Raw genomic sequence first — 52639 nt, forward strand, 5'->3', positions numbered from 1 at the left:
CGGCTATCAGTTCCCGGTGCAGATGAACGACACCACCCGGGCCTATTTCGGCAAGATGGCCTCGGTGGTCGGCGGCGAGACCGGGGCGGCCATGACCGCCATCGTCGCGAACCCAGCGGACGCCGGCGCGAACGCCATCCTGAGCCGCGACGCCAACTACAACGCCATCCTCCGCACCACCTGCGTCGCCACCCAGATTTCCGGCGGCCACGCCCAGAACGCCCTGCCCCAGCGGGCGAACGCCACGATCAACTGCCGGATCTTCCCCGGCGAGCCGCCCGCGGCCGTGCGCGACGCCCTGGTGAAGGCGGTGGGCGACGCCAAGGTCGAGGTGTCCCAGGCGCCCAAGGGCCGCGGCGAGAAGACCGCGCCGCCCCTGACCGCGCAGGTCGTCGGCCCGATCGAGAAGGTGTCGGCCCAGATGTGGCCGGGCATTCCGGTGGTGCCGCTGATGCAGGCGGGAGGCACCGACGCCGGGCCGCTGATCGCGGTGGGCATCCCGACCTACGGCGTCTCGGGCATCTTCTACGACCCCGATCTCGGACGCCTGCACGGCCTGAACGAGCGGATCGGGGTGAAGTCGCTGCTGGACGCGCGCGAGTTCAGCTACCGGCTGGTGAAGCTCTACGCCGAGGCCAAGTGACGGAGACCGTCCGCCTCTGGATCGCCGCCAGCCACGACGCCGCGCATCGCAACGGCGGATGGGCGTTCGTGCGTGTCGGCGCCGAGACGGTGTCGCGGGCCGGCGGCGACCGGCGAACGACGCGGGCGCGAACGATCCTCTCCGGCTTCCTGGCCGCGCTGAAGGACCTGCCGGCGGGCGCGGCGCTGGCCGTCGTGGCGCCGCGGGCCGACGCCCTGATCCTGCACAGCCTCCTGAAGCCGCCCGCCGATCCGCCGGCCGAAGACCAGGACCTGCGCGCGGTCCTGACCAAGGCCCTCGACGGGAAGGGCTGGACCCTGGCCGTGGGCGACCCCGCCGGCCCGACGCCCGCCGCCTTCACCGCGGCCTGGGCCGACACGGCGAGCGAGAAGGGCAAGATGGGCGGAGCCTTCCAGATCGCCATCCCGAAGACCAACCTGGCGAAGGTGAAGGGACTCTAGGCCCGGGAGGGCCGCCGGTCCTAGTGGATGTCGCTCATCCACACCCTGAGCGCCCGCAGGAACGGCAGGGCCTCGCGGAATTCCTTCTGGGTGAAGCCTTCGCGCAGCTTCTCCACCTTGGGGCGGATGGCGGCCATGGCGCGGCCATAGGCCTCGCGCCCGGCGGAGGTCATCCGCACGCGCTTCTTGCGCCGGTCGGCCGTACAGGGCTCCACCGAGACCAGCTTCGTACATTCCAGCCGCTGCAGGGTGTTGGTGATCGCCCCCGGCGTCATTTTCAGCGCCTCGGCGATGGTGGCCGGCGTGAGGTCGTCGCCGCGCCGGGCGATGAGGTTCAGAACCTCGTACTGCGGATAGGTCAGCCCCACCGGCAGGGCCCGCGAGATCGCCACGCGCACACCATGCTCGATCAGGCTGATCTCGTCGAAGACCTGGACTTCCGGATGTTCCTCGATCACCGCGCCCATACGACCCCTCCTGGCGAATCCTCGGCAGGAGAAGATTATCCTTCAATATCGAACGAGTTATTTCGACATTGAAGGAAGACTTGCGGCGGCCTCCACCGTTTCCCTGAGCCCCTGGCGCGCGAGTTCGTCGGCGCGCTCGTTGAACTCATGGCCGGCGTGACCCTTCACCCACCGCCACTTCACGTCGTGACGCGCACGGGCTTCGTCAAGGCGCCGCCACAGATCGTCGTTCTTCACGGGCTTGTTGTCGGCGGTCTTCCAGCCCCGGCGCTTCCAGTTGTGGATCCACTCCGAGATGCCCTTCATCACGTACTGGCTGTCGGTGTGCAGCTCGACCTGGCAGGGCTTCTTCAGGGCCTCCAGCGCGGCGATGGCGCCCATCAGCTCCATGCGGTTGTTGGTGGTGGCCAGCTCGCCGCCGGACAGCTCCTTGGTGGTCGCGCCATGCATGAGCACCGCGCCCCAGCCGCCCGGACCCGGATTCCCCGAGCAGGCGCCGTCGGTATAGATCACCACCCCAGGGGTCACGCCGCCGGCGTCCCGAACAGCACCAGGTCGGGCGAGCTGCGATGCACCGCCAGCTTGCGCTCGTATTCCAGCGGGTCCTTCGGCCTGACCAGGGCGCCGGCCGGGGTCGCGCCCCAATCGTGCAGCCGGGTGAGGAAGAACCGCATCGCCGCCCCGTGCGCCAGGATCGGCAGGGCCGCGCGCTCGGCGTCGCCGAGCGGCCGCAGGCTTTCGTACCCGCTCAGGAACTGGCGCGCGGAAGTGATGTTGAAACTGCCGTCCGGCTCGAAGCACCAGGCGTTCAGCGCCACCGCCACGTCGTACGCGAAGGCGTCCACGCACGCGAAATAGAAGTCGATGGTCCCGGCGAACTTCGGACCGGCGAAGAAGACGTTGTCCGGGAAGTAGTCGGCGTGGACCACGCCGGTTGGCAGGCCGCTGGGCCACCGCGCGGCCAGCATATCGAGGTCGCGGGCGATCACCTCCGACAGTCCGGGCTTCAGCCCCTCCGCGGCGCCGTGCAGCCTGGCGAACATCGGAGCCCAGGCCGCCTGGCCCAGATCGTTCTCGCGGCGCAGCGGGAAGCCCGCCGAGGCGAGGTGCAGCCCCGCCAGGCCGGCGCCGGCCTCCCGGCAATGCGCCGCGGTCGGCCGGCGCACCGACAGCCCGTTGAGGAACTCGACGATGGCGCAGGGCTTGCCCCGCACCCGCTTGATCAGCTCGCCGGCGCGATCCGCCTTGGGCTCGGCCGAGGGATAGCCGTGCCGGGCCAGCCACCGCATCAACTCCAGGAAGAACGGCAGGTCGGCCTCGTTCACCCGCTTCTCGTAGACGGTCAGGATGTAGCGCCCGGCCTCGGTCTCAAGCAGGAAGTTGGAGTTCTCCACGCCCTCGGCGATGCCCTTGAACGACAGGGCTGCGCCCAGGTCGAACTCGGCCAGCAGCTGCGCCAGCTCGTCGTCGGTGATGTCGGTGTAGACCGCCATGCGCCCCCGATGGGCGACCCCCACGGAGTCGTCAAGCGGCCCGTCGTGATCTCCGCGCCGTCGCGTGCTAAAACATGGGGCCTCGCGGGAGGAACCCATGATCGAGCTGAAGGTCGAGCGCATCGGAGACCGGGTGGCGGTCGTTCTGGATGACGAGGTTCTGAAGGCCCTTCACCTCAGTGTCGGCGATACGCTGCAGCTTGCGCCGACCGCCGACGGGTCGTTGCAGGCGACGGCCCGCGAGGGCTGGATCGACGACCCCCACGCCCGCGGCCGCGCCTTTCTGCGCCGCTACAACCGCACCTTCGAGCGGTTCGAGGGCTGAACGGACGGCCCTCGGACGCGTGAGGCTTGGCCTTCCCGGACGGGAATGCCTAGTTTGCGACATGAGCGTGACTGTCCGGGTGGCGACCCTCGCCGATGCGCCGCTGATCCTGTCCTTCATCCGCGAGCTGGCGGAGTACGAGCGGCTGCTGCACGAGGTGGAGGCGACCGAGGTCGATATCCGTCGCGACCTGTTCGGGGAGAACCCGCGCAGCTTCTGCGAGATCGCCGAGCACGATGGGCAGCCAGTAGGTTTCGCGCTGTGGTTCTATAACTATTCCACGTTCCAAGGGCGGGCCGGGATTTACCTGGAGGACCTGTTCGTGCGGCCGGAGGCGCGCGGCGTCGGGGCCGGCAAGGCCCTGCTGCGCAAGCTGGCCCAGCGCTGCATGGACGCCGACCTGGGCCGGTTGGAGTGGGCGGTGCTCAACTGGAACACTCCCTCGATCGAATTCTACGACAGCCTCGGGGCCAGCAGGAAGGACGACTGGACCGTGCGGCGGCTGGACGGCGAGGCGCTTGAACGCCTCGCGGGGTCATGAGCGCGCCGCCGAAGACCGTGCTCCACGCCTCGGCCTCGGAGGCCGAAGCCATTCGCCATGCCGTCCGCACGGTGGACGTCGCCACCCTGGGTCCCGGGCGGGAGCGCGCGGAGCTGAAGCACGTGCCCGCCCTGGTGGCGCTGCTGTCGGACGCGCGGGTGTCGGGGCCGATCTACGACCTGCCGCGCCCGATCGACGAAGACAGCGTCACCCGCTGGGTCGTGGAGAACCAGGCCCAGGCGCTGGCCGGCGAGGCCCTGTTGCTGGTCTCGCTGGACGCGGACGACGCGGTGGCCGGCTATTCCCGGATCACGGTCTGGCCGGAGCATTCCTCGGCAGAGCTTGCCGGGGCGGTTCGTGCCGACCTGCAGGGCCGTGGCCAGGGCGGCGTCGGCATGGCGCACACCTTCGGCTGGATCTTCGAGACCTTGGGCGTACGGCTGATGTGCCTGACCGCGGCCCTCGACAACGTCCGTTCGCAGAAGGGCATCGACGCGGCCGGCTTCCGGCGCATGGGCGAGCGCGAGGCCGTGCGCCCCGACGGGACGACGCGGCGCTCGGTCTACTGGGAACTGACCCGCGACGAGTGGCGCCAGCGGCATCGGCTGTAGGCGCGGTTCGCCCCTAGACGGCGATGTCGATGATCATGGGCTGGGCAGGGCGGCCTTCCTTGGCGGCCTTCTTGGCTTCCTCGGTCAGGGTCTCCTGCATGACCTCCTGGATGCGCTTGGCGATCTCGGCTTCCAGGGACGTCAGCACTTTGGAGCGCTCCTCGGGCGACATGGCGGCGAGCGAGGCGTCGTCGAGGCCGTTCTTGGCCTTCATCTCCTTCTCGATCTTCGCCTTCAGGGCCTCGAACTTCTTCTCCTGCGCCCAGGCGTAGAGGCCCTTCTCGCGCACTTCGTCGAGCTCGCTCTTCGCCCGTGCGGCCGCGGCCTCGGCCCGAGCCTTGGCGGCGTCGGCCGGGTCGGAGGTCTTGTCGGTCTTGTCGGTCTGACCAAGGCCCTTCGACGCCGTGGGCGTCCCCAGGGAAAGCATCGCGCCGATACCGTCGATAGCCATACGCTGCACTCCATTGCGTTGCGTATAGTTAAGCAAGAACTGGACCAGGTTCGGGAGCGTGCCGGCGCGCCAGCGCCGACGTGGTTCTAGAAGACTGCGCCTGCGGCGCTTAGGCAGCCCAGGCGGCGGCGAAGCGGCGGAGGAGGGCCAGGGCGGCGCTGTCGGCGAGGCCGGCGGTCGCAGTCAGGCGTACGAAGAGGTGGCCGGCGGGGCGGCGCCCGCTGGCGGGCAGGCCCTCGCCCTCGACCCGGACCAGGCCGCGCTCGGCCGCCTTGCTGTCGATCCAGACGCTGCGGCGGCCGATGGGGGTCTCGAGGGTGATGCGGCCGCCCTTCTTGAGCAGGCCCGGCGCGACCTTGGCGGTCATCCAGAGGTCGTCGCCGCGCACCAGGACGCCGTCGTGGGCGCGGATGTAGACGCAAAGTTCGGAACCGGCGGCGCGCACCTTGTCGCCGGAGCGAAGGCCCGGAGGCAGGCTGATGCGGATGAGCTGGCCGTCGGGCAGACGGTGGTCGACGTCGCCGCCCTCCAGCGCGAGCTGCGGCGTGATCTCCAGGTCGGGCTCGGGGGTGGGCCGGGCTCGCGCCGGGGCCTGGACGAAGCGTTCGCCCAGCGGGTCCTGGAGGCGCTGGTAGGCGTCGACCACCTGGCGGAAATGGTCCTCGTCGCCGCCGGCGTCGGGGTGGGCGCGCTTGGCGGCTTCGCGGAAGGCCCTGCGGACCTCGGCGGGGGTGGACGCCGAGCTGACGCCCAGCAGTTCGCGGGCGTATTTGAGGGACAGTTCGGGCGCCGGCCGAGTCATCAGCGGGGACCGTACGGTAAACGGGGTCAACGCTCCGTTAAGCCGGGCTTCTCGCTTGGACCTCGAGCGCGCTATATGCCGCCGGTGACCGACAAGACCCTCATCCCGCCGTCGCCCAGCGAGGACGACTACGTCCGCCAGGTGGCTTCCGCCGAACCGCCGGCGCTGCTCAGCGAGACCGATCCGTTCGCGCTGTTCGACGCCTGGTTCCAGGAGGCCGTCCAGAAGGAGGCCAACGACGCCAACGCCATGGCCCTGGCCACGGTCGACGCCGATGGCCTGCCGGACGTGCGGATGGTGCTGCTGAAGAGCGTCGATGCCGACGGCTTCGTCTTCTACACCAACCTGGAGAGCGCCAAGGGCCAGGAGCTGGCCAGTCAGCCGAAGGCGGCGCTGCTGTTCCACTGGAAGTCCCTGCGCCGCCAGGTGCGGATCCGCGGGACCGTGACGCCGACGACGGCCGAGGAGGCGGACGCCTATTTCGCGACCCGCGCGCGGCCGGCGCAGCTCGGCGCCTGGGCGTCCGACCAGTCGCGGACCCTGCCCGACCGGCTGGCCCTGGAGAAGAAGATCGCCGAGGTCGGGCTCCGCTACGGACTGGGCAAGGTCCCGCGCCCGCCGCACTGGTCGGGGTTCCGCGTGGCCCCGCAGAGCCTCGAGTTCTGGCGCGACCGGCCGTTCCGCCTGCACGAGCGGCTGGTGTTCGAGCGTGCGACCGGCGGCTGGACGACGCGCAGGCTGTTTCCTTGAGCGGGCTTGCGCCGACCGCCCTCGAAGCCGAGATCATGGCCTGGCTGAAGGCCGGCGCGGAGCGCCAGATCGACACCGCCTGCGCCCACGTCTTCCTGAAGCCCGACGCCGCCTGGAAGATGAAGCGTCATGCGGACCTGGGCTATGCCGACTTCTCGACCCTGGAACGCCGGCAGTGGGCGCTGGACCGCGAACTGGAGTTCAACAAGGCCGCGGCCCCGGACATCTATCGCGCCGTGCGGACGATCACCCGCGAGGCGGACGGTTCGCTGGCCCTCGGCGGCGGCGGCGAGGTGCTGGACCACGTGCTGGAGATGCGCCGCTTCGACGAAGGGGCGGTGCTGTCCGCCCACCCTGAGATCGTCGATGGCGACCTGGCCGAGACGCTGGGGCGGACCATCGCGGGCTTCCACGCCACCGCGCCGCTGCGGCCCGCGGGCGGGCTGACCGCGCTCGCCTTCACCGTCGGCTCCAACGCCCAGCTCCTGCGCGAGACCTGCGAGGGGCTGGACCAGGGGCGCGTCGAGACCATGATCGCGCTCGCCGAGGCCGAGCTGGAGCGGCAGGCCCCCTTGCTGGCGCACCGGTCGGCCACCGGGTTCGCGCGGCGCTGCCACGGCGACCTGCACCTGGGCAACATCCTGCTGGAGAACGGTCGCCCGGTGCTGTTCGACTGCATAGAGTTCAGCGACCTGCTGTCGGACCTGGACGTCCAGTACGATCTGGCGTTCCTGCTGATGGATCTGGACTTCCGCGGCCGCCGCGACGCCGCGGTCCGGGCGCTGTCGGCCTATATGGACGAGGCGGCGCGCCGGTTCCCCGCCGAGATCTGGGGCGGGCTGGCCTCGCTGCCGCTGATGCTGTCGGTGCGGGCCGGCGTGCGCGCGCATGTGTCGGCCCATTCCGGCGATCCGGCCGCGGCGCGGGCCTATGTGGAGGCCGCGATCGGCCACCTGTCGCCGCCGCCGCCGGTGCTGGCCGCCGTGGGCGGGTTGTCGGGCTCGGGCAAGTCCCACTTCTCGCGGGCGGTCGCCCCGGGACTGGGCGCCTCGCCGGGGGCGGTGATCCTGCGCACCGACGAGATCCGCAAGCGGCTGATGAACGTACCCCCCACGCGCACCATGGACCCGGCCGCCTACACCGCCGAGTTCTACGTCCGCACCTACGACACCATGATCGACAATGCGCGGGCGCTGCTGAAGGCCGGGCGCGCGGTGGTGCTGGACGCCACCTTCATCGACCCCGGGCTGCGGGCCCGCGTCGAGGCCCTGGCCGCCGAGTGTGGCGTGCCGTTCCGCGGCGCGTGGATGGACGCCCCGGTCGAGGTGCTGGAGGCGCGCGTGGCGGGCCGGACCGGCGACGCGTCGGACGCCACGGTGGCCGTGCTGCACGAGCAGGTGGACCGGCTGAAGACGCCGGTGGGCTGGCCGGTGGTGGACGCCCAGGCGCCGACCGCCGAGGCGGCAAGGGCCTGGAACGACAGCGTTGGTTGACGCTGCCGTTGCGGAGACGACATCGTCTCTCTAATCGAGACCGATAAGTAACAGCCGATAACTTAGGGGAAAGACGCGCAGATGCTGGGCCTGATGCAGAACTGGCCGTTGACGGTCGACAAGATCCTCGACCACGCCAAGGCCTGGCATGGCGACCGCGAGGTGGTCAGCCGCTCGGTCGAAGGGCCGATCGTGCGCACCACCTATGCCCAGATCCACGAGCGGGCGAAACGGGTCTCCAATGCGCTGAAGGCGCTGGGCGTCGGCCCCGGCGACCGCGTCGCCACCCTGGCCTGGAACACCGGCCGCCACGTCGAGGCCTGGTACGGCATCATGGGCATGGGGGCCGTCTGCCACACGCTGAACCCGCGGCTGTTCGCCGAGCAGCTCTGCTACATCGTCAACCATGCCGAGGATAAGGTCCTGCTGACGGACCTGACCTTCCTGCCGGTGCTGCTGGAAAACCGCGCCAAGATGCCGACGGTGAAGCACGTCGTCGTGCTGACCGACGCGGACGGCATGAAGGGCGTCAATTTCCCGGGCGCGCTCTGCTACGAGACCCTGGTGGAGCAGGCGTCGGCCGACTGCGAATGGGGCGGCTTCGACGAGAACACTGCGGCGGGCCTCTGCTACACCTCGGGCACGACCGGCAATCCGAAGGGAGTGCTCTACTCCCACCGCTCGAACTTCCTGCACACCATCATCACCATGGGGCGGGACGTCATGGACCTCTCGGCCACAGAGACGGTCCTGCCGGTGGTGCCGATGTTCCACGCCAACGCCTGGGGGCTGGCGCTGTCGTGCCCCGCGGCCGGCGCGAAACTGGTGATGCCCGGCGCCAAGCTGGACGGCGCCTCGGTGCATGAACTGATCGAGAGCGAGGGCGTCACCTTCTCGGCGGCCGTGCCGACGGTCTGGCAGATGCTCCTGACCCACTTGCGCGAGACGAACGGCAAGCTGACCACGCTGAAGCGGGTGGTGATCGGCGGCTCGGCGGTGCCGGAGGCCATCGTTCGCGGCTTCCGCGACGAGTACGGCGTGGACGTCACCCACGCCTGGGGCATGACCGAGCTGTCGCCGCTGGGGACCATCGCGGCGCCGACCGCGGCCATCGCCGCCATGGACGACGAGGCCCAACTCCGCTCGAAGCTGAAGCAGGGCCGCCCGCCGCTGGGCATCGAGATGAAGCTGGTCAACGACGCCGAGGAGCGGCTGCCGCACGACGGGACCACCTTCGGCAAACTCAAGGTGAAGGGCCCGTTCGTCGTGGGCGAGTACTTCAAGAGCGAGGGCGGGCAAATCCTGGACGAGGACGGCTTCTTCGACACCGGCGACGTGGCCACCATCGATGACCAGGGCTTCATGCAGATCACCGACCGGGCCAAGGACGTCATCAAGTCCGGCGGCGAGTGGATCAGCTCCATCGAGATCGAGAACATCGCCATGGGCCACCCCAAAGCGGCCAATGCGGCGGTGATCGGCGCGCTGCATCCCAAGTGGGACGAACGCCCGGTGCTGCTGGTGAAGCTGCGCGAGGGGGTCGAGGCGACCAAGGACGAGTTCCTGGCCTTCCTGGAAGGCAAGATCGCCAAGTGGTGGACCCCGGACGACGTGGTCTTCGTCGACGACATCCCGCTGGGCGCCACGGGCAAGATCGACAAGAAGCTGATCCGCGAGCGGATGAAGGACTACGTCCTGCCGACGACGAAGGCCAAGGAGAGCGCGTAGCATGCTCACGGCGGCGGTGGAGGCCGACCACCCCGAGATCATCGCGCTCACCAACCGCGCGTTCCGCGAGACCGGCCCGCAGGCGAGCTGGAACGTCGAGGATCTGATCGACGGCGAGCGGATCAACGAGTCGCTGCTGCGCGACGACCTGGCGACGCCAGGCGCGCATCTGCTGATCTGGCGCGACGAGGCCGGCGAGCACCTGGGCCACGTGCGGATGGACGAGCATCCGGACGGCCGCTGGCATCTGGGGATGCTGACTGTGCGGCCCGACCGGCAGGACGCGGGCCTGGGACGCACCCTGCTGGCGGCCAGCGAGGACTGGGCCCGCGCCCGCGGCGGCCGGAAGATCGACATGACGGTCATCCACCAGCGCGAGACCCTGATCGCCTGGTACGTGCGGCGCGGCTATGTGGTGACGGGACGGACGAAGCCGTTCCCCTACGACGACACCCGGTTCGGGCGGCCGACGCAGGCGGGCCTCTATTTCGACGTGCTCGAAAAGGCCCTCTAGATGCTGGCCTGCGTCCGGTAGAGGCCGGCGTAGGCGCCGCCTGCGGCCATCAGGGCGTCGTGGCTGCCCTGCTCGGCGATCCCCCGTTCCGTGAGCACCAGGATTCGGTCGGCGTTGCGCACGGTGGACAGGCGGTGGGCGATCACCAGCGTCGTCCGCTCGCGCGCAAGGGCCAGCAGGGCCTCCTGGACCGCCCGCTCGCTCTCGTTGTCGAGGGCGCTGGTGGCCTCGTCGAAGATCAGGATGGGAGGATCCTTGAGGAAGGCCCGGGCGATGGTCAGCCGCTGCTTCTGGCCCCCCGACAGCTTCACCCCGCGCTGGCCGATGTCGGTGTCGTAGCCGTCCGGCAGGGCCATGATGAAGCCGTGGGCGTTGGCGGCCTTCGCGGCGGCCACGACCTCGGCCTCGGACGCGCCGGGCCGGCCGTAGCGCAGGTTCTCGGCCACCGTGCCGGCGAACAGGTACACGTCCTGCTGCACCACCCCGATGTTCCGGCGCAGCGAGCCCAGGGTCAGGTCGCGGATGTCGTGGCCATCCACCAGGATCTGGCCCTCCGTCGCCTCGTAGAAGCGCGGGATGAGCCCACAGAGCGTGCTCTTGCCCACGCCCGAGGCCCCGACGAGGGCCACGAACTCGCCCGGCCGGACGTCCAGCGAGAGGTCGTTCAGGACCTGGCCTCCGCCCTCGTAGCGGAAACCCACATTGCGGAAGGCGATGGCCCCGCGCGCTCGGGCCAGGTCCGTGGCCCCCGGCCGGTCGCGGATGTCCGGCCGGACCTCGAGGATCTCCATCACCCGGGTGAAGCCGGTCCAGCCCTGCTGCCAGAGCCGCATGAAGTTGGCGAGGCGCTGGATCGGGTCGACGAGGACGGCGACGCACAGCAGGAAGGTCACCAGGTCGGCCACGCCCAGCGCGCCCTGGACCACCCGGACGCCGCCGCCGACGATGACCACGACGGTGAGGAGTTGGGCGAAGGTCTGCGTACCCGCTGAAAAGAAGGCCTCGCTGAGGTAGCCGGCCCGGCGGCTCTCCAGGAAGCGCTGGTTCTCGGCCTCGAAGCGGCGGACCTCCAGGTCCTCGTTGGCGAAGGACTTCACGACCCGGATACCGGACAGCGAGTCTTCCACCCGCTCGTTGATCTCGCCGATCCGCGCCCGGCTGATCTTGAGCGCCTGGCCCATGCGCCGGTTGAAGTGCAGCGCATAGAGCACGGCCAGCGGCATCAGGCCCACGATCAGCAGGGTCAGAGGCAGGTCGAGCAGGCTCAGGATCGCCACGGCCCCCACCAGCTTCAGCGCGGCGATCGCCAGGTCCTCCGGTCCGTGGTGGTAAAGCTCGCCCAGATTGAAGAGGTCGCCGGTGACCCGGCTCATGAGCTGGCCCACCCGCTGGCGGTCGTAGAAGCTGAAGGAGAGCTTCTGGCAATGCTCGAAGACTTCGCGCCGCAGTGCGGCCTCCATGCGGGCGCCCATGACGTGGCCCTTGTAGTCCACGAAGAGGAAGCTGGCGGTCTGCACGACCAGGAGCGCGAGCATCAACCCGCCCAGGGCGTAGATCGGTGCGAGCGCGGCATGCGCGCCCTCTACGGCCTGGAGGCGCTGGGTGACGGCCCGCGCGCAGAGCGGCAGGGCCAGCGCCGTCGCGGCGACGAAGACCGCGCAGGCCACGTCGGCCGCCAGCAGCGGCAGGTGCGGCCGGTAGTATGAGAGGAAGCGGTGGAGGCGTGTGCGCGGGGCCGGCGTCTGGACGTCGGTGGAGATCGCCGCGCGGGGCGGCGGAGGCGGAAGGTCGCTAGGTTCGGCGTCTGGCGCCGGCGCCCTCCGGATTTGCGAAGGCATGCTTCATGTCCTGAAGATGGATGGGAGCTCTCGGTTCGGACATGAAGGTTTTCATTGGTGGCTCCCCGGTCGGCGTTGCGACCTGGGGACTATGGCGCGAGCCCCGAAGCCGCGCAACTTTGGCGCTCAGCCCTCGGCCAGCGCCTTGGCGGCCAGGTCGCGCCAGTGGCGGCCTTCCTTGCGGAACTGGGCGGCCAGCTTGGTCAGGCGCTTGTCCATCTCGGCTATGGCGGCCTGGGCCTCGGCCTTGCGGCCGTTGCGGGCCATGAAGGCGGCGTAGCGGGCCTGGCCCTCGAAGCCGGGCATGCGCTGCGCGGCCTCGGCCAGGGCTGCGTCGGCCTCGGCGGTGCGTCCCACCGCCTCGTAGGCGCGGCCCAGGGCCAGGACGGCGGTGGGCGTGTGGCCTTCGGACGGGTCGCGGGTCAGGCGCTCCAGCACCGCCAGCGCCTCGGGCCCGCGGTTCAGCTCCAGCAGCGCGTTGGCGCGGCCCAGCAGCAGGGCGGGGTCCTCGGCGTGGATGCCTTGGGCGGCCTCCGCGTACAGGCGCTCGGCCTCCTCGTGGCGGCCCAGGGCCGTGGCGGCGTGGGCCAGGCGCGACTGGTTGCGGACGGTGGGCGTGTCCTCGCAGGCCTGTTTGGCCTCGCGGTATTCCCGCAGCGGGTCGAGGGCGGCGCGGGCCGATCGCTCCAGCCGCTGGGCCGTCTGGCCGCGGGTGAGGTCGGGCAGGACGATGGCGATGAAATAGACCAGCCCGCCCAGTGGCTGGAAGATCAGGATGATCCACAGCCAGAACAGCTCGCGGCCGGTGCGGACCACATGCACGGCCAGCGCGATCGAGAGGATCAGCGACAGGCCGATGAGCGGCAGCGAGCCGCCGAGCAGGCCCATCATGCTCACAGGTCACCCCCGGGCTGGCGGTTCTGGGCGAGCTTGCGGGGATCGGCCTTCTCGGCGGGGGCCAAGCGCATGACCTCGGTCTGGTACTTCTCGTCCTCGCCGAGGGCCAGCAGGGGGGCGGCGTCGGCGCAGGCCTGGAGCAGGGGTTCCACCCACTTCATGTCGGCCTTGTGGAAGTCCGACAGCACGTGGCCGTGGACCAGGTCCTTGTCGCCCGGATGGCCGGTGCCCAGCCGGGCGCGGCGGAAGTGCGGGCCGATCTGGGCGGTGATGGAGCGCACGCCGTTGTTGCCGGCCGCCCCGCCGCCGGCCTTCATCCGGAAGCGGCCGGGGGCCAGGTCGATCTCGTCGTAGAAGACCACCAGGTCGACCGCGGGATCCAGCTTGAAGAACTTCACCGCCTCGCCGACGGCGCGGCCGCTCTCGTTGTAATAGCCCGACGGCTTGAGGATCAGGGTGCGGACCGGACCCTGCGGCGTCTCGATCGCGCCCTCGGACACCTGGGCGTGGAAACGCGAACGCGCCGCGGGGAAGCCCCAGCGGCGCGCGATCTCGTCAACGGCCATGAAGCCGATGTTGTGGCGGTTCTTCGCGTAGGTCGGGCCAGGATTGCCCAGGCCGGCGATGAGCAGCACGTCGGCTCCCCGCGAAGAAGAGGCTTAAGCTTCGGCTTCGCCTTCGGTGGCTTCGGCTTCGTCGCCGCCCGTGTCGACCTTGGCGGCGGCGATGGAGGCCACCACGACGTCGCCCTCGACGGCGGCTTCGACCTTGGCCGGCAGCTTCAGGTCGGAGACGCGGATGCTGTCGCCGATTTCCTTGCCGGTCAGGTCGACCACGATCTCTTCCGGGATCGAGTCGGCGTGGCAGGCGACGGTCACGGTGTGGTGGGCGATGTTCAGCGAACCACCGCGCTTCAGGCCAGGCGATTCTTCCTGGTTGGAGAAGTGAACCGGCACTTCGATCTTGATCTGCTGGTGCTCGTCGACCCGGTACAGGTCGAAGTGCATCGGCTCATCCGTCACCGGATGCATGTCGATGGCCTTGGCGATGACCGGCTGGGTCTCGGAGCCGTACTTCAGGGTCACCAGGTGGCCCAGCAGCTTGCCCGTGTAGAGCGCCTTGCGGAACTCGTTGGACTTCACCGCGATGGCCACCGGGTCCTTGGAGCCGCCGTACAGCACGCCGGGAACCATGCCGCCGCGGCGGGTGGCGCGCGCGCCACCGGTGCCGGTCTGCTCGCGCACTTCAACGTTCAAAACGATATCGGCCATGGCCATGCCTCAAAACGAAACCGCCGCGCGTCTCGCGCGCGGCGATGGAAGTCAAACCCACAAGGGTCGAAAGGGTGCGCGTAGATACACAAAAGCCCTGCCGGACGCAACCGGGCGCCGGCCAGGATCGACGCGGACCCTTCAGCTCTTCCTCTTGCCCTTCTTGACGGCCGGGGACTTCTTGGTCGGCATGCCCTTGGCGATGGTCTTGGCGTCGGGGATGTAGCGGGCCTCGTAGGGCTCGGGCAGGCCGGCCGCGCGGATCACGCAGCGGCCGGTGTCCATCATCACGTGCTGGCCCAGGCAGAAGACGTCCTCGTAGTTCGGCCGCGACACCGCCAGGCACTGGTACAGGTTGAGCTTGGACGTGCTCATGCACATGCCGATGTTCGGCTCGTGGGTCAGGGCCGTGAGTTGTTCGGCGTTGGCGTCGGTGGCCTCGCCCAGGACCGCCAGGGCGGCGATCGCCAGGCCGCGGATCACCGTCGGCGTATAGGGCGGCGGGGCGGCCGTGGCGGTCAGGCCCAGCGAGGCCACGCCGGTCGAGGCCTGCTGCAGGCGCGCGGTCTCGGCCACGTCGCCCATCATGGCGGTGGCGGAGACCGACTTGGCGCCGGCGAGGCGCACGTCACGGCTGGCCACCTCGGCCTTGGACCAGGGCTGCTTCTGGATGTCGTAGGCGGCCTGCTTGATCGCCTTGCCCTGGTCGTACAGGCGCTGGGCGTCGCCGCCGAGGGTGGCGATCACCAGCCCCGCGGCGCTGTCCGAGCCGGAGATCCCCACCGCATAGGCCGGATCCTTCATGATCTCGTAGGCGATCTGGCGCCGCTGGACGGGGTCCTTGGCGTAGACACGGACGCCTTCGACGAAGGCCTTGTCCTGCAGCGCCACGACCGCCGAATAGGCGATGGCCCCGCGCACCAGCTGGTTGGGCTCATATGACGCGCCCACCTGGACCGATCGGGCGACGCCGGCGCCGTCGGCGAAGTCCGGCGTGATCGCCGTGGTGCGGGTCATGTAGCCGCGGTAGGCGGCGGCCAGCTCGATCAGCTTGGGCGACAGGCTGACGGTGGGCGCGGCGGGCGGCGGCGGCGTGATCACCGGGGGCGGGGCCTCGGCGCAGCTCACCAGCAAGGCGGCGGCCACGGTGGCGGCGAGAACGGCTCGGACCGGAAAACGAAGCAGCATCAGGCGACCTTCCCCCTCTTGCGAGTGGTGATTCTTCTTGTCCGCCCCCGAACGGTCCCTGGATTAACCGGCGGCATATGCGCTCGGCAAGCGTCGCCGGTGGAACAACCGGCCGCCAGGACCCGCTAATCGAACAGTTTCGACACGCTCTCTTCGTTGGCGATGCGGCGGATCGCCTCGCCGATCAGGGCCGCGCAGCTCACGTAGCGGATCTTCGGCGTGTTCTCGACCCGGTCCGGCGCGGCGATGGAATCGGTCATCACCAGCTCCTTCAGCACCGAGGCCTGGACCCGCTCGATCGCCCCGCCCGAGAGGACACCGTGGGTGACATAGGCCGAGACCTCGGTCGCGCCGCCGTCGATCAGGGCCTGGGCCGCGTTGCAGAGGGTGCCGCCGCCATCGATCATGTCGTCGAACAGGATGCAGCGTCGGCCGTTGACGTCGCCGATGATGTTGGCGACCTCGCTCTTGCCCGGTCCCGAGCGGCGCTTGTCGACGATGGCGAGCTCGGTGTTGAGCCGGCTGGCCACCGCCAGCGCCCGGACCACGCCGCCCACGTCGGGCGAGACGATCATGATGTCCTTGGGCTTTTCGTAGTTGTCCTTGATGTCGGAGGCCAGCAGCGGCGCGGACAGCAGGTTGTCGGTGGGGATGTCGAAGAACCCTTGGATCTGGCCGGAGTGCAGATCCATCGTCAGCACGCGGTCGGCGCCGGCGCGGGTGATCAGGTTGGCGACCAGCTTGGCCGAGATGGGCGTGCGGCCGCCGGTCTTCCGGTCCTGGCGCGCATAGCCGAAGTAGGGTGTCACGGCCGTGATCCGCCGGGCCGAGGCGCGCTTCAGCGCGTCGATGCAGACCAGCAGCTCCATCAGGTGGTCGTTGGCCGGGTAGCTGGTCGACTGCAGGATGAAGACGTCCTCGCCGCGGACGTTCTCGTCGATGGTGACCCAGACCTCGTTGTCGGCGAACCGCTTCACCTGGGCCCGCGTCAGGGGCACGTCGAGATGGGATGCCACGGCCTGGGCCAGCATACGATTCGAGTTGCCGGCCAGCAGCTTCATCGGACCCCGACTCCCATGGTGGATTTGCGCGGCTTGTAGCAGGGGATCGCGTGGGGGCAAGGGCCTCATCGGGCCTTCGATCACGGGGGCTCTATTGGTCAGGGTCCGGCGTGGCCGCTATGCCGGAGGCCGACGCCAACTCCCGACGCCCTCACCCGGAGCCGCATGCCCCATCATACCCCGCTGATCGCCACCATCGTCGCCGGCCTGACGGTCGCCTTCGCGCTCGGCGCGCTGGCGCACAGGTTCCGCATCTCGCCGCTGGTCGGATACCTCGCCGCGGGGGTCCTCGTGGGCCCGTTCACGCCGGGCTATGTGGCGGACGCCGGCCTTGCGCAGGAACTGGCCGAGATCGGCGTGATCCTGCTGATGTTCGGTGTAGGGCTGCACTTCTCTCTCAAGGACTTGCTGTCCGTCCGCGCCATCGCCATTCCGGGCGCCTTGGGCCAGATGGCGGCGGCGACGCTGCTCGGCATGGGGCTGGGATACCTGATGGGGTGGCCGCCGGTGGCCGGCCTGGTCTTCGGCCTGGCGCTGTCGGTGGCTTCGACCGTCGTGCTGCTGCGCGCGCTGCAGGAACGGCGGATCGTTCAGACCGACAAGGGCCGCATCGCGGTCGGATGGCTGATCGTCGAGGACCTGGCCATGGTCCTGGCGCTAGTGCTGCTGCCGGCGCTGGCCGGCGCGCTCGCGCCGTCCGCCGCCGGGGCCGACATGGTCAGCGCCTGGATGCTGCCGCTGGCCATCACCATCGGCAAGGTGATCGCCTTCGTGGCCTTCATGCTGATCGTGGGCCGCCGCGTCATCCCGTGGATCCTGCACTGGACGGCCCACACCGGCTCGCGCGAGCTGTTCCGGCTGGCGGTGCTGGCCATCGCGCTGGGCGTGGCCTTCGGCGCGGCGCTGCTGTTCGACGTGTCCTTCGCCTTGGGCGCGTTCTTCGCCGGCATGCTGCTGGCCGAGTCCGAGCTGAGCCAGCGGGCGGCGGAAGAGACCCTTCCGCTGCGCGACGCCTTCGCGGTGCTGTTCTTCGTCTCGGTCGGCATGCTGTTCAACCCGAACGTGCTGGTCGACCAGATCTGGCCTCTCCTCGCGACGGTCGCGATCATCGTGTTCGGAAAGTCGCTCGCCGCCTTCGTGATCGTGCGCGGCTTCCGGCACGACAACGCCACGGCCCTGACCATCGCCGCGTCCCTGGCCCAGATCGGCGAGTTCTCCTTCATCCTCGCGGGACTGGGCGTCGGGCTGAACCTGCTGCCGGAGGAAGGGCGCGACCTGATCCTCGGCGGAGCCATCATCTCCATTCTCCTGAACCCGCTGATCTTCGCCGCGGTCATGCGCACGCGGCCCAAGCTCAAGGCGATCGAGGTCAAGGCGCCCGAGCCCGCCAACGACTTCCTGCCGACGGCGCTCACCGAGCACGTGATCCTGGTCGGCTTCGGTCGGGTGGGGGCGGCGGTGGCCGAGGGGCTGGAGGCCGCGGGGCGTCCTTTCCTGGTGGTCGAGCTCGACGACGCCTCACGCCGCCGTGCGCGGACGGCCGGCTTCGAAGTGCTGGCCGGCAACGCCGCGGACCCGCAGGTCCTGGCCGCCGCCGGCGCCGTCGCCGCCCGCAAGCTGATCTGCACCATTCCCGACGGCTTCGAGGCCGGCGGGGTGACCGAGGAGGCGCGGCGGGTGAATCCCGACCTTCGGATCATCGCCCGGGCCCATTCCGACGCCGAGGTGGAGCACCTGCGGAAACATGGATGCGACCTGGCGATCTCGGGCGAACGCGAGCTGGCCGCGGCGATGCTGGCGCAGCTTCGGCCGGCGAAGGAAGAGTTGCCTCCGCTGGTCCCGCCCGCGCCGGCCGCGGCCGAGGGCCGCGCGCTGCTGGACGACGCCGAGTGGGCGTTGCTCTCCGTGGCGCGCCTCGACGAGCTGGCGGCCGGCCAGGCCGTCGACCGCGAGGGGCTGTTCGAGGGCGCCGAGCGCCTGGGCAGCTTCGGGACCGAGCGGCTGCAAAGCGCCGTCGCCGGCCTGATCGCCAAGGACCTGATGGCCGACCTGGGCGGCGGGCGTGTGGCCCTGACCTCCGCTGGCGTGCGCAACGCCGCGCACGCGCCGGTCTATTAGGTCAGCACGATCGCCGAGAGCAGGCGGCCGTAGTCCGGTTCGCCCTGCTTGAAGGCGCGGCGGTTGGAGAAGAACAGGTCGGGCTCGGCGCAGGTGTCGCGGCCGATCCATTCGCAAGCGGCGATCCCGGCCGCCTCCAGCCGCATCAGCACGAAGGCCGGTAGGTCGAACTGACGCTTGTCGGGCGCCGCGCCCGCCGTGAAGAACCGGCCATAGGCGCGGTCGGCGTCGGTGAAGCGCTGCACGTACTCGAGGCCAACCTCGTAGGACGCCGGCGCGATGCAGGGTCCGACCGCGGCGACGATGCGCTCGCGCCGCGCGCCCAGGCCCTCCATCCGCGCGATGGCCGACTCCGCGACGCCGGTCAGGGCGCCCTTCCACCCGGCATGGGCGGCGGCCACGACCCGGGCCTCGGCGTCGGCGAACAGGATCGGGGCGCAGTCGGCGGCCAGCGCGCCGCAGACGACGCCGGTGGTGGCGCTGACCACGCCGTCCGCCTGGGGCGGCCCGGCCGGCCAGGGGCCATCGGCCACCAGGGCCGTGGCGGAATGGACCTGGTAGGCGGTGACCAGCTCCCCGCCGAGGTGGTTGGCGGCGCGACGGCGGTTCTCGGCCACCGCCTCGGGATCGTCCTTGGAGCCCACCCCGACGTTCAGGCTGGCGTAGATGCCGGTCGAGACCCCGCCCTGCCGGGTGAAGAAGGCGTGGCGGACGCCGGGCAGGTCCAGCAGCTTCGAGGTCAGGGTCGGGAGCCGGGTCATCTCAGTCTTCCTCGAACGCCGGCGGCGTCCAGCCGGGCGAATACAGGCAACAGGCCTTGAACAGGTCGCCCATCTGGTCACCGCCGACCAGCCGGTTGAGCTGGCGACCGATGGTCTCGGACCGGTCGGGGCGCGCCCGCATCAGCGCCTCGGCCCGCTCGCCCACGCCCAGCCGCGCCAGGAAGGCGGCCTGGGTCAGGATCGCCGAGCCAGCGCCCATGCGCTCGGCCGCCGCCCGTACGGCCGGGAAGTCGGCGTGCACGGTCAGGTCCGCCTCGCCGGGGCAGGCCAGCGGGTCCACCCGTTCGTGGCGCACCAGCGCCTGCAGCGTGTCGCCGAAGCCCGGCCGGTCGCGGCCGTAGTCGATCAGCAGCGCCGCCCCGCCGTCCCGCACCAGCCGCTCGCCCAGGGCCGCGCCCAGCGCCTCCTGCTGCGCGGAGATCTCGCAGACCACGCCCTCCCGCGCGTCGGGCAGCGGCGCGGCGGCCGGGACGAGGCCGAACTGCAGCGTCCCGTCGCCGCCCACGCCCACCACCTGCTCGGCCCAGCCCGTGGCGGTGCGGACGAACTGGCGCACGGGCAGGCAGTCCAGCAGCTCGTTGGCGATCAGGATCATGGGCGAACCGCCCGGAACTTCGTCCAGCGCCCGGGCCCAGTGCGCGGCGCCGCCTAGGCGCTCGCGCTGTAGCGCGGCCAGGGGCTCGGAGGTCTCCACCAGCCAGACGTCGGCGGCCTCCAGGAAGGCGGGCGACAGGCGTCCCGCCGCCCGCAGCACGTCGCCCATCAGGGTCCCGTCGCCGGGGCCCATTTCCACCAGGACGAACGGCGACGGGGCGCCCATCGCCTGCCAGGCCGAGATCGCCCAGACGCCGACCAGCTCGCCGAACATCTGGCTCACCAGCGGCGCGGTGATGAAATCGCCGCCCTCGCCCAGGGCCGGGCGGGTCGCGTAGTAGCCGTCCTGCGGGTCGTGCAGGCAGGCGGTCATGTACTGGGCGACGGTCAGGGGCCCGGTCTGGGCGATCTGCGCCGCCAGCCGATCAAGCAGGCTCATTCGCAGGCCGGCCCGCAGGCTCTCCGGTGGCGGCGGGCAGCGCCGGGGGCAACGGCTCGCGCATCCCGCGCCAGATCAGGAACAGGCCGGCCAGCACCATCGGGATCGACAGGATCATCCCCATGGTCAGGCCGAACGGGAAGTCGGGCATGCCCTGGTCCGGCTCGCGCACCGTCTCGATGGCGATGCGGAAGATCCCGTAGAACAGCACGAAGATCCCGGAGATCACGCCGCGCCGGTTGCCCAGCTTCGCCCCATGGGTGGCCCAGCGCAGGATCAGGAACAGGATCAGCCCTTCGAACGCCGCCTCGTAGAGCTGGCTGGGATGGCGGACGACGTCGCCGGCCGGACAGTAGCCATAGGTCTCGCGGATCTGGTCGTTGCAGAACACGAAGCCCCAGGGCAGGCCCGGCGCCTCGCGGCCCCACAGCTCGCCGTTGACGAAGTTGGCGCACCTGCCGAGGAAGTGGCCGATGGGATAGGCCGGCGCCACCACGTCGGCGATCCGCAGCAGGTCCAGCTTGTTGCGCCAGGCGAAGCCGACCATCGCGATGGACACGCCGATCACCCCGCCGTGGAAGCTCATCCCGCCTTCCCAGACCTTGAAGATGCCGATCGGGTCGGTCCAGATCATGGCCGGCGTGTAGAACAGGACGTGCCCCAGCCGGCCGCCCCCGATGACCCCGATGGCGATCCACAGGATCAGGTCATCCATCTGTTCGGGCGTGAACGGCGCCGGGCGATGCGTCCAGAGCGCCGTATTCCTCAACAGGCCTGTGGCATAGCGCCACCCCAGCAGGATGCCCGCCACATAGGCCAGCGCATACCAGCGGATGGCGAAGGGGCCGAGCTGCACGAGGACGGGGTCGATGTCGGGGAAGGGCACTTCTTAGGCGACTCCTGCGTTCCAATAGCGACTTAGAGGAGAAGCCATTCGCTTTCATCCCCCGCAGGGCCATATAGACAGGTCGGACGGCCCGTTTTGGCCAAAGAAGACAAAAGATGCAGACGCAAAACCCAATCCTCGACGAGATCGCCAAGCTGACCACCGCCGCCATGGGCTTGGCCCAGGCCGCCGGTGACGAGGCCAAGGCGGCCTTCCGCAGCCAGACCGATCGGCTGGTGGCGGAAATGGATCTCGTGCGACGTGAAGACTACGACGTGCTGAAGGCCGAAGTGGCCGCTCTTCGTCAGGAAATCGAGGCGTTGAAGGCGGCAAAACCGGCCCGCAAGACCTCGAAGCCCGAATGATCACAGCGCACGTCACGCGAAAGCTGTTCGCGCGTCACAAGAACTCGCTGACACTGGGTTCAAGAAACGGTTTAGGTTCATTGATGCGGACGATTCGGGGGCGGCGTTCCGTTCTCCGTCCGAGTCGAAAGGCGTCGTGATGGACACCTCCCAGACGGACGACAGCGTCGTCCTGACGAACGATCCCCTCGACGTCGTCGAGCATGTCCTCACAGCTGAGAACCTGCCGTTCGATCGCACCGAGGACGGCGACCTTGCCTTCACCCTTGCCGGTGACTGGAAGGACTACGAGCTCTGGTTCGCCTGGCGGCCCGAGGGCGACACCCTTCAGCTCTGCCTGTCCATGGACCTCGCGGTGCCGAAAGCGCAGCGCCAGACGGCACAGGAGCTGATCGCCACGATCAACCCTCGCGTGTGGCTTGGCCATTTCGAACTGTGGGACGAGGGCGAGATCATATTCCGGCACGGCATGGCGCTGATGTCGAACGAGCAGCCCAGCCTGGCCCAGGCCGCGGCGATGATCGACGTGGCGGTGGAAGCCGCCGACCGGTTCTTCCCGGCCTACGACTTCCTCCTGCGCGGCGCCAAGACCCCGCAGGAAGCTATCGCCGCCTGCATGTTCGAGACGGTCGGCGAGGCCTGACGCCACATCCTCTTCCCTCGCGCTGCGCGTCGGGGGAGAGGAGGGCGCCGGCGCTACTCCACCGCCAGCACCTTCTTCAGGAACACCACCTCGGTCGCCCGCACGGCCTCCTGGTTGGCCTTCTTGTAGATGCCGTGGCCCTCGTCCTTCGCCAGCACGTACCAGACCTCCGTGCCCTGGGCGCGCAGCTTGGCGACCATCTGTTCGGACTCCGTGCGCGGGACTCTCGGGTCGTTGGCGCCCTGGAAGACCATCATCGGCTTCTTCATGCGCTCGCTCATCCGGATCGGCGCGATCCTGTCGAACACCGCCTTCATCTTGGGATCGCGCTCGTCGCCGTATTCCGCTCGGCGCAGGTCGCGCCGGTAGCCTTCGGTGTTCTGCAGGAAGGTGACCCAGTCGGAGATGCCGTAGAGGTCGATGATCCCGGCGACGCGGTCGTTGTAGTGGCCGGCCACGGCCAGGACCATGTAGCCGCCGTAGGATTGGCCGACGACCGCGACCCTGGAGGCGTCCAGGTCGGGTTGCTTGGCCACCCAGTCCAGCAGGGCGCCGATGTCCTTCACCGAGTCCTCGCGCTTCTCGGCGTTGTCCAGGCCCATGTAGGTCTTGCCGTATCCGGTGGAGCCGCGGACGTTCGGGATGATCACCGCCGCGCCCAGCTCGTTCACCCACGACTGGCGGCGCGGGTTGAAGGCGGGCAGCTCCTGGCCCTCGGGCCCACCATGGATCTGGATGACCACCGGCAGCTTGCCGCCCTTGGCCGTCGCTCTTGCCGATTGGGGCGGCCTGTAGATGAACGCCGGAATCTGCCTGCCGTCGAAGGTGGGGTAGCGGAACAGCGTCGGCTCCACGAGCTTCGTCGGGTCCAGGCCGCCCAGTTCGCTCTGGGTCCAGCGGGTGAGCTCTGCGGTCTTCAGGTCGTAGCTCCAGACGTCCATCGAGGTCGAGGTCGACAGGCCGAAGCCCAGCTTGCGGCCGTCCGGCGAGAACTTGGCCGTGCCGAGCACGCCGGGCGGCAGCTTGGGACCCGGCAGGACCTTGCCGCTGGCGACGTCGCGCAGGACGATCTTGGAGTAGCCCTCCTCGTTGACGAACTGGGCGAGCGTCTTGCCGTCGAAGGTGACGTCGAAGTCCTCCGTGCCCCACTTCGCGCCGGGCTCCAGGTCGCGCACCGCGCCGCTGGCCACGTCGACGACCACCGGGCGGGTCATCTCGGCGCCATCGTCGGAGAGGGTCAGCACGCCCTTGCTCCCGTCCACGAAGACGCCGCCGGCGTAGCCGATCTTGCGGTCCGTCGGGCCGACGGGGGTCAGCTTGCCGCTGGCCACGTCGAGGGTGAACAGCTCGACCCAGGTCTGGGCGTTGTTGCGGGCCACCAGTATGGTCCGGCCGTCGGCCGAGATGTCGCGTACGGCGATGGCCCCGGTGCCGTCGAGGACCTTCCGGCGGCTGGCCGGATTCGAGGGATCGGCCAGCATCACGTCATAGTTGGCGTCGCCGGGCGTGACCTGGCTCCAGGCGACCAGCTTGCCGTCCTTGGAGAAGACGAAGTTCTGGTTGCGCGTGCCCGGCGCGGTCAGCTGCGTCTCGTTGCCGACGAGGTCGCGGATATAGCCCTGGTAGTATTCCGCCCCGCCGACGTCGCGCGGATAGAGGTAGGTCGAGGTCCCGGGGCGGACGTGGGCTTGGCTGATCGGCTCGCTGAAGAAGGTGAGCTGGGTGCGGGCGGCGCCCGGGGCGGCGACCCGGTGGATCTGGCTGGTGTCTCCGAACCGCGTGACGATGAGCATCGAGCCATCGGGCAGCCAGTCGTCGAAGCCGGCCACGCGGGCGTTGTAGTAGGGGGCGATGGCGGCCTGCAGGGCCGCGGGCGTGGCGGGCGCGCCCTCGTAGACGATGTTCCCCACCTCGCGTTTCGCCGGCTGGGCCTGGGCCGCCGACCCCAGCGCCAGGGCGAGGGCCGTTCCGAACAGCAGCGCGCGCGACGTCATTCTCGAAAACCCTCAACGAAACGAACAGGGCGCGAGGCAAGCGCGCCCGCCGCCCCGCGTCAATCGAAGTCGGCGGATCGCCGTTCGGGGTTTTGTGCGCGGGCGGCGTCGGCTAAGCCTGCCCCATGATCACGCCGATCCTGATGCTGGGCGCCGGACGCATGGGCGGGGCCATGATCGAAGGGTGGCTCGCCGCGGGCGCCTTCGAAGGTCGCGAGCTGATGATCCGCGACCCCTTCCCCGGTCCGGCCGCCATCGCCGCGGTGCAGGCGGGCGCCGTGCTCAATCCGCCGGACGGGGACCTGGCGCAGGCCGCGACCGTGGTGCTGGCCGTGAAGCCGCAGATGTGGCGCGAAGCCGCCGCCGAGTTCGCGCCGTGGCTCAGCTCCGGCGCCGTGATCGTATCCATCGCCGCGGGGGTGAAGGCGGCGGACATCGCCAAGGCGTTCGGCGGCCGCTGCGTCGCCCGGGTCATGCCCACCACCGCCGCGGCGATCGGCCGGGGCACGGCCAGCCTCTACGCCGACGAGCCTGCGGCCCTAGCGCGGGCGCACGCCCTCTTCGAGCCGCTGGGCGCGGTGGTGGCCCTGACCGACGAGAACCTGATGCACGCGGCGACGGCGGTCTCGGGCTCGTCGCCCGCCTACCTCTACGCCTTCATCGAGGCGCTGGAGGCCGCCGGCGTCGCGGCCGGCCTGACGCCCAAGGACGCCCAGCGCCTGGCCCGCTCGACCTTGACCGGCGCCGCCGCCCTGCTGGCCCACAGCGGCGAAGATCCCGCCGAACTGCGCCGCCAGGTGACGTCGCCGGGCGGCACCACCCAGGCGGCCCTCGACGTGCTGCTGGCCGATGGCGCCCTGCCGGAGCTGATGCGCGAGGCGGTGGTCGCCGCGGTTCGCCGCTCGAAGGAGCTGGGCGTCTAAAGGGTTATTTTCGCCGCCAGGTCTGCACTTGGCAGGCCATTTTCAGCAGGCAGACGTCAACCTTGAGGTTTCCGTCGGGAAGGACCGTCAGGGCGCCGTCGTAGCTCTGGCCGTTCTTCGCGTTGTAGATCCGGCCGCCGGTCCAGCGGCCGGACCCCGCGCGCTGGAAGCCGGTGAGCGCCGGCATGCCCATGATCTGGCGGGACCGCAGGGCGGGATCGCGGTTCCTTGCGTCCTTGCCCTGGCCCACCGCCGGATCGCGCGTCCAGGTGATGACCCCGCACATCAGTTGGACGTCGCCGGGGCAGGGTCCGATCCGGACCTTGGCGTTGCGTGCGTGGGTCACCCATTCGCCCTGCACCGGGTCCGCCGCGAAGGCCGGCGCCGCGGTGATCAAGGCCAGGCAGACGGTGAGGGCTGCGACATGCATGGTTCCAACCTGGACCATGCCGACCTGCGCCCTGGCAAGTCAACTGTAAGGTGCGGATTTCAACCGCAGGGCGTCCTAGCCTCGCCGCCAGGTCTGCGCCTGGCAGATCATCAGGACGCAGCCCTCGACCTTGAGCGTCCCGTTGGCGCCCACGGCGATCTTGCTGTCGTAGGTCTTGCCGCTGTTGGGGTCGTAGATCTTGCCGCCCGTCCAGCGCCCTGGCGCGGCCTGCTTGAAGTCGCGGATCATCGGCAGTCCCAGGATCGTGCGCGTCTTCAGCTTGGGGTCGGGGTTGTTGCTGTCGAGCGCCTTGCTGTCCGCGGGGTTCTTCAGCCACGAGATCGCGCCGCACATGCGGTCGGCCTTGCCGGGGCAGGGGCCGATACGCACCTTGGCGGTCCCGCTCTGGGTCAGCCATTCGCCCTCCACGGGATCGGCGGCGAGGGCCGGGGCGGCGGCCAGCGCCAGGCCGGCGGCGAGGATGAGAGCGCGCATGGAAAGTCCCCCGAATCGATGTCGGGCAGAGCTTGGCCGCGGGCCGTGAACCCTGGATGAACGCGGTTACCCGGGAAGCCTGACCACGGCGCGCAGGCCGCCCAGCGGCGAACGCTCCAGCACGATGTCGCCGCCGTGGCCGCGGGCCACGTCGCGGGCGATGGCCAGGCCCAGCCCGACCCCCTTGGTGTTCTGGTTGCGGCTCTCGTCCAGGCGCGCGAACGCCTTGAACGCTTCCTCGTGCTGTTCGGCGGGGATGCCGGGCCCGTCGTCGTCGACCACGATCTCCAGGCCCTGCGGCCCGCGCCGCGCCGCCACCTCCACATGCTCGCCGTGGGACGCGGCGTTCATCACCAGGTTGGCCAACGCCCGCTTCAGGGCGCTGGGGCGGGCGTTGGCGGTCAGCTCGGAATCGGCCGTCACCGTCACCTGCGCGCCGAGCCGGCGCGCGCCCTCGCTCACGGCCTCGATCAGCGGACGCAGCTTGACCACCTCGGCCGCCTCGCCGCCCTCGCCGCGGGCGAAGGCCAGGTATTCGTCGACCATGTGCTCCATCTCGGCCAGGTCGCGCTTCATGTCGGCGGTGCGCTTGTTCTGCTCGGCCAGGGCCAGGCTGAGCTTCAGGCGGGTCAGCGGCGTGCGCAGGTCGTGGCTGACCGAGGCCAGCAGGGCCGTGCGCTGTTCGATGTGGCGCTGGATGCGGCCGCGCATGTCGAGGAAGGCGGTGGCCGCGGCCCGCACCTCCTTAGCGCCGTGGGGCTTGAAGGCCGGAACGTCGGCCCCGCGCCCGAACGCCTCGGCCGCATTCGCCAGCCGTTCGATGGCGCGCACCTGGTTGCGGATGAACAGCAGCGCCACGGTGGTCAGCAGCACCGTGGCCACGGTCATCCACAGCACGAAGATGTGGCCCTGGGTGGCGAAGGCGCGGTCGCGGGGCGCCAGCACCCGCATGACGCCGCCCTTCACCCCGATGCGGATGTCCACGTAGGCGGGGTATCGCGTGGTGTCGAACCAGAAGGGAGCGTCCAGGCGGTCGCTCAGCGCCCGGTCCAGCGAGCGGTCGATGGGCGCGAAGAAGGCCTCCAGCAGCACCGGCGGGTCGCGGCGGCGCAGCGGCAGGCTGCGCCCGGGCTGCAGGGCGATGGAGAGGCCCATGGACTCCTCGGCCCGCTGGCTGAGCTTGGCGAAGCTCTCGGGGGTTGGATCTTCCTTATAGCTCTCGACGGCCCAGGCGATGTCGCCGGCCAAGCCCTCGGAAAGCCGGGCGGTCACCGTCTGCCAGTGGGCGTCGAAGAAGACGTAGGTGACCGCGATCTGCATCAGCGCCACCGGCAGCACGATGATCAGCAGCGACCGTCCGAACAGCGTGCCCGGCAGTCGCCGCTTCAGCCACCGCAGCAGCACCCGGAAGGAGGACGGCAGTTTCATCAGTCCGGCGCCAGCCGGTATCCCACGCCGCGGACGGTCTGGAGGTAGCGCGGCGACTTGGGGTCGTCCTCGATCTTGCGGCGCAGGCGGGTAACCTGGACGTCCACGGCGCGGCCGGACGGGTCGACGGACCCGCGGGCGAGTTCGAGCCGGTCGACCGGCTCGTGCGGCGTGCGGGCGAGCTGGCGCAGGAGCGAGACCTCGGCCTCGGTCAGGCGGATCGTCTCGCCGCCGCTCGTGAGTTCGCCGCGGTCGGCGTCGAAGACGCAGCGGCCCAGCGACAGCGCACCGCCGGCCGGCTGGCGGTCGCTGGCCCGGCGCAGGATCGCCTCGATGCGGAGCAACAGCTCCTCGGGCTCGAACGGCTTGCCCAGGTAGTCGTCGGCGCCCAGCTTCAGGCCCTCGATCCGGTCGCCGGCCTCGGTCTTTGCGGTCAGCATCAGCACCGGGGTCCTGCCGGGCGTGCCCCTCTGCTCGCGCAGCCAGCGGGTGAGCGAGAAGCCGTCCTCGCCGGGCATCATGACGTCGAAGACCGCCAGGTCGAAGTCCAGCGTGGCCAGCAGCCGCCGGGCCGGCGCGCCGCCCGCCGCGGCGGTCACCCGGAAGCCCGCTCGGGTCAGGTACTCCTTCAGCAGGTCGCGGATGCGGTCGTCGTCATCGACCACCAGCAGGTGCCGGGCCCTGGGCGGCGCGTCCGAGAAGCTCATGGGCGTCCTCCCCCGGGATTGGGACTGCGTGTCCGCCCCCCGGCCATGGCCGCCAGTATGGCGCGCGCACCGGCCACGCCGTCCAGTCCGCCCGTGCGGTAGGCCCGCGTGAGGTGGCTGCGCAGCCGCTCGCTGATCGCGGCCTCGAAGGCCTGGCCGCGGGCCGTCAGCACCGCGCTGCGCCGCCGGCCGTCGACGTCGCCGGCCTGCTTCTCCGCCAGGCCCTTGCCGGTCAGGTCCACTAGGATGCGGCTGGCCGCCTGCTTCGACAGGCTGGTCAGGTGGGCCAGCTCCTGCACCCCGATGCCCGGCCGCCGGCGCAGCAGGAAGGCCGCGCGCCAGTGCGAGCGGCCCAGGCCCAGGCCCTCCGCCTCCAGCCCCTGGTCCACCGCCGCCCACAACGAGGCCTCCGCCAGCAGCATCAGCTCCAGGCCCGCGTCGAGCTCGTCCTCGCGCAGGATCAGCCGCGGATCGGCGGGAGCGTTCATGCGCCACGGCCCAATTTGTTTGACGCGGGGCGGTCTGGGCGGTTCAAGGGGCGCACTGAAAAGGACGATTTCTTCCCATGGCCCTTGTTCCCTTCGACGACCGCGACGGCTGGATCTGGATGGACGGCGAATTCGTCCAATGGCGCGACGCGAAGGTGCACGTCCTCACCCACGGCCTGCACTATGCGTCGGCCGTGTTCGAGGGTGAGCGGATGTACGGGGGCGAGATCTTCGAGCTGACGGCGCATACGGAGCGGCTGTTCGAGTCCGCGAGGATTCTGGACTTCGAAATTCCGTTCACGGTGGCCCAGATCGACCAGGCCTGCAAGGACACCTGCGCCAAGAACGGCCTGACCGACGCCTATGTGCGGCCGATCGCGTGGCGGGGCTCGGAAATGATCGGGGTCTCGGCCCAAAACACCAGGATCCACGTGGCGGTCGCCGTGTGGGAATGGCCCAGCTACTTCTCGCCCGAGGAACGCGCCAAGGGCATCCGCATGTGCTGGGCCAAGTACAAGCGCCCCAGCCCCGAGACCGAGCCCGTCCACGCCAAGGCCACCGGCCTCTACATGATCTGCACCATCTCCAAGCACGCCGCGGAGAAGGACGGGTTCACCGACGCCATGATGCTCGACTACCGCGGCTACGTGGCCGAGAGCACGGGCTCGAACGTCTTCTTCATCAAGGACGGCGCGATCCACACGCCGACGCCGGACTGCTTCCTGAACGGCATCACCCGCCGCACGGTGATCAAGCTGGCCAGGAGCAAGGGCTTCGAGGTGATCGAACGTCACATCAGGCCGGAGGAGCTCTCGGGCTTCACCGAGTGCTTCGTGGTCGGCACCGCCGCCGAGGTGACGCCGGTCTCGCAGATCGGCGAGTACAGTTTCACCCCGGGCGCCCTGTCGCTCAGCCTGATGGACGACTACGCCAAGCTGGTGCGGCGCGAACTGGTGGCGGCTTAGGCGATCACCGCGTACGGCCGGGGATAGGCCTCGCCCCGGCTGAGGAACACCAGCCCCACCACGCAGCGGACGCCGTACCAGATCCCCGCGCCGCCGAGGATCAGCCAGGCCACGCCCATGATCGGGAAGCCGATCAGGATGACCGACAGCAGGGCTCCGACGCCGAACAGGATGCCGCCCGCGACCATCAGCATCAGGCCGATCCAGAAGGTCCGGATCAGGAAGGTGTAGTGGCTCTGCATCGCCGGGCCGGCGGTGGCGCGTTGGGAATAGGCGATGATCAGGCCGATGATGGCCGTGATCCCGGTGGCGAAGGCCAGCAGGTAGAGCGCGTAGCAGACCGCCGGCATCGTCTTGTCTTCGCTTCCGGCGTAGCTCACGTGGTCGGTCATCGTCTCTATCGGTCTCCGGGGCCCGGAAGTGAGCCCGACCCAAGACATGGACCCACGACGACGTCACGAAAAGACGTAACCGCGTTACAAATTGCTCACCCGCGGCGAAGGACGATCTCCACGCCGGCGGCGACGGCGTGCGGCGCCAGCGCCAGCGGCTTCTCGATCCGCACGCGGGCCCGGGTGACGCGCGGGTCGGCCAGGCAGCGTTCGGCCAGCCGGTGGGCGAAGGTCTCGACCAGGTCGACATGCCCCTGCGCGGCCAGGTCCTGGGCCGCCTTCAGGATGGCTTCGTAGTTGAAGGTGTCGGCCAGCCGGTCCGAGGCGTCGGTGGGGATGTCCAGCTCCACGTCGACGACCAGGGGCTGAACGCGGCCGATCTCGTGGCGGTAGACGCCAATCTCGGCCTGGACCTGCACGCCGGTGACGAACACTTTCGAGGTGATCAGCGTGGTTTGCGTCATGACAGGTGCTGCCCGGAATCGGCGGCGATCATCTGGCCGGTGACCGAGCGCGCGTCGATCAGGTAGCGCAGCGCCGCGCCGATTTCGCCCGGATGCACCGAACGGCCAAGCAGGGTCGAATCGACCTCGGCCTGGAACGCGGCCTCGTCCTGGTGGATCGATGGCAGGGTCGGGCCGGGGCCGATGCCGTTCACCCGGATCCGCGGCGCCAGGTCCTGCGCCAGCATCCGCGTGGCGTCCCAGAGCGCGGCCTTGGAGAGGGTGTAGGAGAAGAACTCCGGCCCCGGCCGCCAGACCCGCTGGTCCAGGATGTTGACGATCAGGCCCTCGCGGTCGGCGGGCAGCCGGCGGGCGAAGGCCTGGGCCAGGACCAGGGGCGCGCGAAGGTTGGTCTCCATGTGGAGGTCCCACGAGGCGCGGTTCATGTCGGAGAAGGCGTCCTGCTCGAACACGGACGCGGAGTTGACCAGCAGGGTCACGGGCCCCAGCTCGGCCTCGGCCTGCCCGACGAGGGCCACCGTGGCGCTTTCCTTGCGCAGGTCGCTGCTCAGGATGGTGGCCTTGCGGCCGTGGCCGCGCACCTCGCCGGCGGCGGCCTCGGCGTGGTCGTCGCCCTCCGCGCGGACGTGGATGGCGACGTCATAGCCGGCCTGGGCGGCGGTGGCCGCCAGCACGCGGCCGATCCGCCGCGCGCCGCCCGTCACCAGTGCTGCGCCGCGGCCGGCCATCAGGCGTTTCCCGTCAGTCGAAGCGGCCGAACTCGAACCGGTTCAGGGCCGCCATGACCGCCAGGAAGACGAGGATCATATAGATGCCGCTCATGGGGCCTCCGCTAGTCTGCTGGGGTGGGCTTTAGCGAGGCGCACTGGCTCGGGCAAGTGCTCCTCCCCCGTTGCGAAGACAACGGGGGAGGTGGATCGGCGCGAAACGCGACGAGACGGAGGGGGCGCGTCTCACCCCTGTTGCGGTTTCCCGTCAGGCTTCCCAGCTCTTTCGCAGCGTGAGGGCTTCCCACCTGAACGCCGATCACTAAAATGATTGTTTGAAGGGCGGGGCCTGCAAGCCTTAAGCCCGCAACGACAAAGGTCGCCAGGAGGACGTCATGCGCGAGTACCTGAAATTCTATATCGACGGTGCGTGGGTCGATCCCGCCGAGGGCCTGAAGACCCTGGACGTCGAGAACCCGGCCACGGAGGAAGTCTGCGGCAAGATCGCCATGGGCTCCGCCGCCGACGTCGACAAGGCCGCCAAGGCCGCCCGCAAGGCCTTCGCCTCCTGGTCCCAGACCAGCCGCGAGGAGCGCCTGGAGGTGCTGGGCCGCATCCTGGCCGAATACCAGAAGCGCTTCGGCGACCTGGCCACCGCCGTCACCGAGGAGATGGGCGCCCCCGCCTCCCTGGCCCAGCGCGCCCAGGTGCCGATCGGCATGGCCCACCTGGCCACCGCGGCCGAGGTGCTGAAGACCTTCAAGTTCGAGGAAGACCGCGGCCCGACGATGATCGTCAAGGAGCCGATCGGCGTCTGCGGGTTCATCACCCCCTGGAACTGGCCGCTGAACCAGATCGTCTGCAAGGTGGCCCCGGCCATCGCCACCGGCTGCACCATGGTGTTGAAGCCGTCGGAAGTGGCGCCGTTCTCGGGCCAGATCTTCGCCGAGATCATGCATGCCGCCGGCGTGCCGGCCGGCGTGTTTAACCTGGTGCAGGGCGACGGCCCGACCGTGGGCGCGGCGATCTCCAGCCACCCGGAAATCGACATGGTCTCGTTCACCGGCTCCACCCGCGCCGGCATCGAGGTGGCCAAGGCGGCCGCCCCGACCGTCAAGCGTGTGGCGCAGGAGCTGGGCGGCAAGAGCCCGAACATCGTCCTGGACGACGACGCCTTCGCCAAGGGCGTCGGCCGCGGCGTGGCCACCATGATGACCAACTCCGGCCAGTCCTGTAACGCGCCGACCCGCATGCTGGTGCCCAAGACCCGCATGGACGAGGCGATCACCGTCGCCCGCGCGGCCGCCGAACAGGTCACCGTCGGCGACCCGAACGGCAACGCCCAGCTGGGTCCGGTCGTCAACAAGACCCAGTTCGACAAGATCCAGAAGCTGATCCAGGCCGGCATCGACGAGGGCGCGACCCTGGTCATCGGCGGCACCGGGCGTCCGGAGGGCCTGGACAAGGGCTACTATGTGAAGCCCACCGTCTTCGCCAACGTCACCAACGACATGACGGTCGCCAAGGAAGAGATCTTCGGCCCCGTGCTGGCGATCCTCGGTTACGACACCGTCGAGCAGGCCATCGATATCGGCAACGACACCGAGTACGGCCTGGCCGCCTATGTCCAGTCGGGCGACATCGAGAAGGCCCGCAAGGTCGCCTCGAAGCTCCGCGCCGGCCAGGTCTCGATCAACGGCGGCGGCGGCGACATGACCGCCCCGTTCGGCGGCTACAAGATGAGCGGCAACGGGCGCGAGTGGGGCGACTACGCCTTCCACGAGTTCCTGGAGACCAAGGCCGTCCTCGGCTACGCGCCGAAGCAGGCCGCGGAGTAAGGCTTCCGCTCAGCACGAACGCGAAGGGCCGCCCTCTGGGGCGGCCCTTTTTCGTTGCGGCCTTCCTTCACCGCCCCCGCTTTGCGGGGGAGGGGAGGCCTCCCGCCGCCCTCACGCCAGCGGACGCCGCGAGGCGAGAAGTTCGTCCAGTTGGGCGAATTGCTCGCCCGCCATCGCCTGCATCCCTGCGACGGCGTCGGCGACGGGCTCGGCCGAGGGATAGAGTTCGCTCATGACCAGCAACGTCCTTTCGCCCTCGTCCTCGAAGGTGACGGTCGTGACCGGCGCATCGCCGCTCTCCTCGTTCGTCCAGACGAGGCGCGAGGGCGCCGTCACCTCAAGGTACTTGCCGAAGAACGTCATGGGGTCCGATCCGTCGCCGCCGAACGTGATGCGATAGCCACCTCCCGTGCGGGCGTCGATCTCGCAGGCGCTGAGCGCCGCGCCCATCGACTTGGGCGCCCACCACAGCCTGAAGAGCTCGGGTCGGGTCCAGGCGTCGAACACCGCGCCGGCCGGGCTGTCGAAGGTGCGGGTGACGACCAGCTCGCGATCGGATTTCCGCGCGACCGTGGTGAGGTTCGGCTCCCGGTTGGGCTGACCGCTCTGGCTCATGGATCTGTTCCTTTCTCTCGGGACCCGGCCCGATTCATCGGAACGACGAACGAGCCCCCCGGAAGCCGACATTGCGGAGGTCCGATGAGGGTGGGCCTCGGTCGTGAGCACACATTGGCCCCGCGCCCCAAACCGGACCTTCGGCGGTTTGTCCGAGAGCGGACACGATAGATGGCCGTGGAGGGTGGGGAGCGGACCTCAATCCAGGCCGTCGTTGCCATCCCGCAGTCGGGCACCGAGAGCTTCGAAGCGGCATTAGGGCGACTGGCCAGCAGCCGCCGGAATCTACAATCTGAAACGCCATAGGACTATTGCGCCTAGCAGGAAAGCGACGCCTGCGAACCAAACCCCAAAGTAGCGATTCAAGAAACGCTTGTCGGACGACTTCAATTCGAAATCGCCAGGCTTCAGCGTTCCTGCCTTCCGCTTCTCGTTGAAGCGCCAGCCACGTTGCATCGATTTCGGAAACTGCGCTGCCCCCAGGAGGAAGCCTATGAGCCAACAACTCAAGAAGCCGAGCACGCAGATGAAAAAGCCGGCCTTAAGAATCGTATCCAGCACGGTCGCCCCTCACGCACCTTGACCAAGTGGGACACTACGCACTGCCAGCGAAATGTCGCCCCAGGGTCGACCCCCGAAATTGGTCTCAGACCTCGGAACGGACATTCACCAAGGTCGGCCGCTTGACAGTCTGCCTAAATGTTCTATATTTGTTCTCATGTCTACCGAGGCCGCCCGCACCGCGCGTGAGCTCCAGATGCTGGAGGGGATGGTCGATTGCGCCCATGCGTTGGGGCTCGCGTTCGGCGCGGCGGCGAAGGGCGAGACCGAGGCTGAGTTCAACCTCGAACGCTTCGACGCCTTCCAGAAATGCTTCCTGGCGGTCCGGATGGGCATCCGTCTGTGCATGACCCTGCGCGCTGGGCGGCCGGCTGCGGCGTTGGTTCGCCCGGCGGCCGAACGGCCCGAGGCGCTCGAGCGCGAACGGTCGGAAGGTGAGGCGCGAGAACGTCCCGACCCGTGCGAACGCGAGCGGGATCGCGACTATGAGCCCGTCAGCCTGCCGAGGTTCCTGGCGACCCTGGGCGTGGTCGCCCGGGAGGCCGGCCGTCTCGAAGATCGCCTCCCCGCCGACGCCACACGGGCCCTCCCGGCGCTCCGCACTCTCCTGGCGCAGGCGCAGGAAAATCCTTCCGCGGCCCAGGCCGGCCCACCGCCGGCCGCCGGCGTCGCCCTGCTGGCCCGCCCTGCGCCGCCAGGCCGAACGCGCGGCAGCCTCCTGGGCTCGGCCGCCGTGGCGCCAGGACCCCGCGGCCTCCGGCCCTGGTCGGGCTTCCGCTGACGTTGCGCCGAGGGCGCCTGTCGAAACGACCCACCACGCAGAAGACCCGGAGCGGCTCCGCCTCCCCGGCACGCTTCCGCGTGCGTCTGCGTTTTCGGCGGCCCGCCCGCCTTAAGCCTTCATCGCCGCCTTCACCGCCTCGGGCCGGATCGGCAGGTCGCGCACCCGCGCGCCCACCGCCCGGAAGATGGCGTTGCCGATGGCCGGTCCCACCACGGTGGTCGCCGGCTCGCCCAGGCCCACCGGAACCTCGGTGCTGGCGATGAACTCCACCTCCACGTCCGGCACGTCGGCCATGCGCAGCGGCGTATAGCTGTCGAGGTTGGTGTCCTTCGGTTGGCCGTTCTCGAAGGCCGAACCCTCGAGCAGCGCCAGGCTCATGCCCCACAGCGCCGCGCCCTCCATCTGCGCGAGCGCCCCGTCCGGGTGGACGATGGTCCCAGCGTCGGCCACCAGGGTCAGCTTTTCCACCGTCACCGCGCCGGTCGCCGGATCCACCGCCACGCGGGCGGCGCAGGCCACCCAGGTCGGCATGTCCCGCTCCTGCCCGAAGGTGGTGGCCAGGCCCAGCCCCGTGTTCTTCGGAAGCGGCTTGCCCCAGCCGGCCTTGTCGGCCAGTCGCTTCAGCACGGCGGCCTGCCGCTTGGCCCCGCCCACCGCGTTGGGCGCGGAGCCGGCGTTGCGGCCCGCGGCGTCCAGCATCTTCAGCCGGAAGGCCAGCGGATCGACCCCGGCCTGAGCCGCCGCCTCGTCCATGAAGCTTTCCACCGCCCAGTTCGTCCAGCCGGGACCCACCGAACGCAGCCAGCCCGGCCGCATGGTCCTGTTCGCCAGATCGTTCTGGACCGCCCGCACCCGCTGGGCGCCGACGGTGTACCAGTGGTTCGCCCCGCTGATCGCGAACGGGTCGTAAGGAACGCCATTCCCGCCCTTGGGCATGAAGAACGGCGCCATGGCCTGGGTCGGCCAGCCGGCGCAGGCGTGATGCTCCATCGCCGTCACCCGCCCGGCGTCGCCGAACGCCATCCGCAGGGTCTGGACCGAGGGCGAGCGCGGGCTGTCGAACCGGGTGTCGTCCGCCCGGGTCATCACCATCTTCACCGGCTTGCCGCCGATGGCCTTCGACGCCAGGGCCGCCCCCACCGCATAGTCGCCGTTCAGCCGCCGGCCGAACCCGCCGCCCAGCATGTAGGTGCGCAGCACGATGGTCTCTTCCTTGCGGCCCAGCGCCGTCGCCAGCCACGGCAGCACCAGCGACTGCCACTGGTTGCCGGTGTGGATCTCGAACAGCCCGTCCTTCTCGAACGCCAGCGCGTTCACCGGCTCCATCTGGAAGTGCAGCGCCGTGGAGGTCGTGTAGGTCTGCTCCAGGGTCGACTTGGCCGCCGCGAACGCCGCGTCCACGCCGGGGTCCTCCACCACCTGCGAGCCGGCGGTCTTGTCGGCGATCAGGGCGCGGGCGCGGGATTGCAGGTCGGCCTCGGCGACCTTGGCGGTCTCGCCGGCCTTCCAGGTCACCTTCAGCGCCTCGGTCGCCCGGTCGGCGGCCACGAAGCTGTCGGCATAGACCATCACCCAGCCGGGCACGGTCCCCGAGGGATCCTCCAGGGCGATGGCGCGGATATAGCCCGGCACCGCCTTGGCCGCGGTCTCGTCGATGGAAACCACCGTCGAGCCGTAGCGGGTCGGCGGCAGCTTGGGCCGCGCGTAGACCATCCCCGGAACCTTGGCGTCGAGACCATACTTGGCCTGGCCGTTGGTCTTGGCCGGGATGTCCTGGGCCCCGCCGGGCTTGCCGACGATCCGGCGCTCGGACGCCGGCTTCATCGGCAGCTTGGCCAGCTGCTCGGCGGTGAAGGTGCGGCTGAGGTCGCCCTTGGCGACGATCTCGCCGTAGGAGACCGAGCGCTTGCCCGCGACCACGGCGCCATTGCGCGCGATGCAGTCGGCCGGGGTCACACCCATCAGCTTGGCGCCCGCCTCGATCAGGGCGATCCGCCCCGCCGCGCCGGCCTGGCTGTAAAGCGGATAGCTCTGCCACACCGACCAGCTTCCGCCGGTGACCATCAGGCCCCACTTCGGATCGCTGTCGACGTGGTCGATGCGCACCTTCGACCAGTCGGCCTCCAGCTCGTCGGCGACGATGCGGGCGATGGCGGTGCCCACGTGCTGGCCCATCTCGGCGCGGATGATGTGGACCGTGACCACGCCCTGGCGGTCGATGCCATACCAGATGGTGGGGGCGAAGGCCTCGGCCGCCTGCGCGGGGTGGCCCAGGCCGAACATCGCCCCCGCCGCCGAGACGGTGATCAGGAAGCCGCGCCGTGAGACGTCGGGAAGGATCGCGTTCATGCCGCAACGCCCTTGGCCGCGGCCGCCTTGATGGCCTTCTTGATACGGATGTAGGCCATGCAGCGGCAGAGGTTGCCCGTCATGCCGGCCTCGATGTCGGCGTCCGACGGCTTCGGATTGGCCTTCAGCAGGGCCGCGGCCTGCATGATCTGGCCCGACTGGCAGTAGCCGCATTGCGGCGCCTGAGCCTCGATCCACGCCATCTGCAGCGGGTGCTGACCCTTGGGGTCGAGGCCTTCGATGGTCGTCACCGACTGTCCGGCGACCGAGCCCGTGGGCGTGATGCAGGACCGGACCGCGTCGCCGTTCACATGCACCGTGCAGGCGCCGCACTGGCCGATGCCGCAGCCGAACTTGGTCCCGGTCAGGCCCGCTTCGTCGCGGATCGTCCACAACAGCGGGGCGTCGTCAGGCGCCTGGACCGAGACCTCGCGGCCATTCAATCGGAAGCTGGTCATATCGCCCTCCCAAAGCGGGTTGCCTGCCGGCCAGCGGACGCCAACTCCGCCGCCGCCGCAAGGGGGATCTGCGAGGGCCTGGGCGAAGACCTAGGCTTCAGCCTCGCGAGCCCGGCGGCGGGCGCTGATCGACAGCAGGAGGATGCCCACCAGGGCCGAGGCCAGCGAGCCCATCACCACGCCGGCCCGCACCTGGGCATGAAGGGCCTCGTCGCCCGCCGGAAACGCCAGGGCCCCGATGAACAGGCTCATGGTGAAGCCCACGCCGCAGAGCGCCGCGACGCCGTAGAGCTCCAGCCACTTGGCGCCCGTCGGCCGCCGGGCCCACTTCAGCCCGATGGCCAGGGCGGCCGCGCCGAACACGCCGATCTGCTTGCCGAAGAACAGGCCGGCCGCCACGCCCAGGCTGACGGTCCCGAAGATCGCCCCGCCCGCCTGGCCGCCCAGGGAGAATCCGGCCGCCATGAAGGCGAAGACCGGCAGGATGAAGAAGGCCACGTAGGGGTGCAGGGCTTCCATGGTCTCGCTAAGCACGCCCTGGCCGCCGGTCCGCTTGGGCTCCAGCGGCAGGCAGAACGCCGCCGCGATCCCGGCCAGCGAGGTGTTCACCCCGGACTTCAGCGTGAAGCCCCAGAGCAGCAGGCCGCCGATGGCCCAGAAGGAATAGGGCGCTGTCCGCCAGCGCGACATGGCCGCCAGCACCGCCACCGTCACCGCCGCCCCCGCCAGCATCGGAAAGTTGAGGTCGGCGGTGAACAGCACCGCGATCAGCGCCACCGCCGCGAGGTCGTCGGCGATCGCGAGCGTCAGCAGGAATATCCGCAGCGTCGGCGGCAGACGGGGCCCCGCGACCGCCAGGGCCGCCAGGGCGAAGGCGATGTCGGTGGCCGTGGGGATCGGCCAGCCCTCCTGATGGCCGCCGGGCAGGCCGTTGACGGCCAGATAGATCAGCGCCGGGACCACGACCCCGCCCGTGGCCGCCAGCAACGGCAGGGCCAGCCGGCGCGGGTTCGACAGCTCACCGCGCAGGATCTCGTGTTTGATCTCCAGCCCGACCACGAAGAAGAAGATCGGCATCAGGGCGGTCTTCACCCATCCGCTGAGGCTCATCTCTTCGGCGAAGGGGCCGACCCGGACGGCCACCATGTGGTGGGTGAGGGCGTCGTACGAACCGGCCCACGGCGAGTTGGCCCAGGCGATGGCGAGCAGCGCCGCGGCGGCCAGCAGCATGCCGGAACCGGTCTCGGTCTTGAGGAAGGCCAGCGTGGACCGGGTGGACATTGGGGCCTGGGTAACAAGCCCGGGCGGCCGGCTCTAGCGAAATCGGGCGCGGGCTCTAAGCTGCGGCGCCAACAAACCGGATGTTCGAGGAAACGCCATGAGACTGTCCAAGCCCCGCGTCGCCCCGCTGAGCGACGACCAGCTCACCCCCGAGCAGTCCGAGGCCCTGCAGCCGGTGCGTGACGGCACGATGGGCGTCCTCAACATCTTCCGCACCCTGGCGCACGCGCCCAAGGCGCTGAAGCGGTTCAACGACTGGGGCGGCTATGTGCTGTCGCGCCGGAACGACCTGCCGGCCCGCGAGCGGGAGATCGTGATCCTGCGCACGGGCTTCCTCTGCAAGTCCGGCTACGAGTTCACCCAGCACACCCGCATCGGCCTGAACTCCGGCCTGACCGAGGCCGAGATCGAGGCCATCAAGCGCGGCGCCGACGCCGGCTGGAGCGCCGCCGACGCGGCCCTGATCCGCGCCACGGACGAGCTGCACGACGACCACTTCATCACCGACGCGACCTGGGCCGAGCTGGGCCGGCATTTCACCCAGAAGCAGTGCATGGACGTGGTCTTCACGACCGGCCAGTACACCCAGGTCTCGATGATCCTGAACACGTTCGGGGTGCAGCTCGACGAGGGCCAGACCCTCGATCCCGAACTCAAGGGCTACTGAGGTGGCGGGCCGCCTCGAGGGCAAGGCCGCCGCGGTCGTCGGCGCCGGCCAGACGCCGGGCGACACCGTCGGCAACGGCCGCGCCATGGCCCTGCTCTTCGCCAGGGAGGGCGCGCGCGTCCTCTGCGTCGACCGCGTCGGCGAGCGGGCGGAAGAGACCGCGGCCATGATCCGCGAGGAGGGCGGCGAAGCCTTCGCCCTGCAGGCCGACGTGACCAGATCGGCGGAGGCCGCGGGGATCGTGACCGAGGCTGTGGCGCGCCTGGGCCGCCTCGACATCCTGGTCAACAATGTCGGCATCGGCGGCGGCGACGGACCGGCGCACAGGATCGAGGAGGCGGCGTTCGACCGCATCCTATCGGTGAACCTCAAGGGCATGTGGCTGGTGACCAAGGCCGCGCTGGGCGTCATGCGCGAGCAGGGCGGCGGGGCCATCGTCAACATCTCGTCCCTGGCCGCGAAGGCGGGCGGCATCCAGGTAGCCTACGAGGTCTCCAAGGCCGCGGTGAACCGCCTGACCACCAGCGTCGCCCAGTCCCAGGCCCGCTACGGCGTCCGCTGCAACGCGGTCCAGCCGGGGCTGATGGACACGCCGATGGCCGTCGCCGGCATCGCCGGCGCCAGCGGCCGCACCCAGGACGAGGTCCGCGCCGAACGCGACGCCCGCGTGCCCCTGGGCGGCAGGATGGGCAGCGCCTGGGACACCGCCTATGCGGCGCTGTTCCTGGCCTCCGACGAGGCCAGGTTCGTCACCGGCGTGATCCTGCCGGTGGATGGCGGCATGGGCGTAAGGATCGGGTAGGGGGAACGGCCTGCGAAGCCTCTGCGTTAGTCGCCCCTGTCGAGGGACACTGACCGGAGAGCACCTGATGAACAGCATCATCTATCTTGTCGGCCTGGTGGTCGTCGTCCTGGCGGTCCTGGGCTTCCTCGGAATGCGCTAGCCGAACCCCAGGTCGGGCGGCATAGCTGGGGCTATGTCCGTCTCCGCCGCCTATCGCCCCGATCCGCAGTTCCCGGCCCTCGGTCGCGAGTTCGCCGATCCCGTGGAAGCGGCGGATTTCCCCGCCACGATCCTGCGCTACCGCAACGACCGCGCCGCCGTGACGGTCGGCCTGGACACCCTGACGGACGAGGAGTGGATCGCCCATTTCGGCCGCTTTCGGCCGCTGCCAGGCAATATCGATCCGCCCGTGGCCCAGCGCTATCACGGCCATCAGTTCCGCGTTTACAACCCCGACCTCGGCGACGGCCGCGGCTTCCTGTTCGCCCAGCTTCGCGAGGCCGGGACCGGCCGGCTGCTGGATCTCGGGACCAAGGGCTCTGGCCAGACACCGTGGTCGCGCTCGGGTGACGGCCGGCTGACCCTGAAAGGCGGGGTCCGCGAGGTGTTGGCGACCGCGATGCTGGAGGCCCTGGGCGTGCCGACCTCGCGCTCGTTCTCCCTGGTCGAGACCGGCGAGGCCCTGGAGCGCGGCGACGAACCCAGCCCCACGCGCGCCTCCGTGCTGGTGCGGCTTTCGCACAGCCACGTCCGCTTCGGGACCTTCCAGCGCCATGCCTTCTTCCAGGCCAAGGACCGCGTCGGGGCGCTGGTGGACCACGTGGTGGCGACCTACTACCCCGAACTGCAAGGCGCCAACGACCGTCCCGCCGCCCTGCTGGAAGCGGTCTGCGGCAAGGCCGCGCGCCTGACCGCGAGCTGGATGGCGGCCGGCTTCGTCCACGGCGTCCTCAACACCGACAACATGAACATCACCGGCGAGAGCTTCGACTACGGCCCCTACCGGTTCCTGCCGAAGTCGGACCCGAACTTCACCGCCGCCTATTTCGACCACAACGGCCTCTACAGCTTCGGCCGCCAGCCGGAGGCGGTGTTCTGGAACCTGCAGCAGCTCGCCGGTTGCCTCAGCCTGGTGACGGAGAGCGACCCGCTGGTCGAGGCCCTGAACGGCTTCGGCCCCGCCTATCGGCGCGAACTGATGGCCGCGATGCTGGGCCGCCTGGGGGTCATCCCGCGCGGCGACGAGGAAGACGCGGAACTGGTGCAGGCTGCGTTCGGCGCGATGGCCGAGGGCGGCGAGCGCCTGCGCTGGGAGCCGTTCTTCTTCGACTGGTTCGGCGGGCGCGAGGACCGCGCCATGGCCGGCCCGCGCGCCGATCTCTATGCGGCGGTCGACGTCGCCGAATTCCGCCGCCGCGTCGCGGCCTACGAGCCGGCGCGGCCCCATCGGCTGGCCCATCCCTACTTCGCGCAGGCCGAACCCGAAGAACTGCTGATCGACGAGATCGAGGCGATCTGGGCCGACATCGACCAGCGCGACGACTGGACCGCCTTCCACGCCAAGCTGGCGCGGATCGAGGCGGCGCGGACAGCGTGGGGTCTCAGCCAGCCTTCTTCCGCGACACCCACTGCGCCAGCACCACCCCGCCCAGGGTGACCGCCGCACCCAGCGCCTGCAGCGGCCCGATGGCTTCGGCGAACAGCAGCCAGCCGAGCCAGGCGGCCACCACCGGCTGGACCAGCACCACCACCGAGGCGGTGGAGGTGGGCAGCCGGCCCATGGCCCAGGCGATGGAGCCCTGGCCGGCGACGTGCATCAGCCCGAGGCCGGCGCAGGCCGCCCACCCGGTCGCGCTGGCCGGCGTCAGCGGCTCGCCCAGCAGCAGCGCCGCCCCCAGCAGCAGCGGGAGGCCGGCGACGCCCGCCCAGAACATCATCCGGCTCGCCCCTTCGGTCCTGCGGCCCTCGGCCATGGTCAGGAAGTAGAGGGCGTACCAGAACGCCGTCGCCACCGAGAGCGCGTCGCCCAGCGGCTGGTTGCGCAACGCCCCGCCGCCCTTGGCGTAGGCCATCAGCGAAGCGCCCCCCACGGCCGCCGCCACGGCGACCAGGAACAGCGCGCGGGGCCTCTGCCTCAGGAAGATCCAGGCGAAGGCCGTGACCACGACCGGCGTCAGGTTGGTCAGCACCGTCGCGTTGGCCACCGAGGTGTACTGGATGCCGTAGTGCCAGAAGCCGAGGTCCAGGGCGAAGAACAGCCCGGCCCACAGCGCCATCCTCGGCGGGCCGCCGATAGAACCGGCCGTGCGCCAGGTCATCAGCGCCAGCAGCGGCATGGCGAAGATCAGCCGCCAGACGCCCGTCGCCGCCGGGCCGGCGTCGGACATCCGCACCAGGATGGCGGCCAGCCCAATGATGCACGCGCCGCCGAGCAGCGCCGCCAGCGCCAGCCAGCTCGACTGGGAGGGCTCCTCGGCCGCGGCGTCAGTCAAAGCCCAGCTCCTTGCGCAGGTCCGCGGCGCTCATACCCCGTTCGCGCAGCGACCGCAGCGTTTCCGCCCGGTCGCGCTTGGCGAACCGCCTGCCGTCCGGCCCGGTGAGCAGCCGGTGGTGGCGATAGGTCGGCTCGGGCAGGCCCAGCAGCGCCTGCAAGAGCCGCTGGACATGGGTCGCCTCGAACAGGTCGCGGCCGCGGATGACGTGGGTGATCCCCTGCAGGGCGTCGTCGACCGTCACGGCCAGATGGTAGGCCACGCCCACATCCTTGCGCGCGAGCACCACGTCGCCGCCGAGTTCGGGCCTGGCCGAAACGACGCCTTCGCCCTCATCGGTGAATGTCAGCCCGCCGAAGCCGCCGAGTTTGCGCGACGCCGCGTCCAGTGACAGCCGCCAGGCGAAGGGCTCGCCGGCGGCCAGCCGCCGGGCCTCCTCGTCGGCCGGCAGCGGCGCGCCCCGGAACACCTCCGTGGCCCCGTGCGGCGCCGACGCAATCGCCGCGGCCACTTCCTTGCGGGTGCGGAAGCAGCGGTAGAGCAGGCCGTCGGCCTCCAGCCTCGAGAGCGCGGCCTGGTAGTCGTCCAGGTGCTCGGACTGCCGCCGCACCGGCGTCTCCCAGGCCAGGCCGAGCCAGGCCAGGTCCTCGAAGATCGCCGCCTCGAACTCGGGCCGGCAGCGGGTGGCGTCGATGTCCTCGATCCGCAGCACGAATCGGCCGCCGGCCGCGCGCGCGGCCTCCGAAGCCGTCAGCGCCGAGAAGGCGTGGCCGCGGTGCAGGTATCCGGTCGGGGACGGGGCGAAGCGGGTGGCGAACACCCGGGTGGGATTAGCAGGCGGAGTGCTTGGCTTGGAACAGTCCCATGTGGTTCAGCACCGCTTCCAGGAACTGGCGCTCGCCGCCCAGCTCGTCCTTCAGGTGCTCGAACTGCTTGAAGCCGGCCATCTCGGCCAGGCCGTGGGCGCCGCACCAGGCGGCGATGGTGGCCAGCTCCAGGTGGGCCTCGGCGGCCGGATCGGCTCCGTGCTCGACCATGGTGTCGCGAACCATGCAGTAGGCGCTCTCGCTCTTGCCCTCCATCTCGTCCGGCAGGGCTTCCTTGTCGCGCGCGGCGTCGTACATCACGCGGTAGAGCGCGGGGTTGTCGCGGGCGAAGCAGACGTAGGCGATGCCCAGCGCCGTGAGCTGCTGCATACCCGTGGCCGTGTTCTTGGCCTCGGTCATCTGGGCGCCCAGGATCTCCCAGCCTTCGTGGGCCACGGCGTCGAGCAGCTCGGCCTTGTCCTTGAAGTGGTGATAGGGCGCCGCCGGACTGACCCCCGCCTCGCGCGCCACGGCCCGCAGCGACAGCGCGCTCGGACCTTCCGCCTCGAGCAGCCTGCGGGCGGCGTCCACGAGGGCGCGGCGCAGATCGCCGTGATGATAGGGGCGGGGCTCGGCGCTTTTGGGTTGGCTCATCGCATTACCATAAGTTCACATCTAAGCGCTGTACAGATGTCTTGACGACAAACGGGACCGTACCTATCTGAGCGCTGTTCAAATAAGAAACGCCCCCCACTCCCCTGGGGTTCAAACTGAAAGGTGTGTGTCATGTCTCTCGTGAAGTTCGAACGGTTCTTCGACCGCGCGACCCCGGTCTTCCTCCTGTTCCTCGGCCTCACTGCGGCCGTCGCCACGGCGGGCCTGGGCGCCTAAGGCTCCCCACTTAGATGGTCGATCCGACGAAGGGGCCCACCTTGAGCGGGCCCCTTTTTCGTCGTGGGGCGGCGCCAATAGATCCATGCAAAAACGCATATCATATCGGCGAAAACAATTATCTGTGCAATGTTCAGATCGTGCTATCTAATCACTGTCCAGATGGACATGGGCCCGGATCGGCCGGGCCCGAACTCAAACGGAGAACCAAGATGTCGATGCTGATGAACCGCATGCTCGACGTGGTCGTGTCCTTCGCGATGGTGGGCCTTGCCCTGACCGTCGCCGGCGCCACCGTCGTCCTCGGCGCCTGATCGATGCGCCGCCCGTAGCGCCTCGCCCGTCCTCAAGGACCGGGCGAGGCCACTGGCCGCACCGCAAGGCCCGCGTCGTCGTAGAGTTGTCTCCGAATCGGGCCTATATTTTCCCAGTCACGTCGATTTCCGTCGCTGAGGGTTGTGTCTTCAGTCCAAGGTCGATCGCCATATGCGCCCTGAGGCGTCCACGGAGGCCCTGCCATGCAGGTGCTTAGGCACGCGCCCTCCGGATGGCCCTGTCTCGTGCTCAACGCAGACTTCCGGCCGCTCTCCTACTATCCCCTGTCGCTCTGGCCGTGGCAGGAAGTGATCAAGGCGGTCTTCCTCGACCGCGTGGACGTGGTCTCCACCTACGACCAGGAAGTCCACTCCCCCTCGTTCTCGATGAAGCTGCCCAGCGTGGTCTCGCTCAAGAGCTACGTGGCCCAGGACCGGCCGCCGGCCTTCACCCGCTTCAACCTCTTCCTGCGCGACGCCTTCACCTGTCAGTACTGCACGGCGGACTCCGAACTGACCTTCGATCACGTGATCCCGCGCTCGCGCGGCGGCCGCACGACGTGGGAGAACATCGTCACGGCCTGCGCCCGCTGCAACTTGACGAAGGGCGGGCGCACTCCGCACGAGGCGCACATGCACCCGCGGATGAAGCCCCGCCGGCCCAGCGCGCACGAGCTGCAGGAGCGGGGCCGCAGATTCCCGCCGCACCACCTGCACGAAAGCTGGCTCGACTACCTCTACTGGGACATCGAGCTGGAGGCGTAGCGGCCGGACCGCACCGCGATCCGGCCATATCCGCGTCAGGCCGTGACCGAGGCCTGGGCCTTCTGCTCGCCGTCGCCGCGGGCCGCCTGGAACGCGTCGAGGGCGGCGGTGAGTTCGGCGGTGTTCAGCAGGCTGTCGCCGTCCGTATCGAGGCTGCCGAAGGCGCTGGCCAGATCGGAGTCCGCCTCGTCGATCCCCAACTCGGACGTGATCTCGGCCAGGCTGAGCGAGCCGTCCTCGTCGGCGTCGACGTCGCCGATCAACTTCGAGGCTGCGTCGGCGCTGGAGGGCGGGGGCGGCGGGCCGCGGCGTTCGGGCCGGTTGGCCTCGAGGCCGGCCGAGAGCTCCTCTGCGCTCAGCTTGCCGTCGCCGTCGGTGTCGAGGTCGGAGACCGCGGACGCCAGTTCGTCCGAGGCCGAGGCGCCGAGGGTGGTCTGGATTTCTTCCAGGCTGAGCGCGCCGTCGTCGTCGCTGTCGGCGCCTTCGATCAGCTTCGAAGCGAGATCGTCGGAGCGGGAAGAATCCTGGGCGGAGAGGAGGCTGCCCAGGGTGTCAGATGCGAACTGCTTCGCGGCGTCGGCCGGTGGTGGTCCGGGCGGTGGGCCGCCGGCGCCCTTGGCCTTGCCCGGCTTTTCTTGCCGATCGGTCTCGGCGCTGGGCTGAAGGAGTGAAGCCAGGACGCGTTGCGCCGAGCTCTCCCCGTAAGTTGCGGAAGTTGTTGATATTTGCACTTTCGTCGCCTTTGCGATGAGTCGATGAAACATCCCTCGCGCACCTTGCCGAGGCGCGGGGGCGACTGGAGAAATGCAAGACGAGGGGTAGTTTTATGAAAGCCGATTTGTTTCAATTTACAATTACGTGTTGAAACATATGCGCAATCAAGCCTGGAAATCCGCACCGCGACGCGTCGATTTCAGGAGAATTTGAAATACAGAGGCCTCGACGACAGATCTCACTGTCAGTCGATGTCGGCATTTATTTCCCTCTACAGGGCTGAATCTGGATCCCAGAGCCTACTCTTCGTTCTCTCGGGTCTCCGGGTGGATGAATTCCGCCAAGGGACAGGTCGGTTCCGGTCAGGCGATGATCGCCCGGGTGGCGGACTCCAGCACCGCCTTCGCCTGCTCGACGGTCAGGTGCTGTTCGCGCCGCAGCCGCGCCCAGGCCTCGAAGCTGAGCAGAAGGTCCAGCGCCTCCAGCTTCATCGGGTCGCCGGCGACCGGCGGCGGCAGTTCGCGCTCGAGGATCGCGCGCAGCTGGGTCACGAGGCGCGCGTAGTCGGAGCCCAGGAACTTCGAGCGATGGCGGAAGGCCTCGGCCGCGCGGCGGAACGGCGCGATGGTCTCGAAGGCCCGCGCGCGCCGCCCGATCAGCTCGATCACCCGCGCAGGGCCGGCCTGGGCCTGCAGCGGCTGGTCGATGATGGCGCGGATCTCGGCCTCGATGACCACGGACATCTCGCGGTAGAGGCTGTCCATGTCCTGGAAGTGGCGGAAGACCGTCCTCAGGCCCACGTCGGCGCGCGCCGCCACCCGTTCGGCGCTGGGGGCGATCTCGTCGGCGCGCACCATCTCGATCATCGCCGCGACGATCCGCGCCCGATTGTCCATCCCCCGCCGGCGTCGACCGTCGGCGACCTCGGGATCGGGCAGGGGTTCGGCCACGGTCTTCATGCTCCCATTTCGCCCGCGCCGCCGGGCGCCGTCCAGGGGGGTGCGTTGACTTGATCCATTAGTGGCACGCATAATGTCACTATTATCCAAGGAGACGGTCGATGGAAGTGTTGCGAACTCCGGACGCGCGGTTCGAGGGCCTGGCCGACTGGCCCTATGCCCCGCGCTATCTCGACGTGCGCGACGCGGACGGCTCGACGCTGCGGATCCACTACGTCGACGAAGGGCCACGCGACGGGGCGCCCGTCCTGTTGATGCACGGCGAGCCGTCGTGGGCCTACCTCTACCGTCACGTCATCGCGGGGCTTGTCGCCAAGGGGCGACGGGTGATCGCACCGGACCTGATCGGCTTTGGCCGCTCCGACAAGCCGGCGAAACGGACGGACTACACCTATGAGCGCCACGTGGCCTGGATGAGCCAGTGGCTCACCGGTCTCGATCTGAAGGATCTGACGCTCTTCTGCCAGGACTGGGGCGGGCTGATCGGCCTGCGGTTGGTCGCCGCGTTCCCCGAGCGCTTCGCCGGCCTGGTCATCGCCAACACCGGCCTGCCCACGGGCGGAGGCATGACCGACGGTTTCAAGGCCTGGCTGGAGTTCAGCCAGAACATCCCGCAGATGCCGATCGGCATGCTGCTCAACGGTGGCAGCGGGCGGAACCTGTCGGTCGAGGAGGTCGCCGCCTATGACGCCCCGTTCCCCGACGAGAGCTACAAGGAAGGCGCCCGCCAGTTCCCGACGCTGGTTCCGGTGACGCCCGAACATCCGTCAGTGGCCGAGAACCTGGCCGCCTGGAAGGTGCTGGAGCAGTTCGAGAAGCCCGTGGTCACGGCCTTCAGCGACGGTGACGCGATCACCCGCGGCGGCGACCTCCCGATCCAGGCGCGCATCCCGGGGGCCAAGGGGCAGCCGCACGTCACCCTATCCGGCGGACACTTCCTGCAGGAGGACAGTCCAGCCGAGATCGTCGAGGTCATCGACCAGCTCATCAGGAGGAACCGGGGATGAAAGTCGAGAACGCGGTCTTCCCGCAGCCCGAACAGGCCATGTCCTTTTTCGGCGGCACCGAAGATGGGCCATTCGTCATGGTCAATCTGCTGAAGTTCAAGGCCAAGGCGGAGTACCCCGACGGGTCGGACGCCGACCTCAGCGGCGCCGAGGCCTACGCCCGCTACGGCGCGGAGGTGAGCAAGCTGGTGGAAGGCCTCGGCGGAAAGATCCGGTACTCGGGCGCCGTGACGGGCCTGCTGCTGGGCGAGGTGGAGGACCTCTGGGACATGGTGGCGCTCGCCGAGTATCCGTCACTGGCCGCCTTCCGGGCCATGGCGCTCTCGCCGGAGATGCAGGCCATCGAGCATCACCGCAAGGCCGGGCTGGCGGGCCAGCTCAACATCCGGACGAAGCCGGGCGTGGGATTCTAGCCGAGCGGGAGGGGCGGGACTCGTCCATCCGCGCCAAACCATCGTAGATGAAGCTGGGCCGCTGGCCCGTCACATCATCCACCTTGGGGGGACGTCTCGGATGCGCCTGCTGCATCTCGCTGTGGTTCTGACTTTGCTGACGCCGGCCATCGGGCACGCGCAGGACACGCCTCAAAAGATGCTGGACCTCGCTCGTCAGATCCGCGCACAGGCGGCGCAGATGAAGGACAGCCTGCCGCCCGAAGACGTGGCCGACCTGATACGGCAGGCCGAGGAAATTGAGCAAGGCGTGAAGGACGGCGGCTATTCGGCGCCGGTGGCGCCTGAGCCCGTCAGCCTGGCCAAGCGGATCGCCGAGGCGCACGGCGGCCGCCTGGACTGGCTGGCGCGCGAGACGGCCTGTGTCGGCTACTCGTGGGAGAACCATCGGACCTTCGTGTCCAACTATGGCGATCCGCGGCGCGATGCGCTCTGCCGCACCGCGTATGGCCACTATGCGGAATACTTCCGCATCGCCCGCGACGGCGGCGGCACGGTGCGTTCCGACCCCCCGCTGGCCGCCTATGACAAGGCCGCGCAGGCGGCGGTCGACTACTACGAGCGCAAGTAGGCGCTCACCGCCGCCCCGGGCGCAGCGCGAGCGCCAGGAAGGCCAGGGCCAGTATCGCGGTGACCGGGCTGGCGAAGTGCTCCGGCGGATGATGTCCGTTCGGCGGCGGCAGCAGCACCCAGCCCTGCAGGCTCATCAGGCCGCGCTCCACAACCACCAGCGCCAGGAACAGCGGCGTCAGCGGCCGGTAGCGCAACGCCACCGCCATCATGCCCAGGCCGAACGCGAGCTGGGTCGCGCCCTCGCACGCGAACAGGGCGCGCACCAGCGCCGCCCGACCGCCGACGTCGAGATGGGCGATCACGCCCGCCCCGCCGTCGGGCAGGAAGCTGTGGATCGCCCCCGGGACCAGCGTCAGCACCGCGCACAGGCCCAGGAACACGACGGACACGTCGGCGCCGCGGTACTCGTGGTTGGTCGACGGCGGCAGGAAGGCCACCGTCAGTTGTCCCAGAGGATGTACTCTTCGCCCGGCTTCTGCGGCTGGCCGCTGGGGTGGTCGATGAACACCGGGCCCTGCAGCAGCGACGGCCACATGGGCCTCACGCTCTCCGCGTCCTGGGAGCGGATCATGGCCAGCAGGCGCTGGACCTGGGCGGGCTCGGCCTTGGAGAGTTCGCGCTTCTCCGTCGGGTCGGCGGCCAGGTTATACAGCCAGACCTTCTTCTGCGCCTCGCTGGACTGCAGCTTCCAGTCGCCGTCGCGGACCACCTTGTATTGGCCGGAGCGCCAGAACATCACCTGGTGAGGACGACCGGGATCCTTGCCCTGGACGAAGGGCATCAGGTCGACGCCATCGATCTTGCGGTCGGCGGGCATGGCCGCGCCGGCGGCGTGCGCGGCGGTGGCGAAGATGTCCACGTGGCCGACGGGGTAGGGATAGCTGGATCCCGCCGGGATCGCCGCAGGCCAGCGCATGAAGAACGGCGCCTTGATCCCGCCTTCGAAGAAGGTCGATTTGAAGCCGCGGTAGGGCCTGTTCACGTCCGGCAGGCCGACGTACCCGGCGCCGCCGTTGTCGCTGGAGAAGATCACCAGGGTGTTCTGGTCCAGGCCCTCGTCCTTCAGCGCCTGAAGGATGCGGCCGACGTTGGCGTCCAGGTTCCGCGCCATGGCGCCGTAGACCCGCAGGCGGTGGTCCTTGATCTGCGGCAGGGCGTCGTAGTCCGCCTTCTTGGCCTGCAGCGGCGTGTGGATCGCGTTCGGCGCGAAGTAGATGAAGAACGGCCGGTTCCTGTTCGCCTTGATCGACCGGATCGCCTCGTCGGCGAGATAGTCGGTCATGTAGCCCTTGGGGGCGAACATGGGCGATCCGTTGAACTGCACCGCATAGGGCAGGTTGGGCCACAGGAAGCGGTCGATCGGATCCCAGGGCTGCTTGGCGTTGACCACGCCCTTGTCCTTCTCCGGCAGGTACATCGAGCCGCCCGAAATGAACCCCAGGCTCTCGTCGAAGCCCTGGTCCTCGGGCCGCGAACCCGCCTTGCCGCCCAGGTGCCACTTGCCGAGGTGGAGCGTGTGGTAGCCGCGCGTCTTCAGGACCTCGGCGATGGTCACCTCGCCGGTCGGTACGCTCAGCATGTTGACCGCCGAGGACGAGGCCGCGGTGCTGCCGGGCGGCATGTCGGCCAGCCGCTCCTTGAAGAATTTCGGCTTCACGATCGACCCCGGCTCGGCCTCCGTGCCGACCATGCGTTCGAAGGCGACCGGGGCGGGCGTGAACTCGAAGCCGAAGCGGGTGGGATAGCGGCCGGTCATGAGCGCCGCGCGCGACGGTGCGCAGGTGGCGTTGCCGGCATAGCCCGCGGCGAACGACACGCCGTCGCGGCCGATGGAGTCGATGTTGGGGGTCGGTACGGCGCCGTTCGCCACCCCGCCCCCGTTGAAGCTGATGTCGTTGTAGCCGAGGTCGTCGGCCAGGATGAAGACCACGTTGGGCGGCCGGGGGCCTTCCGGCGCGGCGCTCGGCCCCTGCGCCCAGGTCACCGGCCGGTTCGGCTCGACATGCGGCAACCGCGAGCGGGCGATCATCGAGAGGATCGTGGCGCGGTTCGCGTAGGCCGCGCCCACCGCGACGGCCAGCACGACGACGATGGCGGCCAGCCATTTCCAGAGCTTCATCGCATCCCTCCCGATCGTTGGCCGGGAGTATATAGTGACATTACCCGTGCCGATAGATGCGGCGAGAGTCAGGCGACAGGCAGGATCACCCTGGCGCGCAGGCCCCGCCCGATGGGGATCAGCTCCACGTCGCCGCCGTGGGCGCGGGCGGTGGAGCGAGCGATGGGCAGGCCCAGGCCGATTCCGCCGGCGTCCAGGTTCCGCGAGGCGTCGGCGCGGTAGAATGGTTGGAAGACCCGCTCCAGGTCGTCGGTCGAAAGCCCCTCGCCGGCGTCGTCGATCTCGACCACGGCGTGGCCGTCCTCCCGGCTGACCCGGATGCGCGCCTGGCCGCCGTACTTCACGGCGTTGTCGACCAGGTTCACGAACAGGCGCTGGAGCGCCACGGCGTCGCCCTCGACTGTGACAGGCACGGAGTCGAAGATCTCCACGTCGCCGCCGACCATGGCCGCGTCGTCGACCACGCACTCCACCAGCGACAGCAGGTCCAGCTTCTCCCGATTGCGCGGGGTGCTTTCGTTGCGGATGAAGGTAAGCACGCCCTGGATCATCTGTTCCATCTGGGCGACGTCGGAGAGCACGCTCTGCTTCAGGCTTCCCGGGGCGGCCTCCATCTTGAAGCGGATCCGGGCCAGCGGCGTTCGCAGGTCATGGCTGATCGCGCCGACCATGGCGGTGCGGTCGTCGATGTAGCGCTTCAGCCGGCCCTGCATGTCGTTGAACGCCTCGGCCGCGGCGCCGATCTCGGCGGGACCGCTCAGCGTCATTTGCGCCGCGTGGGGATCGCGGCCCAGGCGTTCGGCGGCTTCGGAGAAGCGCTTCAGGGGCGCGGTGATCCGGCGGGCGAACAGGAAGC

59 protein-coding genes (2 of these 59 only partly in view) are annotated in these 52639 nt (G+C 69.7%); 23 read left to right on the forward strand and 36 right to left on the reverse strand.

Annotation, left to right across the window (positions count from 1 at the left end; genetic code table 11):
- Window positions 1–643 carry the final stretch of a M20/M25/M40 family metallo-hydrolase gene (locus EPO51_RS09645; protein WP_293349295.1) on the forward strand. Its footprint begins 776 nt before the window's first position, so the window shows 643 of its 1419 coding nt (coding positions 777–1419); its start codon lies beyond the left edge, outside the window; the stop codon is at window positions 641–643.
- Window positions 640–1104: a hypothetical protein gene (locus EPO51_RS09650; RefSeq protein WP_293349297.1), complete on the forward strand. Its 465-nt coding sequence runs from the start codon at window positions 640–642 to the stop codon at window positions 1102–1104. The genes EPO51_RS09645 and EPO51_RS09650 overlap by 4 nt, the downstream gene beginning before the upstream one ends.
- A gap of 20 nt (window positions 1105–1124) precedes the next feature.
- On the opposite strand, the gene EPO51_RS09655 is transcribed toward EPO51_RS09650, so the two are convergent.
- From EPO51_RS09655 to thrB, 3 genes are read right to left on the reverse strand one after another with little or no spacing between them, the layout of a single operon-like run.
- Window positions 1125–1571 carry a MarR family winged helix-turn-helix transcriptional regulator gene (locus EPO51_RS09655; RefSeq protein ID WP_293349299.1) on the reverse strand — a complete coding sequence of 149 codons (447 nt, stop codon included), beginning with the start codon at window positions 1569–1571 and terminating at the stop codon, window positions 1125–1127.
- 57 nt (window positions 1572–1628) lie between these two features.
- Window positions 1629–2099 (reverse strand): ribonuclease HI, encoded by a 471-nt coding sequence (rnhA, locus tag EPO51_RS09660; protein WP_293349301.1) that lies wholly within the window; start codon window positions 2097–2099, stop codon window positions 1629–1631.
- Window positions 2096–3064 carry a homoserine kinase gene (thrB, locus tag EPO51_RS09665; protein ID WP_293349303.1) on the reverse strand — a complete coding sequence of 323 codons (969 nt, stop codon included), beginning with the start codon at window positions 3062–3064 and terminating at the stop codon, window positions 2096–2098. Before thrB ends, rnhA begins: the two co-directional genes overlap by 4 nt.
- A gap of 97 nt (window positions 3065–3161) precedes the next feature.
- Here thrB and EPO51_RS09670 point away from each other — a divergent pair, with 97 nt between their 5' ends.
- From EPO51_RS09670 to EPO51_RS09680, 3 genes are all read left to right on the forward strand, one after another.
- Window positions 3162–3389 (forward strand): AbrB/MazE/SpoVT family DNA-binding domain-containing protein, encoded by a 228-nt coding sequence (locus EPO51_RS09670; RefSeq protein ID WP_293349305.1) that lies wholly within the window; start codon window positions 3162–3164, stop codon window positions 3387–3389.
- Window positions 3390–3450: 61 nt separating this feature from the next.
- Entirely contained in the window at window positions 3451–3930 is a 480-nt protein-coding gene (locus EPO51_RS09675; RefSeq protein WP_293349307.1) for a GNAT family N-acetyltransferase, read from the forward strand.
- Window positions 3927–4541, forward strand: a complete 615-nt coding sequence (locus tag EPO51_RS09680) for a GNAT family N-acetyltransferase (protein WP_293349309.1) — start codon at window positions 3927–3929, stop codon at window positions 4539–4541. Before EPO51_RS09675 ends, EPO51_RS09680 begins: the two co-directional genes overlap by 4 nt.
- A 13-nt stretch (window positions 4542–4554) precedes the next feature.
- Here the strand turns inward: EPO51_RS09680 and EPO51_RS09685 are convergent, their stop codons facing one another.
- Together EPO51_RS09685 and EPO51_RS09690 are read right to left on the reverse strand one after the other, a co-directional pair.
- Entirely contained in the window at window positions 4555–4992 is a 438-nt protein-coding gene (locus EPO51_RS09685) for a hypothetical protein (RefSeq protein ID WP_293349311.1), read from the reverse strand.
- Window positions 4993–5101: 109 nt separating this feature from the next.
- Entirely contained in the window at window positions 5102–5794 is a 693-nt protein-coding gene (locus EPO51_RS09690; RefSeq protein ID WP_293349313.1) for a DnaJ domain-containing protein, read from the reverse strand.
- 75 nt (window positions 5795–5869) lie between these two features.
- On the opposite strand from EPO51_RS09690, the gene pdxH reads away from it, so the two are divergent.
- The 4 genes from pdxH (at window position 5870) to EPO51_RS09710 (ending at window position 10279) form a co-directional block, all read left to right on the forward strand.
- The gene (gene pdxH, locus EPO51_RS09695) at window positions 5870–6544 is read left to right on the forward strand and encodes a pyridoxamine 5'-phosphate oxidase (protein WP_293349315.1); all 675 of its coding nucleotides are present in this window, start codon (window positions 5870–5872) and stop codon (window positions 6542–6544) included.
- Window positions 6541–8037 carry a bifunctional aminoglycoside phosphotransferase/ATP-binding protein gene (locus EPO51_RS09700; RefSeq protein WP_293349317.1) on the forward strand — a complete coding sequence of 499 codons (1497 nt, stop codon included), beginning with the start codon at window positions 6541–6543 and terminating at the stop codon, window positions 8035–8037. The genes pdxH and EPO51_RS09700 overlap by 4 nt, the downstream gene beginning before the upstream one ends.
- Window positions 8038–8118: 81 nt before the next feature.
- The gene (locus EPO51_RS09705; protein WP_293349319.1) at window positions 8119–9765 is read left to right on the forward strand and encodes a long-chain-fatty-acid--CoA ligase; all 1647 of its coding nucleotides are present in this window, start codon (window positions 8119–8121) and stop codon (window positions 9763–9765) included.
- A 1-nt stretch (window position 9766) separates the two neighbouring features.
- Entirely contained in the window at window positions 9767–10279 is a 513-nt protein-coding gene (locus tag EPO51_RS09710) for a GNAT family N-acetyltransferase (RefSeq protein WP_293349321.1), read from the forward strand.
- Here the strand turns inward: EPO51_RS09710 and EPO51_RS09715 are convergent.
- The 6 genes from EPO51_RS09715 to EPO51_RS09740 form a co-directional block, all read right to left on the reverse strand.
- Entirely contained in the window at window positions 10276–12117 is a 1842-nt protein-coding gene (locus EPO51_RS09715) for an ABC transporter ATP-binding protein (protein ID WP_293349323.1), read from the reverse strand. The genes EPO51_RS09710 and EPO51_RS09715 overlap by 4 nt on opposite strands.
- 126 nt (window positions 12118–12243) lie before the next feature.
- Window positions 12244–13008, reverse strand: coding sequence for a tetratricopeptide repeat protein (locus EPO51_RS09720; protein WP_293349968.1), 765 nt, complete (start codon window positions 13006–13008; stop codon window positions 12244–12246).
- 2 nt (window positions 13009–13010) lie between these two features.
- Window positions 13011–13649: an aminoacyl-tRNA hydrolase gene (gene pth / locus EPO51_RS09725; RefSeq protein WP_293349325.1), complete on the reverse strand. Its 639-nt coding sequence runs from the start codon at window positions 13647–13649 to the stop codon at window positions 13011–13013.
- 24 nt (window positions 13650–13673) lie between these two features.
- Entirely contained in the window at window positions 13674–14285 is a 612-nt protein-coding gene (locus tag EPO51_RS09730) for a 50S ribosomal protein L25/general stress protein Ctc (RefSeq protein WP_293349327.1), read from the reverse strand.
- A 141-nt stretch (window positions 14286–14426) separates the two neighbouring features.
- On the reverse strand, window positions 14427–15473 hold the full coding sequence (locus EPO51_RS09735; protein ID WP_293349329.1) for a hypothetical protein: 1047 nt from the start codon (window positions 15471–15473) through the stop codon (window positions 14427–14429).
- A gap of 125 nt (window positions 15474–15598) precedes the next feature.
- Complete coding sequence (locus EPO51_RS09740; RefSeq protein ID WP_293349332.1) at window positions 15599–16534, reverse strand: ribose-phosphate pyrophosphokinase; 936 nt, start codon at window positions 16532–16534, stop codon at window positions 15599–15601.
- Between the two features lie 165 nt (window positions 16535–16699).
- On the opposite strand from EPO51_RS09740, the gene ybaL reads away from it, so the two are divergent.
- Entirely contained in the window at window positions 16700–18652 is a 1953-nt protein-coding gene (gene ybaL, locus EPO51_RS09745; protein ID WP_293349335.1) for a YbaL family putative K(+) efflux transporter, read from the forward strand.
- On the opposite strand, the gene pgeF is transcribed toward ybaL, so the two are convergent.
- Genes pgeF through lgt form a run of 3 tightly spaced genes read right to left on the reverse strand, consistent with a single transcriptional unit; the run spans window position 18649 to window position 21353 of the window.
- A complete protein-coding gene (gene pgeF / locus EPO51_RS09750; protein WP_293349338.1) occupies window positions 18649–19413 on the reverse strand; it encodes a peptidoglycan editing factor PgeF in 765 nt (254 codons plus the stop codon). The genes ybaL and pgeF overlap by 4 nt on opposite strands.
- A gap of 1 nt (window position 19414) precedes the next feature.
- Window positions 19415–20467 (reverse strand): class I SAM-dependent methyltransferase, encoded by a 1053-nt coding sequence (locus tag EPO51_RS09755; RefSeq protein ID WP_293349341.1) that lies wholly within the window; start codon window positions 20465–20467, stop codon window positions 19415–19417.
- Window positions 20454–21353, reverse strand: a complete 900-nt coding sequence (lgt, locus tag EPO51_RS09760) for a prolipoprotein diacylglyceryl transferase (RefSeq protein WP_293349344.1) — start codon at window positions 21351–21353, stop codon at window positions 20454–20456. The genes EPO51_RS09755 and lgt overlap by 14 nt, the downstream gene beginning before the upstream one ends.
- A gap of 116 nt (window positions 21354–21469) precedes the next feature.
- Here lgt and EPO51_RS09765 point away from each other — a divergent pair, with 116 nt between their 5' ends.
- Window positions 21470–21718, forward strand: a complete 249-nt coding sequence (locus tag EPO51_RS09765) for an accessory factor UbiK family protein (RefSeq protein WP_293349347.1) — start codon at window positions 21470–21472, stop codon at window positions 21716–21718.
- A gap of 139 nt (window positions 21719–21857) precedes the next feature.
- Window positions 21858–22361: a type III secretion system chaperone family protein gene (locus tag EPO51_RS09770; protein WP_293349350.1), complete on the forward strand. Its 504-nt coding sequence runs from the start codon at window positions 21858–21860 to the stop codon at window positions 22359–22361.
- Between the two features lie 53 nt (window positions 22362–22414).
- Here EPO51_RS09770 and EPO51_RS09775 read toward each other — a convergent pair whose 3' ends face one another.
- Window positions 22415–24355: an alpha/beta fold hydrolase gene (locus EPO51_RS09775; protein ID WP_293349353.1), complete on the reverse strand. Its 1941-nt coding sequence runs from the start codon at window positions 24353–24355 to the stop codon at window positions 22415–22417.
- A gap of 128 nt (window positions 24356–24483) precedes the next feature.
- On the opposite strand from EPO51_RS09775, the gene proC reads away from it, so the two are divergent.
- Window positions 24484–25278 (forward strand): pyrroline-5-carboxylate reductase, encoded by a 795-nt coding sequence (gene proC / locus EPO51_RS09780; RefSeq protein WP_293349970.1) that lies wholly within the window; start codon window positions 24484–24486, stop codon window positions 25276–25278.
- 4 nt (window positions 25279–25282) lie between these two features.
- Here proC and EPO51_RS09785 read toward each other — a convergent pair whose 3' ends face one another.
- The 5 genes from EPO51_RS09785 to EPO51_RS09805 all read right to left on the reverse strand — a co-directional run bounded on the left by EPO51_RS09785 (window position 25283) and on the right by EPO51_RS09805 (window position 28826).
- Window positions 25283–25708 (reverse strand): DUF2147 domain-containing protein, encoded by a 426-nt coding sequence (locus tag EPO51_RS09785; protein WP_293349355.1) that lies wholly within the window; start codon window positions 25706–25708, stop codon window positions 25283–25285.
- Window positions 25709–25783: 75 nt separating this feature from the next.
- Window positions 25784–26203: a DUF2147 domain-containing protein gene (locus EPO51_RS09790; RefSeq protein WP_293349358.1), complete on the reverse strand. Its 420-nt coding sequence runs from the start codon at window positions 26201–26203 to the stop codon at window positions 25784–25786.
- A gap of 66 nt (window positions 26204–26269) precedes the next feature.
- Window positions 26270–27631, reverse strand: a complete 1362-nt coding sequence (locus EPO51_RS09795) for an ATP-binding protein (protein WP_293349361.1) — start codon at window positions 27629–27631, stop codon at window positions 26270–26272.
- Window positions 27631–28338, reverse strand: coding sequence for a response regulator (locus EPO51_RS09800; RefSeq protein WP_293349364.1), 708 nt, complete (start codon window positions 28336–28338; stop codon window positions 27631–27633). The genes EPO51_RS09795 and EPO51_RS09800 overlap by 1 nt, the downstream gene beginning before the upstream one ends.
- Window positions 28335–28826 carry a MarR family winged helix-turn-helix transcriptional regulator gene (locus EPO51_RS09805; RefSeq protein ID WP_293349367.1) on the reverse strand — a complete coding sequence of 164 codons (492 nt, stop codon included), beginning with the start codon at window positions 28824–28826 and terminating at the stop codon, window positions 28335–28337. The genes EPO51_RS09800 and EPO51_RS09805 overlap by 4 nt, the downstream gene beginning before the upstream one ends.
- A 77-nt stretch (window positions 28827–28903) precedes the next feature.
- On the opposite strand from EPO51_RS09805, the gene EPO51_RS09810 reads away from it, so the two are divergent.
- Window positions 28904–29791 (forward strand): branched-chain amino acid aminotransferase, encoded by an 888-nt coding sequence (locus EPO51_RS09810; RefSeq protein ID WP_293349370.1) that lies wholly within the window; start codon window positions 28904–28906, stop codon window positions 29789–29791.
- Here the strand turns inward: EPO51_RS09810 and EPO51_RS09815 are convergent.
- The 3 genes from EPO51_RS09815 to EPO51_RS09825 form a co-directional block, all read right to left on the reverse strand.
- Complete coding sequence (locus EPO51_RS09815) at window positions 29788–30183, reverse strand: DUF4870 family protein (RefSeq protein ID WP_293349373.1); 396 nt, start codon at window positions 30181–30183, stop codon at window positions 29788–29790. The two genes, EPO51_RS09810 and EPO51_RS09815, sit on opposite strands and share 4 nt — an antisense overlap.
- 95 nt (window positions 30184–30278) lie before the next feature.
- Complete coding sequence (gene folB, locus EPO51_RS09820; protein WP_293349376.1) at window positions 30279–30647, reverse strand: dihydroneopterin aldolase; 369 nt, start codon at window positions 30645–30647, stop codon at window positions 30279–30281.
- Entirely contained in the window at window positions 30644–31375 is a 732-nt protein-coding gene (locus tag EPO51_RS09825) for an SDR family oxidoreductase (RefSeq protein WP_293349379.1), read from the reverse strand. Before EPO51_RS09825 ends, folB begins: the two co-directional genes overlap by 4 nt.
- A gap of 374 nt (window positions 31376–31749) precedes the next feature.
- On the opposite strand from EPO51_RS09825, the gene EPO51_RS09830 reads away from it, so the two are divergent.
- Complete coding sequence (locus tag EPO51_RS09830) at window positions 31750–33192, forward strand: aldehyde dehydrogenase family protein (RefSeq protein WP_293349382.1); 1443 nt, start codon at window positions 31750–31752, stop codon at window positions 33190–33192.
- 111 nt (window positions 33193–33303) lie between these two features.
- On the opposite strand, the gene EPO51_RS09835 is transcribed toward EPO51_RS09830, so the two are convergent.
- Window positions 33304–33807 carry an SRPBCC domain-containing protein gene (locus tag EPO51_RS09835; RefSeq protein WP_293349385.1) on the reverse strand — a complete coding sequence of 168 codons (504 nt, stop codon included), beginning with the start codon at window positions 33805–33807 and terminating at the stop codon, window positions 33304–33306.
- Between the two features lie 285 nt (window positions 33808–34092).
- Complete coding sequence (locus EPO51_RS09840) at window positions 34093–34368, reverse strand: hypothetical protein (protein ID WP_293349388.1); 276 nt, start codon at window positions 34366–34368, stop codon at window positions 34093–34095.
- Between the two features lie 157 nt (window positions 34369–34525).
- Between EPO51_RS09840 and EPO51_RS09845 the strand changes: the two genes are divergently transcribed.
- Window positions 34526–35149, forward strand: coding sequence for a hypothetical protein (locus EPO51_RS09845; RefSeq protein WP_293349391.1), 624 nt, complete (start codon window positions 34526–34528; stop codon window positions 35147–35149).
- 111 nt (window positions 35150–35260) lie between these two features.
- Here EPO51_RS09845 and EPO51_RS09850 read toward each other — a convergent pair whose 3' ends face one another.
- The 3 genes from EPO51_RS09850 to nhaA all read right to left on the reverse strand — a co-directional run bounded on the left by EPO51_RS09850 (window position 35261) and on the right by nhaA (window position 39240).
- Complete coding sequence (locus EPO51_RS09850) at window positions 35261–37501, reverse strand: xanthine dehydrogenase family protein molybdopterin-binding subunit (RefSeq protein ID WP_293349394.1); 2241 nt, start codon at window positions 37499–37501, stop codon at window positions 35261–35263.
- Window positions 37498–37959, reverse strand: a complete 462-nt coding sequence (locus EPO51_RS09855; RefSeq protein ID WP_293349397.1) for a (2Fe-2S)-binding protein — start codon at window positions 37957–37959, stop codon at window positions 37498–37500. The genes EPO51_RS09850 and EPO51_RS09855 overlap by 4 nt, the downstream gene beginning before the upstream one ends.
- Before the next feature lie 90 nt (window positions 37960–38049).
- Entirely contained in the window at window positions 38050–39240 is a 1191-nt protein-coding gene (nhaA, locus tag EPO51_RS09860; RefSeq protein WP_293349400.1) for a Na+/H+ antiporter NhaA, read from the reverse strand.
- Window positions 39241–39337: 97 nt separating this feature from the next.
- Here nhaA and EPO51_RS09865 point away from each other — a divergent pair, with 97 nt between their 5' ends.
- From EPO51_RS09865 to EPO51_RS09875, 3 genes are all read left to right on the forward strand, one after another.
- Window positions 39338–39907 (forward strand): carboxymuconolactone decarboxylase family protein, encoded by a 570-nt coding sequence (locus EPO51_RS09865; protein WP_293349403.1) that lies wholly within the window; start codon window positions 39338–39340, stop codon window positions 39905–39907.
- A 1-nt stretch (window position 39908) separates the two neighbouring features.
- A complete protein-coding gene (locus tag EPO51_RS09870) occupies window positions 39909–40709 on the forward strand; it encodes an SDR family NAD(P)-dependent oxidoreductase (RefSeq protein ID WP_293349406.1) in 801 nt (266 codons plus the stop codon).
- 175 nt (window positions 40710–40884) lie between these two features.
- Window positions 40885–42348: a protein adenylyltransferase SelO gene (locus EPO51_RS09875; RefSeq protein WP_293349409.1), complete on the forward strand. Its 1464-nt coding sequence runs from the start codon at window positions 40885–40887 to the stop codon at window positions 42346–42348.
- Here EPO51_RS09875 and EPO51_RS09880 read toward each other — a convergent pair.
- From EPO51_RS09880 to EPO51_RS09890, 3 genes are read right to left on the reverse strand one after another with little or no spacing between them, the layout of a single operon-like run.
- Window positions 42293–43183 carry a DMT family transporter gene (locus EPO51_RS09880; RefSeq protein WP_293349411.1) on the reverse strand — a complete coding sequence of 297 codons (891 nt, stop codon included), beginning with the start codon at window positions 43181–43183 and terminating at the stop codon, window positions 42293–42295. The genes EPO51_RS09875 and EPO51_RS09880 overlap by 56 nt on opposite strands.
- Window positions 43176–44003, reverse strand: coding sequence for a tRNA glutamyl-Q(34) synthetase GluQRS (gene gluQRS / locus EPO51_RS09885; protein WP_293349413.1), 828 nt, complete (start codon window positions 44001–44003; stop codon window positions 43176–43178). The genes EPO51_RS09880 and gluQRS overlap by 8 nt, the downstream gene beginning before the upstream one ends.
- 10 nt (window positions 44004–44013) lie before the next feature.
- Window positions 44014–44643: a TetR/AcrR family transcriptional regulator gene (locus EPO51_RS09890; protein ID WP_293349415.1), complete on the reverse strand. Its 630-nt coding sequence runs from the start codon at window positions 44641–44643 to the stop codon at window positions 44014–44016.
- Between the two features lie 755 nt (window positions 44644–45398).
- Here EPO51_RS09890 and EPO51_RS09895 point away from each other — a divergent pair.
- Window positions 45399–45959 carry an HNH endonuclease gene (locus tag EPO51_RS09895; protein WP_293349418.1) on the forward strand — a complete coding sequence of 187 codons (561 nt, stop codon included), beginning with the start codon at window positions 45399–45401 and terminating at the stop codon, window positions 45957–45959.
- A gap of 35 nt (window positions 45960–45994) precedes the next feature.
- On the opposite strand, the gene EPO51_RS09900 is transcribed toward EPO51_RS09895, so the two are convergent.
- Together EPO51_RS09900 and EPO51_RS09905 are read right to left on the reverse strand one after the other, a co-directional pair.
- A complete protein-coding gene (locus tag EPO51_RS09900) occupies window positions 45995–46690 on the reverse strand; it encodes an EF-hand domain-containing protein (protein WP_293349421.1) in 696 nt (231 codons plus the stop codon).
- 345 nt (window positions 46691–47035) lie between these two features.
- The gene (locus tag EPO51_RS09905; protein ID WP_293349424.1) at window positions 47036–47632 is read right to left on the reverse strand and encodes a TetR/AcrR family transcriptional regulator; all 597 of its coding nucleotides are present in this window, start codon (window positions 47630–47632) and stop codon (window positions 47036–47038) included.
- Between the two features lie 101 nt (window positions 47633–47733).
- Between EPO51_RS09905 and EPO51_RS09910 the strand changes: the two genes are divergently transcribed.
- From EPO51_RS09910 to EPO51_RS09920, 3 genes are all read left to right on the forward strand, one after another.
- Window positions 47734–48639 carry a haloalkane dehalogenase gene (locus tag EPO51_RS09910; RefSeq protein WP_293349427.1) on the forward strand — a complete coding sequence of 302 codons (906 nt, stop codon included), beginning with the start codon at window positions 47734–47736 and terminating at the stop codon, window positions 48637–48639.
- Complete coding sequence (locus tag EPO51_RS09915) at window positions 48636–49052, forward strand: DUF1330 domain-containing protein (RefSeq protein WP_293349430.1); 417 nt, start codon at window positions 48636–48638, stop codon at window positions 49050–49052. The genes EPO51_RS09910 and EPO51_RS09915 overlap by 4 nt, the downstream gene beginning before the upstream one ends.
- Before the next feature lie 178 nt (window positions 49053–49230).
- A complete protein-coding gene (locus EPO51_RS09920; RefSeq protein ID WP_293349433.1) occupies window positions 49231–49662 on the forward strand; it encodes a hypothetical protein in 432 nt (143 codons plus the stop codon).
- A 4-nt stretch (window positions 49663–49666) separates the two neighbouring features.
- Here EPO51_RS09920 and EPO51_RS09925 read toward each other — a convergent pair whose 3' ends face one another.
- The 3 genes from EPO51_RS09925 to EPO51_RS09935 form a co-directional block, all read right to left on the reverse strand.
- Window positions 49667–50101 (reverse strand): hypothetical protein, encoded by a 435-nt coding sequence (locus EPO51_RS09925; protein ID WP_293349436.1) that lies wholly within the window; start codon window positions 50099–50101, stop codon window positions 49667–49669.
- A 2-nt stretch (window positions 50102–50103) separates the two neighbouring features.
- The gene (locus tag EPO51_RS09930; RefSeq protein WP_293349439.1) at window positions 50104–51783 is read right to left on the reverse strand and encodes a sulfatase-like hydrolase/transferase; all 1680 of its coding nucleotides are present in this window, start codon (window positions 51781–51783) and stop codon (window positions 50104–50106) included.
- A 68-nt stretch (window positions 51784–51851) separates the two neighbouring features.
- On the reverse strand, window positions 51852–52639 hold the 3' portion of the coding sequence (locus EPO51_RS09935; RefSeq protein ID WP_293349442.1) for a sensor histidine kinase. Its footprint extends 637 nt past the window's final position; only the last 788 of its 1425 coding nucleotides appear in the window; its start codon lies beyond the right edge, outside the window; the stop codon is at window positions 51852–51854.

The organism is Phenylobacterium sp. (assembly GCF_004297125.1).
GTDB lineage: Bacteria > Pseudomonadota > Alphaproteobacteria > Caulobacterales > Caulobacteraceae > Phenylobacterium.

Excerpts from the sequence above, each read along its gene's own strand:
- EPO51_RS09685 (WP_293349311.1), bottom strand. The coding sequence starts at position 4,992 with ATGGCTATCGACGGTATCGGCGCGATGCTTTCCCTGGGGACGCCCACG.
- EPO51_RS09815 (WP_293349373.1), bottom strand. The coding sequence starts at position 30,183 with ATGACCGACCACGTGAGCTACGCCGGAAGCGAAGACAAGACGATGCCG.
- EPO51_RS09835 (WP_293349385.1), bottom strand. The coding sequence starts at position 33,807 with ATGAGCCAGAGCGGTCAGCCCAACCGGGAGCCGAACCTCACCACGGTC.
- EPO51_RS09830 (WP_293349382.1), top strand. The coding sequence starts at position 31,750 with ATGCGCGAGTACCTGAAATTCTATATCGACGGTGCGTGGGTCGATCCC.
- EPO51_RS09735 (WP_293349329.1), bottom strand. The coding sequence starts at position 15,473 with ATGCTGCTTCGTTTTCCGGTCCGAGCCGTTCTCGCCGCCACCGTGGCC.
- EPO51_RS09920 (WP_293349433.1), top strand. The coding sequence starts at position 49,231 with ATGCTGGACCTCGCTCGTCAGATCCGCGCACAGGCGGCGCAGATGAAG.
- EPO51_RS09720 (WP_293349968.1), bottom strand. The coding sequence starts at position 13,008 with ATGATGGGCCTGCTCGGCGGCTCGCTGCCGCTCATCGGCCTGTCGCTG.
- EPO51_RS09895 (WP_293349418.1), top strand. The coding sequence starts at position 45,399 with ATGCAGGTGCTTAGGCACGCGCCCTCCGGATGGCCCTGTCTCGTGCTC.
- EPO51_RS09865 (WP_293349403.1), top strand. The coding sequence starts at position 39,338 with ATGAGACTGTCCAAGCCCCGCGTCGCCCCGCTGAGCGACGACCAGCTC.
- EPO51_RS09675 (WP_293349307.1), top strand. The coding sequence starts at position 3,451 with ATGAGCGTGACTGTCCGGGTGGCGACCCTCGCCGATGCGCCGCTGATC.
- EPO51_RS09845 (WP_293349391.1), top strand. The coding sequence starts at position 34,526 with ATGTCTACCGAGGCCGCCCGCACCGCGCGTGAGCTCCAGATGCTGGAG.
- ybaL (WP_293349335.1), top strand. The coding sequence starts at position 16,700 with ATGCCCCATCATACCCCGCTGATCGCCACCATCGTCGCCGGCCTGACG.
- EPO51_RS09690 (WP_293349313.1), bottom strand. The coding sequence starts at position 5,794 with ATGACTCGGCCGGCGCCCGAACTGTCCCTCAAATACGCCCGCGAACTG.
- EPO51_RS09670 (WP_293349305.1), top strand. The coding sequence starts at position 3,162 with ATGATCGAGCTGAAGGTCGAGCGCATCGGAGACCGGGTGGCGGTCGTT.
- EPO51_RS09795 (WP_293349361.1), bottom strand. The coding sequence starts at position 27,631 with ATGAAACTGCCGTCCTCCTTCCGGGTGCTGCTGCGGTGGCTGAAGCGG.
- EPO51_RS09790 (WP_293349358.1), bottom strand. The coding sequence starts at position 26,203 with ATGCGCGCTCTCATCCTCGCCGCCGGCCTGGCGCTGGCCGCCGCCCCG.
- nhaA (WP_293349400.1), bottom strand. The coding sequence starts at position 39,240 with ATGTCCACCCGGTCCACGCTGGCCTTCCTCAAGACCGAGACCGGTTCC.
- EPO51_RS09765 (WP_293349347.1), top strand. The coding sequence starts at position 21,470 with ATGCAGACGCAAAACCCAATCCTCGACGAGATCGCCAAGCTGACCACC.
- folB (WP_293349376.1), bottom strand. The coding sequence starts at position 30,647 with ATGACGCAAACCACGCTGATCACCTCGAAAGTGTTCGTCACCGGCGTG.
- thrB (WP_293349303.1), bottom strand. The coding sequence starts at position 3,064 with ATGGCGGTCTACACCGACATCACCGACGACGAGCTGGCGCAGCTGCTG.
- EPO51_RS09710 (WP_293349321.1), top strand. The coding sequence starts at position 9,767 with ATGCTCACGGCGGCGGTGGAGGCCGACCACCCCGAGATCATCGCGCTC.
- EPO51_RS09680 (WP_293349309.1), top strand. The coding sequence starts at position 3,927 with ATGAGCGCGCCGCCGAAGACCGTGCTCCACGCCTCGGCCTCGGAGGCC.
- EPO51_RS09890 (WP_293349415.1), bottom strand. The coding sequence starts at position 44,643 with ATGAGCCAACCCAAAAGCGCCGAGCCCCGCCCCTATCATCACGGCGAT.
- EPO51_RS09910 (WP_293349427.1), top strand. The coding sequence starts at position 47,734 with ATGGAAGTGTTGCGAACTCCGGACGCGCGGTTCGAGGGCCTGGCCGAC.
- EPO51_RS09875 (WP_293349409.1), top strand. The coding sequence starts at position 40,885 with ATGTCCGTCTCCGCCGCCTATCGCCCCGATCCGCAGTTCCCGGCCCTC.
- EPO51_RS09770 (WP_293349350.1), top strand. The coding sequence starts at position 21,858 with ATGGACACCTCCCAGACGGACGACAGCGTCGTCCTGACGAACGATCCC.
- EPO51_RS09785 (WP_293349355.1), bottom strand. The coding sequence starts at position 25,708 with ATGCATGTCGCAGCCCTCACCGTCTGCCTGGCCTTGATCACCGCGGCG.
- pdxH (WP_293349315.1), top strand. The coding sequence starts at position 5,870 with ATGCCGCCGGTGACCGACAAGACCCTCATCCCGCCGTCGCCCAGCGAG.
- EPO51_RS09855 (WP_293349397.1), bottom strand. The coding sequence starts at position 37,959 with ATGACCAGCTTCCGATTGAATGGCCGCGAGGTCTCGGTCCAGGCGCCT.
- EPO51_RS09715 (WP_293349323.1), bottom strand. The coding sequence starts at position 12,117 with ATGCCTTCGCAAATCCGGAGGGCGCCGGCGCCAGACGCCGAACCTAGC.
- EPO51_RS09705 (WP_293349319.1), top strand. The coding sequence starts at position 8,119 with ATGCTGGGCCTGATGCAGAACTGGCCGTTGACGGTCGACAAGATCCTC.
- pgeF (WP_293349338.1), bottom strand. The coding sequence starts at position 19,413 with ATGACCCGGCTCCCGACCCTGACCTCGAAGCTGCTGGACCTGCCCGGC.
- EPO51_RS09655 (WP_293349299.1), bottom strand. The coding sequence starts at position 1,571 with ATGGGCGCGGTGATCGAGGAACATCCGGAAGTCCAGGTCTTCGACGAG.
- EPO51_RS09740 (WP_293349332.1), bottom strand. The coding sequence starts at position 16,534 with ATGAAGCTGCTGGCCGGCAACTCGAATCGTATGCTGGCCCAGGCCGTG.
- EPO51_RS09915 (WP_293349430.1), top strand. The coding sequence starts at position 48,636 with ATGAAAGTCGAGAACGCGGTCTTCCCGCAGCCCGAACAGGCCATGTCC.
- EPO51_RS09730 (WP_293349327.1), bottom strand. The coding sequence starts at position 14,285 with ATGGCCGATATCGTTTTGAACGTTGAAGTGCGCGAGCAGACCGGCACC.
- EPO51_RS09850 (WP_293349394.1), bottom strand. The coding sequence starts at position 37,501 with ATGAACGCGATCCTTCCCGACGTCTCACGGCGCGGCTTCCTGATCACC.
- EPO51_RS09810 (WP_293349370.1), top strand. The coding sequence starts at position 28,904 with ATGGCCCTTGTTCCCTTCGACGACCGCGACGGCTGGATCTGGATGGAC.
- EPO51_RS09775 (WP_293349353.1), bottom strand. The coding sequence starts at position 24,355 with ATGACGTCGCGCGCGCTGCTGTTCGGAACGGCCCTCGCCCTGGCGCTG.
- EPO51_RS09755 (WP_293349341.1), bottom strand. The coding sequence starts at position 20,467 with ATGAGCCTGCTTGATCGGCTGGCGGCGCAGATCGCCCAGACCGGGCCC.
- EPO51_RS09805 (WP_293349367.1), bottom strand. The coding sequence starts at position 28,826 with ATGAACGCTCCCGCCGATCCGCGGCTGATCCTGCGCGAGGACGAGCTC.
- EPO51_RS09800 (WP_293349364.1), bottom strand. The coding sequence starts at position 28,338 with ATGAGCTTCTCGGACGCGCCGCCCAGGGCCCGGCACCTGCTGGTGGTC.
- EPO51_RS09825 (WP_293349379.1), bottom strand. The coding sequence starts at position 31,375 with ATGGCCGGCCGCGGCGCAGCACTGGTGACGGGCGGCGCGCGGCGGATC.
- EPO51_RS09905 (WP_293349424.1), bottom strand. The coding sequence starts at position 47,632 with ATGAAGACCGTGGCCGAACCCCTGCCCGATCCCGAGGTCGCCGACGGT.
- EPO51_RS09930 (WP_293349439.1), bottom strand. The coding sequence starts at position 51,783 with ATGAAGCTCTGGAAATGGCTGGCCGCCATCGTCGTCGTGCTGGCCGTC.